The sequence below is a fragment of the Aliiroseovarius sp. S2029 genome (assembly GCF_023195575.1).
GTDB lineage: Bacteria > Pseudomonadota > Alphaproteobacteria > Rhodobacterales > Rhodobacteraceae > Aliiroseovarius > Aliiroseovarius zhejiangensis.
Genome location: NZ_JALPQE010000007.1, coordinates 108,796 through 155,171, shown reverse-complemented (window position 1 = coordinate 155,171; position 46,376 = coordinate 108,796). Strand labels below are relative to the sequence as shown.

41 protein-coding genes and 1 tRNA gene (1 of these 42 running past the window's edge) are annotated in these 46,376 nt (G+C 58.0%); 18 read left to right on the top strand and 24 right to left on the bottom strand.

Translation table 11 applies throughout. From position 1 onward, the window contains the following. Positions 1–216: 216 nt before the first annotated feature. The 6 genes from MUY21_RS14460 to MUY21_RS14435 form a co-directional block, all read right to left on the bottom strand. Positions 217–720 (bottom strand): hypothetical protein, encoded by a 504-nt coding sequence (locus MUY21_RS14460; protein ID WP_248411047.1) that lies wholly within the window; start codon positions 718–720, stop codon positions 217–219. Between the two features lie 569 nt (positions 721–1,289). After that, positions 1,290–2,474 carry an acetate/propionate family kinase gene (locus MUY21_RS14455; protein WP_248411046.1) on the bottom strand — a complete coding sequence of 395 codons (1,185 nt, stop codon included), beginning with the start codon at positions 2,472–2,474 and terminating at the stop codon, positions 1,290–1,292. Continuing rightward, positions 2,471–3,865: a bifunctional enoyl-CoA hydratase/phosphate acetyltransferase gene (locus MUY21_RS14450; RefSeq protein WP_248411045.1), complete on the bottom strand. Its 1,395-nt coding sequence runs from the start codon at positions 3,863–3,865 to the stop codon at positions 2,471–2,473. Before MUY21_RS14450 ends, MUY21_RS14455 begins: the two co-directional genes overlap by 4 nt. 45 nt (positions 3,866–3,910) lie before the next feature. Then, positions 3,911–4,168, bottom strand: coding sequence for a hypothetical protein (locus MUY21_RS14445; RefSeq protein ID WP_248411044.1), 258 nt, complete (start codon positions 4,166–4,168; stop codon positions 3,911–3,913). A gap of 17 nt (positions 4,169–4,185) precedes the next feature. After that, positions 4,186–4,944 (bottom strand): enoyl-ACP reductase FabI, encoded by a 759-nt coding sequence (gene fabI, locus MUY21_RS14440; RefSeq protein ID WP_211096442.1) that lies wholly within the window; start codon positions 4,942–4,944, stop codon positions 4,186–4,188. Between the two features lie 38 nt (positions 4,945–4,982). Next, positions 4,983–6,824 (bottom strand): alpha/beta fold hydrolase, encoded by a 1,842-nt coding sequence (locus MUY21_RS14435; protein ID WP_248411043.1) that lies wholly within the window; start codon positions 6,822–6,824, stop codon positions 4,983–4,985. A gap of 267 nt (positions 6,825–7,091) precedes the next feature. Here MUY21_RS14435 and MUY21_RS14430 point away from each other — a divergent pair, with 267 nt between their 5' ends. From MUY21_RS14430 to MUY21_RS14420, 3 genes are read left to right on the top strand one after another with little or no spacing between them, the layout of a single operon-like run. After that, positions 7,092–8,075: an HlyD family efflux transporter periplasmic adaptor subunit gene (locus MUY21_RS14430; RefSeq protein WP_248411042.1), complete on the top strand. Its 984-nt coding sequence runs from the start codon at positions 7,092–7,094 to the stop codon at positions 8,073–8,075. Beyond that, a complete protein-coding gene (gene rbbA, locus MUY21_RS14425; RefSeq protein ID WP_248411041.1) occupies positions 8,072–10,798 on the top strand; it encodes a ribosome-associated ATPase/putative transporter RbbA in 2,727 nt (908 codons plus the stop codon). The genes MUY21_RS14430 and rbbA overlap by 4 nt, the downstream gene beginning before the upstream one ends. A gap of 1 nt (position 10,799) precedes the next feature. Further along, positions 10,800–11,927 carry an ABC transporter permease gene (locus MUY21_RS14420; protein ID WP_248411040.1) on the top strand — a complete coding sequence of 376 codons (1,128 nt, stop codon included), beginning with the start codon at positions 10,800–10,802 and terminating at the stop codon, positions 11,925–11,927. A 118-nt stretch (positions 11,928–12,045) separates the two neighbouring features. Here MUY21_RS14420 and MUY21_RS14415 read toward each other — a convergent pair whose 3' ends face one another. After that, complete coding sequence (locus tag MUY21_RS14415; RefSeq protein ID WP_248411039.1) at positions 12,046–12,243, bottom strand: hypothetical protein; 198 nt, start codon at positions 12,241–12,243, stop codon at positions 12,046–12,048. 318 nt (positions 12,244–12,561) lie between these two features. On the opposite strand from MUY21_RS14415, the gene MUY21_RS14410 reads away from it, so the two are divergent. Then, on the top strand, positions 12,562–12,960 hold the full coding sequence (locus MUY21_RS14410) for a GNAT family N-acetyltransferase (RefSeq protein WP_248411038.1): 399 nt from the start codon (positions 12,562–12,564) through the stop codon (positions 12,958–12,960). A gap of 460 nt (positions 12,961–13,420) precedes the next feature. Here MUY21_RS14410 and MUY21_RS14405 read toward each other — a convergent pair whose 3' ends face one another. From MUY21_RS14405 to MUY21_RS14390, 4 genes are all read right to left on the bottom strand, one after another. Beyond that, entirely contained in the window at positions 13,421–13,816 is a 396-nt protein-coding gene (locus MUY21_RS14405) for a hypothetical protein (RefSeq protein WP_248411037.1), read from the bottom strand. A gap of 662 nt (positions 13,817–14,478) precedes the next feature. Next, positions 14,479–14,555, bottom strand: a tRNA-Arg gene (locus tag MUY21_RS14400). A gap of 91 nt (positions 14,556–14,646) precedes the next feature. Further along, positions 14,647–15,747: a CaiB/BaiF CoA-transferase family protein gene (locus MUY21_RS14395; RefSeq protein WP_248411036.1), complete on the bottom strand. Its 1,101-nt coding sequence runs from the start codon at positions 15,745–15,747 to the stop codon at positions 14,647–14,649. Then, positions 15,740–16,897, bottom strand: a complete 1,158-nt coding sequence (locus tag MUY21_RS14390; RefSeq protein WP_248411035.1) for an acyl-CoA dehydrogenase family protein — start codon at positions 16,895–16,897, stop codon at positions 15,740–15,742. The genes MUY21_RS14395 and MUY21_RS14390 overlap by 8 nt, the downstream gene beginning before the upstream one ends. Positions 16,898–17,111: 214 nt before the next feature. Here MUY21_RS14390 and MUY21_RS14385 point away from each other — a divergent pair, with 214 nt between their 5' ends. Then, a complete protein-coding gene (locus MUY21_RS14385) occupies positions 17,112–19,220 on the top strand; it encodes a YjbH domain-containing protein (RefSeq protein WP_248411034.1) in 2,109 nt (702 codons plus the stop codon). Positions 19,221–19,222: 2 nt separating this feature from the next. Further along, positions 19,223–19,966 (top strand): YjbF family lipoprotein, encoded by a 744-nt coding sequence (locus tag MUY21_RS14380; protein ID WP_248411033.1) that lies wholly within the window; start codon positions 19,223–19,225, stop codon positions 19,964–19,966. Positions 19,967–19,983: 17 nt separating this feature from the next. Here MUY21_RS14380 and MUY21_RS14375 read toward each other — a convergent pair whose 3' ends face one another. The 3 genes from MUY21_RS14375 to MUY21_RS14365 form a co-directional block, all read right to left on the bottom strand. Then, complete coding sequence (locus tag MUY21_RS14375; protein WP_248411032.1) at positions 19,984–21,417, bottom strand: mannose-1-phosphate guanylyltransferase/mannose-6-phosphate isomerase; 1,434 nt, start codon at positions 21,415–21,417, stop codon at positions 19,984–19,986. 127 nt (positions 21,418–21,544) lie between these two features. After that, positions 21,545–21,760 (bottom strand): hypothetical protein, encoded by a 216-nt coding sequence (locus MUY21_RS14370; protein ID WP_248411031.1) that lies wholly within the window; start codon positions 21,758–21,760, stop codon positions 21,545–21,547. Positions 21,761–21,918: 158 nt separating this feature from the next. Beyond that, entirely contained in the window at positions 21,919–22,557 is a 639-nt protein-coding gene (locus MUY21_RS14365) for a CAP domain-containing protein (RefSeq protein WP_248411030.1), read from the bottom strand. 170 nt (positions 22,558–22,727) lie between these two features. On the opposite strand from MUY21_RS14365, the gene MUY21_RS14360 reads away from it, so the two are divergent. The 3 genes from MUY21_RS14360 to rfbC are packed head-to-tail and all read left to right on the top strand — an operon-like array spanning position 22,728 to position 25,366. Further along, positions 22,728–24,062, top strand: coding sequence for a UDP-glucose/GDP-mannose dehydrogenase family protein (locus MUY21_RS14360; RefSeq protein WP_248411029.1), 1,335 nt, complete (start codon positions 22,728–22,730; stop codon positions 24,060–24,062). Further along, entirely contained in the window at positions 24,055–24,744 is a 690-nt protein-coding gene (locus MUY21_RS14355) for a sugar transferase (RefSeq protein ID WP_248411028.1), read from the top strand. Before MUY21_RS14360 ends, MUY21_RS14355 begins: the two co-directional genes overlap by 8 nt. Positions 24,745–24,787: 43 nt before the next feature. Then, complete coding sequence (gene rfbC / locus MUY21_RS14350; RefSeq protein ID WP_248411027.1) at positions 24,788–25,366, top strand: dTDP-4-dehydrorhamnose 3,5-epimerase; 579 nt, start codon at positions 24,788–24,790, stop codon at positions 25,364–25,366. A 58-nt stretch (positions 25,367–25,424) separates the two neighbouring features. Here the strand turns inward: rfbC and MUY21_RS14345 are convergent, their stop codons facing one another. The 3 genes from MUY21_RS14345 to MUY21_RS14335 form a co-directional block, all read right to left on the bottom strand. Then, entirely contained in the window at positions 25,425–26,249 is an 825-nt protein-coding gene (locus tag MUY21_RS14345) for a DUF2793 domain-containing protein (RefSeq protein ID WP_248411026.1), read from the bottom strand. A gap of 136 nt (positions 26,250–26,385) precedes the next feature. Next, the gene (locus MUY21_RS14340; protein ID WP_248411025.1) at positions 26,386–30,312 is read right to left on the bottom strand and encodes a calcium-binding protein; all 3,927 of its coding nucleotides are present in this window, start codon (positions 30,310–30,312) and stop codon (positions 26,386–26,388) included. A 140-nt stretch (positions 30,313–30,452) separates the two neighbouring features. Next, positions 30,453–31,247, bottom strand: a complete 795-nt coding sequence (locus tag MUY21_RS14335) for an ABC transporter permease (RefSeq protein WP_248411024.1) — start codon at positions 31,245–31,247, stop codon at positions 30,453–30,455. 254 nt (positions 31,248–31,501) lie between these two features. Here MUY21_RS14335 and MUY21_RS14330 point away from each other — a divergent pair, with 254 nt between their 5' ends. After that, entirely contained in the window at positions 31,502–32,908 is a 1,407-nt protein-coding gene (locus tag MUY21_RS14330) for a sugar transporter (protein WP_248411023.1), read from the top strand. After that, positions 32,908–33,567 (top strand): ABC transporter ATP-binding protein, encoded by a 660-nt coding sequence (locus tag MUY21_RS14325; protein ID WP_248411022.1) that lies wholly within the window; start codon positions 32,908–32,910, stop codon positions 33,565–33,567. The genes MUY21_RS14330 and MUY21_RS14325 overlap by 1 nt, the downstream gene beginning before the upstream one ends. 13 nt (positions 33,568–33,580) lie before the next feature. Here the strand turns inward: MUY21_RS14325 and MUY21_RS14320 are convergent, their stop codons facing one another. Both MUY21_RS14320 and MUY21_RS14315 read right to left on the bottom strand, forming a co-directional pair. After that, on the bottom strand, positions 33,581–34,315 hold the full coding sequence (locus tag MUY21_RS14320) for a hypothetical protein (protein WP_248411021.1): 735 nt from the start codon (positions 34,313–34,315) through the stop codon (positions 33,581–33,583). 38 nt (positions 34,316–34,353) lie between these two features. Then, entirely contained in the window at positions 34,354–35,460 is a 1,107-nt protein-coding gene (locus MUY21_RS14315) for a rhamnan synthesis F family protein (RefSeq protein ID WP_248411020.1), read from the bottom strand. A 319-nt stretch (positions 35,461–35,779) separates the two neighbouring features. On the opposite strand from MUY21_RS14315, the gene rfbB reads away from it, so the two are divergent. The 5 genes from rfbB (at position 35,780) to MUY21_RS14290 (ending at position 40,823) form a co-directional block, all read left to right on the top strand. Beyond that, entirely contained in the window at positions 35,780–36,826 is a 1,047-nt protein-coding gene (rfbB, locus tag MUY21_RS14310) for a dTDP-glucose 4,6-dehydratase (RefSeq protein WP_248411019.1), read from the top strand. 27 nt (positions 36,827–36,853) lie between these two features. Beyond that, positions 36,854–37,702 carry a dTDP-4-dehydrorhamnose reductase gene (gene rfbD / locus MUY21_RS14305; protein ID WP_248411018.1) on the top strand — a complete coding sequence of 283 codons (849 nt, stop codon included), beginning with the start codon at positions 36,854–36,856 and terminating at the stop codon, positions 37,700–37,702. 30 nt (positions 37,703–37,732) lie between these two features. Then, complete coding sequence (gene rfbA, locus MUY21_RS14300; protein ID WP_248411053.1) at positions 37,733–38,605, top strand: glucose-1-phosphate thymidylyltransferase RfbA; 873 nt, start codon at positions 37,733–37,735, stop codon at positions 38,603–38,605. 6 nt (positions 38,606–38,611) lie between these two features. Continuing rightward, a complete protein-coding gene (locus tag MUY21_RS14295; protein ID WP_248411017.1) occupies positions 38,612–39,568 on the top strand; it encodes a glycosyltransferase family 2 protein in 957 nt (318 codons plus the stop codon). Between the two features lie 154 nt (positions 39,569–39,722). Beyond that, entirely contained in the window at positions 39,723–40,823 is a 1,101-nt protein-coding gene (locus MUY21_RS14290; protein ID WP_248411016.1) for a polysaccharide biosynthesis/export family protein, read from the top strand. A gap of 44 nt (positions 40,824–40,867) precedes the next feature. Here MUY21_RS14290 and MUY21_RS14285 read toward each other — a convergent pair whose 3' ends face one another. Then, positions 40,868–41,776 carry a rhodanese-related sulfurtransferase gene (locus tag MUY21_RS14285; protein WP_248411015.1) on the bottom strand — a complete coding sequence of 303 codons (909 nt, stop codon included), beginning with the start codon at positions 41,774–41,776 and terminating at the stop codon, positions 40,868–40,870. Between the two features lie 100 nt (positions 41,777–41,876). Here MUY21_RS14285 and pncA point away from each other — a divergent pair, with 100 nt between their 5' ends. Together pncA and pncB are read left to right on the top strand one after the other, a co-directional pair. Then, a complete protein-coding gene (pncA, locus tag MUY21_RS14280; protein ID WP_248411014.1) occupies positions 41,877–42,485 on the top strand; it encodes a bifunctional nicotinamidase/pyrazinamidase in 609 nt (202 codons plus the stop codon). After that, positions 42,486–43,778: a nicotinate phosphoribosyltransferase gene (gene pncB / locus MUY21_RS14275; protein ID WP_248411013.1), complete on the top strand. Its 1,293-nt coding sequence runs from the start codon at positions 42,486–42,488 to the stop codon at positions 43,776–43,778. A 1-nt stretch (position 43,779) separates the two neighbouring features. Here pncB and MUY21_RS14270 read toward each other — a convergent pair whose 3' ends face one another. The 4 genes from MUY21_RS14270 to MUY21_RS14255 all read right to left on the bottom strand — a co-directional run. Further along, complete coding sequence (locus MUY21_RS14270) at positions 43,780–44,361, bottom strand: Swt1 family HEPN domain-containing protein (RefSeq protein WP_248411012.1); 582 nt, start codon at positions 44,359–44,361, stop codon at positions 43,780–43,782. Continuing rightward, positions 44,354–44,995 (bottom strand): DUF5343 domain-containing protein, encoded by a 642-nt coding sequence (locus MUY21_RS14265; RefSeq protein WP_248411011.1) that lies wholly within the window; start codon positions 44,993–44,995, stop codon positions 44,354–44,356. The genes MUY21_RS14270 and MUY21_RS14265 overlap by 8 nt, the downstream gene beginning before the upstream one ends. A 183-nt stretch (positions 44,996–45,178) precedes the next feature. Further along, the gene (locus tag MUY21_RS14260) at positions 45,179–46,120 is read right to left on the bottom strand and encodes a phosphotransferase (protein ID WP_248411010.1); all 942 of its coding nucleotides are present in this window, start codon (positions 46,118–46,120) and stop codon (positions 45,179–45,181) included. Further along, a protein-coding gene (locus MUY21_RS14255; RefSeq protein WP_248411009.1) for an aminotransferase class III-fold pyridoxal phosphate-dependent enzyme crosses the window boundary here: on the bottom strand, positions 46,117–46,376 show its 3' portion. 1,018 nt of this gene lie beyond the right edge of the window; 260 of the gene's 1,278 nt are visible here — the last part of the coding sequence; the start codon falls outside the window, past its right edge; its stop codon occupies positions 46,117–46,119. The genes MUY21_RS14260 and MUY21_RS14255 overlap by 4 nt, the downstream gene beginning before the upstream one ends.

Sequence of the window (46,376 nt, the reverse complement as noted above, 5' to 3'; positions counted from 1 at the left end):
CAATTCGGTTTCCGTACCCCAGATAAACGCAGTTAATCTGATCGAAAAACCACGATGTTTGCAGTTCAAGACGCGGATGATTGCGGTTCACTACACATAGGCATTGGCTTCTAGGCGTTGCGATCTGAATAACTGGTTCAGTGAAGTCGCGCGGCAAAATTTTCTTCGCCAACGCATGCCCGGTTTGGGCCGCCCGTGGCCCTCTAAGGTGCCAACTTACCAATTTCGCCAACTCAATCCCATAGTTGCGGCGATGGCTTCAGGGCACCCAGCTTGAACACGGCTACGATAAGCGCGAACAGATAGACCGTTTTTAAGCGCAACAACTTCCCACTCATCATCGGGGTTAGGCGCTATTTCCCGCACTCCATCAGTTGCAGCTCTTTCACCAGACCAGCCTCGTTTCAGCCTTTGTCTAAAGGTTTGAAAAGCTATCCCATTCTCCTCAGCAACAGGCGATGCTGGAAGGCCATTTTCCAATGTAGCCAAGCCATCGCGACGCCGATTTTCGAATGCAACCCGATCATAAGGATACTGGGTGTGCTCGCAGGGAACGGTCCACACCTTCGCTCCATTCTCTCCATCCACCAATTCCACCTTTGATGGATCAATCATTGGAAGTGGCTTCAGACCATAGCGTTGACAAAGCCACCAAGCTTCTTCCCGATTTGTAGCTTTGCCGATTGGTTGACCGCCCAAGGGAGCAACATCACTTATCATCAATTCTTTCCATTTCAAAGTAGTCTAGCCGGTTCGTTGGGAGCGGCCGGATCGCAAGAATGTAAGCATCCGAGACCAGTACGAAAATATGCGACGACCCCACTTTTTTCAGAATTCTCAAATTAGCGCTGTGCCTTCGATACTGTCTTTTGGTCAAGGACGTTTTCGGGTTTGCAGCGGATGTCCGAAAAGCGGGCTGCTATCGCAGCATCCACAGGTATGGATGAACGGCGGGAATGGGCCGCCCTCACCGCTGCTGAACGGCCCTGGCACCAAGATGCTGCGTGTGCTCCGATGACAGCAACGAGCCCAAACCGGAAGTGCCAGTTTCTCGCTGCGCGTGCTCGCAGCAGGAATAATGCCGCAAGGGCGTAAGATAATGCGCTGCCACGCAGCAGGAAAACTGGTCGTTCACGCTGGCTACAGCAAATCTGAAATCACGAACTTCCACAGCGCGGATTTTCCCGCTATTTGCGACTGGCCCTGAAAAGTCCAGGCGCAGAGGTTCGCCACATACTTCCCCGGGGAGGTTGCGGCCGTGTGTTCTGGGCAAAAAGCCAATTACTCGTCTACCTGAGCGCGACCGTTTCGTTCGTGGCGTTGGCTATGACGGTTTCTTCATCCGTTGGCAAAACCAGCACATCAACGGAGGATTGCGCGGAACTAATACAAAGCGAATTGCCGTCATTGCAGCTTGGATCCAGATCGACACCGAGATATGCAATTCGGTCACAGATCAACCTGCGGACCTGCGCTGAATTTTCACCTATCCCTGCCGTGAAAACGATCGCGTCAAGCCCGCCAAGCGCCGTGACCAGGCCGCCAAGAACGCTGGCCGCCCGGAAGCAGAACAACTCGATCGCCTCGCGAGCTCTTGGATCGTTGCTTTGTTCCAGATCCCACATATTGTTGCTGATCCCCGACACACCGAGAAGCCCGGAGCGGCGGTAGAGCAGCGTCTCGATCTCGGTCGCGTTCAGACCCTTGCTTTGCATTAGGTACAGAACGACGCCCGCATCCAGCGCGCCACAGCGCCGCCCCATCATCAGCCCGTCAAGCGCCGTAAACCCCATGCTTGTCGCGACACTTTGCCGGTTCTTCATGGCGCAAATGCTGGCGCCGTTACCGAGATGAGCGACGATCACCCGGCCCTCGGCCCTTTCGCCAAGATGATCGGGCAGAATTCCTGCGATATACTCATAGGAGAGCCCGTGAAAGCCATAGCGGATAACCCCTTCATCGCTCAGATCCCGCGGCAGGGCGAACAGTTGGGCAAGCGGGTCCTGTGTTCGGTGAAAGCTCGTGTCGAAACAGGCGACTTGGGGTAGTGCGGGCTGCAACCGCGATATTGCGCGGATGGCAGCAAGGTTGTGTGGCTGATGCAGCGGTGCGAGGGGAATCAGTCGTTCCAGCTGGCTCAGAACTGCGTCATCGACGACAACTGGCTTGGAGAAATCACGTCCACCGTGAACGACTCTGTGCCCGACGGCGACAAGTCTTCTGTCCGCACGATGCTGTGCCAGCCAATCCAGAAGGAGCGATATCAACTCTTGATGATCGGCTGCGGCGTCGATGTTCTTCGGCATGTCCATGTCGATCGCGGCACCATCGGCGCGAATTGCAGAGAAGACGGGATCACGTCCGACACCCGCCACCTTGCCGCGGATCAGAGGAGCCGTGTTCGCACCTCTCGGGTAGACGGCGAACTTGATACTCGACGAACCTGCATTGAGAACCAGTACGACGTCCGTCATGACACGACCTGTTTCGCATGGTGGATGTAGAGCTGTGCCATTGCCGACGAGGCAAGCCGCGACATCACGCCGTCGGCCCGACTGGTCAGGATGATCGGGACACGAGCACCAAGAACGATCCCCGCAGCCTCGGCGCCGGCAAGGTGAATCAGCTGCTTGGCGATCATGTTGCCTGCCTCGAGATCGGGCACGACAAGGATATCGGCGTCGCCTGCCACTTCCGAGACGATGCCCTTGGCCGCTGCAGCCGACTTCGACACGGCGTTGTCGAAGGCCAGGGGACCGTCGAGCACTCCGCCCGTGATCTGGCCTCGATCCCACATCTTGCAAAGTGCCGCTGCTTCGATTGTCGACGGGATTTTCGGATAGACCGTTTCCACCGCCGACAGGATCGCGACCTTCGGCCGGTCAACCCCGAGCGCCCGTGCCAGATCGATGGCGTTTTGCACGATGTCGCGTTTGGTACCGAGATCGGGAAAGATGTTGATCGCCGCGTCGGTCACGAAGAGCGGTTTGGGATAGTGCGGCACGTCGAGCGCGAAGATGTGACTCATCCGGCGTTCGGTGCGCAGGCCCGTGTCGCGATCAACGACAGGGTCCATCAATTCGTCGGTGTGCAGCTTGCCTTTCATCAATGCTTCGGCCTTGCCGTTGCGGACAAGCGCGACGGCGCGCTCGGCGGCGGCGTGGCTGTGCGGGACATCCACGATCTCGATACCTTCAAGGCTAAGGCCGGCTTCTTCGGCAACCACATCGAGTTTTGCCCTGGGTGCGACAAGGATCGGAACGATCAGCCCCTGGCTTGCCGCCTCCAGCGCGCCTGTCAGTGACAGCGCGTCGCAAGGATGGACAACAGCGGTGCGAACCGGCGCCATCGCATGTGTCGCAGCGATCAGATCGCGATAGCGTGCGCCTCGTTCATGCAGATGCACTTCGGGCAGGACGACGCGGGGACGGCGGACTTTTTCGGTCGGTGCAATGACCTCGGCCTGCCCCGTTATCGCGGTCTCACCGTCCTGATTGACGCAAAGGCAGTCAAGCTTCAGCCGCTTGGTATCGGCATCCTTTGACGCCACGGTCACGCGAACCGTCACGGTATCGCCCAACCCTACGGGCCGACGAAAGCTGAGGTTCTGGTTGAGGTAGATCGTGCCGGGGCCAGGCAGTTCGGTGCCCAGAACAGCCGAGATCAGCGCGCCGCCCCACATGCCGTGCGCAATGACTTCGTGAAACATGTCCGAGCGGGCGTATTCCTCGTCGACATGGGCCGGGTTTACATCGCCCGACATCACCGCGAAAAGCTCGATGTCATCGGTCTTTAGCTTGCGGGTGAGCTCCGCGCTGTCGCCAATCTCGATTTCGTCGAATGTCTTGTTTTCAATGTATTGCATGGGGCAGCTCCTGTGCACCAGGCCGGCATGCGGGGTGCATCCGACCTATTCTCGGTCGGATTTCTTGTCGGCCTCGATTTTTTCGGCGACCGCCTCGACGTCCCGAAAGGCGTCGCCGCCGGAAAGATCGCCGTCGACATGGGCAACCTGCTTGTCGTTGATCTTCAGATCGGCCTCGCCCCAGGGATGGGTATCGATCTCCAGTTCATCATCGCCGACAGTTGCGGTGAAACGTTGTTCGGTGGCGCCTTTGCCGGTCGGAAAGGTGGTGTCCGGCGTCCAGTTGATAGACTTCTTGGTCATGAATTCTCTCCTTTGGTTCAGGACATGACGTGATATCCGGCGTCGACGTAAGAAATGTTGCCGGTTACATTGCGCGCGGCATCGCTGACAAGGCCCGCGGCCATGTTGCCGACATCCTCGGTGGTCACCAGCCGCTGCTGCGGCGCGCGCGCCCGAGCCTCGTCGATCAGCGCATCGAAATGTGCAATTCCCGAGGCCGCGCGTGTCATCAGCGGGCCCGGCGACAGGGCATTGACCCGGATGCCTTCAGGTCCGAGTTCAGCCGCCATGTATTTCACGCTGGCCTCCAGCGCCGCTTTCACTGGCCCCATCACGTTGTATTGGTCGACGACCTTTTCGGCACCGTAATAGCTGACCGTCAGCAGGCAGCCCCCAGCCTTCATCAGCGGTCGCGCCCTGCGCGCGAGCCGCATGAACGAGTGAACCGAGATGTCCATCGCTGCGCCAAAGCCTTCCCGCGAACAATCGACAACATTGCCGTGCAGGTCTTCCTTCGGACAATAGGCGACCGAGTGCAGGACGAAATCAAGCTGCCCCCAAGAGGAGGCAATGGCCTCGAACAACGCATCCATGTCCGCGTCGGCTGTGACATCCAGCGGCATGAAGATTTCAGCGTCCAGCGCCTCGGCGACCGGTTGCACAAAGGGTCGCGCCCTTTCATTGAGGTAGGTAACTGCAAGTTCGGCCCCCTCCCGATGGAAAGCGCGCGCGCAGCCGCTGGCGATCGAATGTTCGTTTGCGATCCCGACCACGAGACCGCGTTTTCCGTCAAGCAAGCCCATCTCTGTTCTTCCCTTTGTTGTGCGGCAGGTGTCTATTTCTGATGAACGTAGGTTCCCGGCGCGTCGGCCAGGGCATTGCCCATGGCGGGCGGGGGGACAGGCTTGCCTGACCGTTCTTCAAGCCAGGACACCCATTCCAGCCACCACGAGCCATCCTTCTTCGGTGTTTGTGCGGCCCAGCTTTCGCGATCGACATAGCGGTCATCATGGCGTGTCGTGGCAATCTGATAGCTGCGGTTCTTGTGGCCGGGCTCCGAAACAATGCCGGCATTGTGCCCACCGCTGGTCAGCACGAAAGTCAGATCGGTATCGAGATAGAGATGCATCTTGTAGACCGATGGCCAGGGCGCCACGTGGTCCTTGACCGTGCCGACGGAAAACACCGGAACCCGGATGTCGGTCACCGAAATCGGACGTCCCTCGACGACGAAGCGCCCTTCGGTCAACTCGTTGTTCAGATAGAGCGACCGGAGGTATTCCGAATGCATCCGGAACGGCATCCGCGTGCCGTCCGCGTTCCAGGCCAGAAGGTCGAACATCGCCGGTTCGTCGCCCATCAGGTAGCTGTGAAGGATCCGCGACCAGACCAGATCCACGGAATTGATCATCTGGAAGGCCCCGGACATCTGCGTGGTGTCGAGATATCCCTGATCCCACATCATGTCTTCGAGGAAGGTCAATTGGCTTTCGTTGATGAACAGCTGCAACTCGCCCGGCTCGGTAAAGTCGATCTGCGAGGCGAAATAGCTCAGCGATGCGAACGGATCGCCGCCGTCGCGGCCGATGGCGGCGGCGGCGATGGACAGCAGCGTGCCGCCGAGGCAGTAGCCGACGCCGTGGATTTTCTGATCCGGCACAATGCCCTGCACCGCGCCGATTGCATCCATGACGCCCATCTTGCGGTAGTCGTCGAGCCCCAGATCGCGATCCTCGGCACCCGGATTGCGCCATGAGATCATGAAGACCGTATAGCCCTGGTCGACCATGAACTTCACCATCGAGTTTTCGGGCGAGAGGTCGAGGATGTAGTATTTCATGATCCACGCCGGTACGATCAGGATGGGTTCCGGTCTGACCTTGTCAGTGGTCGGCGTGTATTGAATGAGCTCAATCAGATGGTTGCGATAGACCACTTTGCCGGGCGTCACGGCAACCTCGTGGCCGGGCCGGTAGGCTTCGGCCCCGGCTGGTGGCTTGTCGTTTTGCAGGCGGTCCAGATCGTCGAGCCAGTTCTGAAAGCCGCGCACCAGGTTCTGCCCGCCGTCCTCCAGGGTCTTTTCCTGCACTTCCGGATTGGTCAGAAAATAGTTCGACGGCGAAAACACATCGAGGAACTGCCGGGTTGCGAATTCCATGACGTTTTCGTGTTGTCTGGTGACGCCGCGTACGCCTGTTGTCGCGTTGTGCCACCATTGCTGATTGAGAAGGAAGGACTGGTAGAACAGGTTGTAAGGCCATTTCTGCCAGGCGTCCCCGCGGAACCTCCGGTCTTGCGGCAATGGCTCGATACAGGGAGCGGTTTCATCGCTGTTGACGGCGCACGTCGCCGCATAGCGTGCAAGCCGCATGAACTTTCGAAACGCCTTCTCCGACAATTCGAACTGCTTTCCGGGAGATGTTGCCAGATGCGCCAACCAGTCCAGATAGGCACCGGAGAGTGCCGCGGGCGACAGACCCATTGTAAATTTGCCCATCCGGGCTTTCAGCGCGCGATCCAAAAACTCAGGCAGATCGGTATCCGGAAATGGCTTATTGCCAGCTTCCTGTTTCGGCGAATCCAGAGGATCAGAGAAACCAAGTATTTTTCCGCCCGACCCGGCCTTGGCGCTAATCTCGTGGGGCATATTGGCGGCTTTGGGTATTGCATGGCCCATCGCTTGGCTCCTTCTGTATGGTCCGCGCCGGTTTAGCGATGCCCGCTTAACGATCCTTGCTCTCGATCAATTCGCCAAAGTTGAATCGGCGTTAGACGCTGGATTGTTCGTTTCAAGGTAAGCACGAAACCCTGCCGACGCATCCGACAGTTTGGCATATCGGTTATGTGAATACTGCAATGCAGCATGTGTTTACGCGGCGTTGCAGCAAGACTAAGTTCAGGAAGCCTTGCTGATTTCACGGGTACCGAGATGAGGAGAAGACCAATGCAATGGAAACGCTATGGCACAGTTGCTGTCATCCTCAGCGTGCTTTTGGGCGGTGCATACATATTCTGGTTGGACAGCCAAACCGCAGAGCTCCCGGTCGGCATCGTCCGCTCGAACGGGCGGATTGAGGCAGAGCGTATCGATGTGGCGGCCAAGCTTCCGGGGCGTATCGCCGAGGTTCGCGTTTCCGAGGGCCAGTGGGTCGAGGCGGGAGATCTGGTGGCGATTATGGACACCGCCGAGATCGACGCCCAGTTGCGCCAGGCCAAGGCCGCCGTCGCCCAGGCAGAGCAGCAGAAAATGCAAACCGAGGCCCTGCTGAACCAACGCCTGTCCGAACAGGAATTCGCACAGGCGGAATTTGCCCGCGCCGAGCAACTTGCGGCAAGGGGTCATGCGCCACAGGAGCTAGTCGATCAAAGAAAATCCGCCCTGACAACCGCAGATGCCGGAGTGGCCGCCGCCCGAGCAGGCATCGACCTTGCAACTGCCACGATTGCGTCGGCCGAGGCAACAGTTGAGCGACTGCAAAGCATCCGGGCCGATGCAGCTCTGGTGGCTCCGCACGATGGGCGAGTTCAATACATCCTCGCCAAAGCCGGGGAAGTCGTCGGCGCCGGCGGCAGGGTCGTGACGCTGACTGATCTGACCGACATCTACATGACGATCTTTCTTCCCGCGCGCGACGCTGGCCTGCTGGCCATCGCGGCTGAGGCGCGGATTGTCCTTGACCCAATTCCCGACTACGTGATCCCGGCCCAGGCTACTTTTGTCGCCAGCACCGCCCAGTTCACCCCGAAATCGGTGGAAACCGCCGATGAACGCGACCAGTTGATGTTCCGGGTGAAGCTGACTATCCCGGCGGAGTTGTTGGAAGAATACCAGGAACAGGCGAAGGCGGGCGTGGCGGGTGTCGGCTATGTGCGCGTCGACGATACCGTCGATTGGCCCGATGCCCTTCAGGTGAAGTTGCCGCAATGACACCCCCGCCGGTCGCCAGCCTGTCATCTGTGACGCACCGCTATGGCGAAACTTCGGCCCTGTCCGACGTCACGCTGGATATCCCGGCGGGCTGCATGGCGGGGCTGATCGGCCCGGACGGGGTTGGGAAATCCACCTTGCTGGCGTTGATCGCCGGCGTGCGCAAACTGCAAACCGGCGGCGCGACCGTGCTGGGCGGCGACATCACCGCGCGTGACCATCTCAGGGCTTGTAACCATCGCATCGCCTACATGCCGCAGGGTCTGGGCCGGAACCTTTACCCGACGCTTTCGGTCTATGAAAACCTGGATTTTTTCGGCAGACTCTTTGGCCAGTCGGAAGCCGAACGCCGCACCCGCATCACCAATTTGTTGGCTGCCACCGGGCTTGACCCATTCCCGGACCGGCCCGCAGGCAAGCTGTCCGGCGGGATGAAGCAGAAACTCTCGCTCTGCTCGGCCCTGATCCATGATCCAGACCTGGTGATTCTTGACGAACCGACCACCGGCGTCGATCCGCTGTCGCGCCAGCAGTTCTGGGATCTGATCGACCATATCCGCGAAGAACGCCCGGCGATGAGCGTGATCGTGGCCACCGCATATATGGAAGAGGCGGAGCGCTTTGACTGGCTTGCCGCAATGAATGCGGGAGAGGTGATCTCGACGGGATTGCCGACCGAGATCCGAAACGCTGCCGGGCAACCGACACTGGAAAAGGCCTTCATCGCTATGCTGCCCGAGGCGGACCGGCAGGGCCACCGCATAGTCGAAGTACCGCCGCGCCAACCTGTCAGCGGCCCACCTGCCATCGAGGCGAAAGGCCTGACCTGCCGCTTCGGCGATTTCACCGCGGTCGATCATGTCGAATTCCAGATCGAGCCGGGTGAGATCTTCGGATTCCTCGGCTCCAACGGCTGCGGCAAGACCACCACCATGAAGATGCTGACCGGACTACAGAAGGCCAGCGAAGGCAAGGCGCTTCTGTTCGGTGAGGCGCTGAATCCGGACGACATGGCGACCCGGCAGCGGGTCGGCTACATGTCGCAGGCCTTTTCGCTCTATGGTGAATTGACCGTCCGCCAGAACCTTGAGCTTCATGCACGGCTCTACCAGTTGCCGATCGAGACCCGCGCAGAGCGGGTCGCACAGATGCTGCATGATTTCGATCTGGCCGAGGACGCGGACAAACGGCCGGACGGCCTGCCGCTGGGCATCCGTCAGCGCCTTCAGCTTGCCGTCGCGGTGATCCACGCGCCGGAGGTTTTGATCTTGGACGAACCTACCTCGGGCGTCGATCCGGTCGCGCGGGACGGGTTTTGGCAGCATCTGATCAAACTGTCGCGCGACGAGGGCGTGACAATTTTCGTCTCGACCCATTTCATGAACGAGGCGGAGCGATGCGATCGCATCTCATTGATGCATGCGGGAAAGGTCTTGGCGATCGGTACGCCTGCGGAACTGGCCCGCAGCAAAGGCACCGATGACCTCGAAGAAGCATTTGTGGGATATCTGCGCGAAGCGGCAGGCGATGCAGGCGGCACCGCATCCCAGAGACCAGCAACCAAGTTGCCGGAAAGGCAGCAAAAACCAGATCGCCTCTTCGACATTGCCCGGCTTTGGGCCTTCGCGCGCCGCGAGTCGATCGAGATTTTGCGTGATCCGATGCGCCTTGCCTTCGCATTTTTGGGCCCGGTCATCCTGATGCTCACTTTCGGCTACGGGATATCATTCGACGTGCAAGACCTGCCCTTTGCGGTTTTCGATCGTGATCAGAGCGCCGAAAGCCGGGAACTGATGGAGAGCTTCTCCGGCTCACCCTACTTCGCTGAAAGGCCGGCAGCAGCCAGTGTGATCGAGCTTGATGCCCGCATGAAAACCTCCGAATTTGTTGTCGCGGTCGAGGTGCCGCCAGGGTTCGGAAAATCCCTGCTGCGCGGTGACCAACCCGAAGTCCGCGTTGCCGTTGACGGTGCCATGCCGTTCCGGGCGGAAACGACGCGCGGTTATCTGCAAGGGCTCGCAGCATCCTACATGTCCGATCAGATAGAGCGGCTTTATGGCCATGCCTTCGATCCGTCCGCAGCCTCTGTTGAAACCCGGTTTCGCTACAATCAAGCGTTCAAGAGCGTCTTCGCGATGATCCCTTCCGTCATCATGCTGATGCTGGTTTTGATCCCGGCGATGATGGCGGCGATGGGGGTCGTGCGGGAAAAGGAAACCGGTTCGATCGCCAATTTCCGCTCGACGCCGGTGACGCGAACCGAGTTCATTCTGGGCAAACAGCTGCCGTATGTCGTGATTGCCATGCTCAGCTTTGCCTCGCTGATCATCGTCTCCTATGGCGTCTTCGGCGTAGTGGTCAAAGGCTCTGTCCTGGCGCTCCTTGTCGGCACATTGCTTTACGTGCTGGCGACAACGGGCTTTGGTGTGCTGGTCTCGACATTTACGCGCACGCAAGTAGCGGCAACCTTTGCCGCCGCCGTTATCTCGATCATTCCGGCCGTCAATTTCTCGGGCCTACTGGTGCCGGTGTCCTCGCTTTCGGGCGGCGGCCGGTTGATCGGGCTGGCCTTCCCATCGTCCTGGTATCAGCAGATCAGCGTCGGCACCTTCACCAAAGGCCTCGGATTGCCGGAGCTCTGGCTCAACCACGCCGCTCTGGCGGGCTTTGTGGCGTTGTTCATCGCGGTGTCAGTCCTTGCCTTGAACAAGCAGGAGGCATGACATGTGGCAATGGCTTACCAATGTCTTTCGGCTTGGCCTCAAGGAACTCAACAGCCTACGCGCCGATCCCGTGCTGATTCTGCTGATCGTCTATGTGTTCAGCTTCGCCGTCTATTCGGTGGCGACCGGCGCCAAGCTTGAGGTCTCGAACGCCTCCGTCGCCTATGTGGACCAGGACCGTTCGGCACTGACGGGGCGCATTTTGGGCGCGATCCTACCACCCGAATTCAATCCGCCACAGGAGATCACGGCCGACGAGATCGAAAGCGTGATGAACAGCGGCAAGTTCGTGTTTGTCCTTTCCTTTCCGCCCAGTTTCGAGGCTGACGTTCTGAACGGCCTCAAGCCTCAGGTGCAGCTTAACGTCGATGCCACCGCAATGGCGCAGGCCGGTAACGGTTCGGTGTTCCTTCAGCAGATTATCCGCGCCGAAGTCGCCAAGTTCGTTTCCGGCGACGACACCGCAACGACACTGCCGATCGACCTGGTCGTCAGGACAAAGTTCAATCCGAACCTGAATTCCGTCTGGTTTTCATCCGTGATGCAGATCATCAACAACATCACCATCCTGTCCGTGCTTTTGACCGGCGCCGCGCTGATCCGCGAGCGCGAACACGGCACGATCGAACATTTGCTGGTGATGCCGGTCACCCCGTCCGAGATCATGGTCGCCAAGATATGGGCCAATGGCCTTGCGATCGTTGTCGCTGCCATCCTGTCGCTCTGGATCGTCGTGCAGACCGTGCTGGAGGTTCCGATCGCGGGGTCGATCCCGCTCTTCGTATCCGGGGCGGTGCTTTATCTTGCCTCGGTCACGGGGCTCGGTATCCTGCTGGCCACCTTCACCACGTCGATGCCGCAATTCGGTCTGTTGTCGCTCCCGGTTCTCGTGATCATGAATCTCCTGTCCGGCAGCACGACGCCGATGGAGAGCATGCCGGTCTGGCTTCAGAACGTCATGCAGTTGTCACCGTCGACACATTTCGTGGCGTTTTCGCAAGCCATTCTCTATCGCGGAGCGGGACTGGACATCGTTTGGCCCGACATGGCGGTCATGGTCGCGCTCGGCGCCGTCTTCTTCTTCATCGCACTCAAGCGTTTCAGGGTGACCATGGCCACAGTTCACTAAATCCACCTGACTGATCCGGAGAACAAGGTCCGGAACTCCAATGGGCGCTCCGAGCGAAGGCGGATTTCGAAAATTTCAAAACGGCAACCAACCAGAGAAAGGTAAAGCCATGAAAACACTAACACAGATCACGCTGGTAGCTTTGGCACTTGCAGTCGCCGGATGCACCGAACCCGGGCACTACCCTGTCAGTGGTGAAGAATGCGGCCCGAATGATCGGGTTCTTGAACTGGATGCGAATGACTGCGGTGTACCGGGCATATAGGCAGATTTTTTGCCCGGCGATGCCGACGCGCGTGGAAACACGGTCGTCCATACTCCCCTCAGCGATGCCTACTTTTGCCGCACCGAAAATGAGGAAGCCGTCATCACCCAGGTGGTTCGCTGGAACCTAGTTCAACTGGGCATGGAAGCGTGAAGAAGCCATGGTTAAAGGTGCTTTTGAAACAACCTTGCGGAACGGCGGACGGGTTCTTATCCGTCCTGTTAAACCTGCAGACAGGCACTTGCTCGAGATCGGTTTCGCGCATTTGTCGCAAGCCTCGCGCTACTTCGGGTTTCTCGCTCCCAAGAGCGGGCTCAGCGACCGCGATCTTGACTTCTTTAGACCAGCCATGGCGACGATCACGTCGCCATGGGCGCCTTGGACATCGACATCGAACCGTCACAGCCGGTGGGAATCGCGCGCTATGTGCGGCTGCCGGATCAGCAACACGCGGCCGAGATCGCGGTCACGGTGGTCGATAGCCATCAGGGTCTTGGTCTCGGCAGTGTCCTGATCGGCGCGCTTGCCTGCCAAGCGGTGGCTCATGGGGTCACGCACTTCGTCGCGCTGATCCACGAGGACAATCGGAATATGCTACATCTGTTCGATGAGCTGGGCGCGCGGGCGGAGGCCGAACTGGGTGGAGAAGTGGAAATGCGTTTTCCGCTTCACTGTGATCCCGCGGCGTATCCGGACACGAAGACCGGCGACGCCGTCCGCGAGGTATACCGTCTCGCAGCGCCTGGTTTCCGCAAAGGATTTGAATGAGCTTTGGGCGATGAACTGCGAAACCGCGCAGATACGTTGCTCGATGTCGTAGAGCAATACGGCCGATCACGAAAAAGGTCGCGATGTTCCATTGGCCGACACCGGGATTCTTGCAGCAATGGTTAGCTTTTACGCGCATTGATACCGTAGAGGATAAAAGTGGCGAGTGACGAAAATGATATCCGCACGTTGGCATGGCTTAAATGACCGGTTTGGTGAAATTCGCTGCGTCGCCAAATATCCTCGCGGCGCATGTGAAGACATTCTGCGGCAGCACTAGCCGCAACCCCACAAGTCCGGTTTGTCCGCAAAGTGACCGTTCAGGCCTGCAGGATACTGCGCGGTACATGAATGGCTGCTCTGGGGAAGCTGCAATGCGGCTACGATAACGCCGGTCAAGGTCGGCTTTGGGCCGGACGCAACGATAGTTCCGTTTTGCCACCGTCCCGCTTCTTCGTCTTCAAGGACAGTGAAGATAGCTGTCTGGTCCGCGGAACTTGTTCGATGAGACAGGGCCAGTGCAGCGCACCTTTCCCTGGGCATCGATTACGTCCATCCCGCCCAGCTGGCCATTCGTCTTTACCCAGACCTTCTTTGAGGGCGCACGGTATACGCGTCCGGCTATCTGCAAAGCGGAATTGCAGGAGACGTATTTGCCGATCACGTAGGGATTGGCACATAGCGTAATGCCATCGGCCTGAAGAAAATATCCCTCGAGCACACCTTCGGCAAAGTCCCGTTTCCCGTCCGTCACTACCGTGTTCAGATAGTCCATTGAGCTCGCGGTGCTTGCAATGAGGCTCGAAATGATAATCCCTGCGAGCGCAGATGTAACTGCTACTGGTTTTCTCGACATATATTGCTCCTAAAGCTGTTTGAAAGGTTTCCGGAGTAACCTCACCGCCTAAGGCTAACGAAGAAAACAACAGAGATCATTCAGACCGCGTATCCACCTAGCCGTATCCGTATCTAGAATCATTTAGCAAGCCAATTGGCTATTTGTGCGCCTGAAATGAGTTGTATTCATGGTGTTTCTATCGCTCATGCTATCAGGTCACAATGCTGCGGGCTGCACCAATGACGGCTTTCGGGGCGGGATTGTTCGATATAGATCTCAGTCGAACGGCGGCTTAGGGCCGTTCTCGGAGGTTGTAGCGCGCCTGTCGGCTCCGCCGCTTTCGTTTTTGGGCCAGCGGGATTTGGACAAGCCAAATGCCCCTGGCCGTCAGGGTGAGGGCGCGGCCCTCCCCCTCGGGCAATGCGATTAGACAGGGCCGTGTCCTCGGCTGCGCCTGTGGGCCGCACCACCCCTGTCGAATAGCATTGCCTCGCCCCCTCCCGCGTTCGCCACGTGGCAGATCAGCAGGAACAGGCGGCTTCGCCGTCTGACCTGCAAATCAGCCCTGATTTTCCGAAAGGGAAGTCAGATCAACGCAACAGGCCACTCGGGCAAAAATGGGGATTGGGTCAGTTTATGACGCAAAGGTCAAATTCGTCTGACGTTCTACAATTGGGAAGTGGCGCTCTGGGGAGGATTCGAACCCCCGACCCCTTGATTCGTAGTCAAGTACTCTATCCAGCTGAGCTACCAGAGCGCGGTAGGCGGGGATTTAGCGGTCCGGGGCTGGGTTTGCAAGGGGCAAATTGGGAAAAACCGGAAGTCTTTTGTCGCACGCGCGCCCCGATCTAGGTCGACCACCGGGCCAGCACGTCCTTGACCTGCATCGGTGTGTGCTCGTCCCCTGCACAGGCTTGGGTCTTGGCGTGCGCAAGTTTCGGGGCGGTGTTCGGTTGGGTCACATCGTCGATGGCCGCAAAGGTGTCACGGGCGCGGTTATGGGGGTGATGGGGGGCTTCTTGCAGGGACAGAACCGGGGCGCAGCAGGCATCTGTGCCCTCCAGAAGTTCGGCCCATTCGTCGCGGGACTTCTGTTTGAACCGCGCAGCAAACCGGGCACGCAACACCGGCCAGCCTTCGACATCCATCTGCGCGGGCAGTTCTTCGCCTTCGAGCCCGAGGCGGGTCAGGAGCTCGGCATAGAATTTCGCCTCGAGCGCGCCGACGGACATATGCCCGCCGCATGCGCATTCATAGACGGTGTAGAAGGGCGCGCCGCCGTCCAGCAGGTTCGCCTCGCGCGTGTCTGCCCAGATCCCCGCACCGTGCATGGAGTAGATCATCGCCATCAGATGTGCGGTGCCGTCGGTAATCGCGGCATCCACCACATCGCCTCTGCCCGTTATCTGCGCGCCATGCAGAGCGGCCAGCATGCCGGCAACAAGATACATGCCGCCGCCGCCAAAATCGCCCAGCAGGTTCAAGGGCGGCACCGGATGATCACCGCCGACGGCATGTAGTGCACCGGTGATCGAGATATAGTTGATGTCATGCCCCGCCGCCTGTGCCAGCGGCCCGGTCTGCCCCCAGCCGGTCATGCGGCCGTAAACCAAGCGCGGGTTGCTGTCCGTGAACGCCTCGGGGCCAAGTCCCAGCCGTTCCATCACGCCGGGGCGCATTCCTTCGATCAGCATGTCGGCACGATTGATCAGGGCGCGGGCGGTGTCGCGGTCGGTTTGGTCTTTCAGGTCCAGTTCGACAAAGCCGCGCCCCCGGTTCAGCACGTCCACCTTCTGCGGGATCAGCGGTTTCAGGTTCGGGCGTTGAATACGCACAACCTCCGCGCCCATGTCCGCCAGCCACATCGCGGCGAAGGGCGTGGGGCCAAGCCCTTGAATTTCAACGACCTTGACCCCGTGAAGAGGACCGTGTCGAACAGCGTCAGTCATCAATTGACCGCGCGATCAGTTCCTTCATGATCTCGTTCGTGCCGCCATAGATCATCTGCACACGGGCGTCTGCGTAAAGCCGCGCGATGGGGTATTCCATCATGTAGCCATAGCCGCCGAACAGTTGCAGACATTCGTGCATCACCTCGTTCTGCACCTCGCTGCCCCAGTATTTCGCCATCGAGGCGGTGGGCGCGTCCAGCGTGCCGTCGATTAGCCGTGCGATCCCGTCATTGACGAAACTGCGCAGCACCTCGGCCTTGGTTTTGCATTCGGCCAGCTTGAAGCGGGTGTTCTGGAAATCCATCACACGCTGCCCAAACGCCTTGCGCTCCTGCGTATAGGCGATGGTCTGTTCCAGCGCGAAATCAATGGCGCCCAAGGCTTGAATGGCGATAAGCAACCGTTCCCAAGGCAGTTGCTTCATCAGTTGATAGAAGCCCTGACCTTCCTCGGCCCCAAGCAGGTTGGTCTGGGGAACCTTCACGTCCTCATAGAACAGCTCGGACGTGTCGTTGGCCTTCATGCCCAGCTTTTTCAGATTCTGACCGCGCTTGAAGCCTTCGCATTGATCGGGTTCGACCACGATCAGGGACACGCCTTTTGCGCCTGCATCCGGGTCGGTCTTGCAAACGGTGATGATCAGGTCGGCGGCTTGTCCGTTGGTGATGAAGATCTTCGATCCGTTGATCTTGTATTGGTTGCCGTCCTTTTCCGCCCGTGTCCGCACGGCCTGCAAATCGGACCCGGTGCCGGGTTCGGTCATGGCAATCGCGCCCACGATCTCGCCCGAGGCCAGGCCGGGCAGCCATCTCGCCTTCTGCTCTTCGGTGCCATAGGCGGTGATGTAATGCACCACGATGGACTGGATGCCGTAGCCCCAGCCGCAGTCGCCGGTGCGGGTCTGTTCATAGATCACGATGCTTTCAAAGCCCATGTCACCGCCCGCGCCGTCGTATTCTTCGGGAATGGCACCGCCCATGATCCCTGCTTGCCCGGCCGTGTGCCAGAAGTCGCGGTCCACGATGCCTTGTTCTACCCAACGTTCGATATTTGGGGTCAGCTCATCGGCGAAGAAGCGGTTGGTCATGTCGGCGAACATGCGGTGTTCATCGCTGACCCAGGCGGCGGAAGGGGTGAAGAGGCTCATGAAGGGCTCCATCATGTCAGGGCTTTCCTTGACTATAGCCAAGATCGCACTGGTGGGGCTGGTAACGTGGCGTTACACAGGCTAGACGAGCCGCGAGGTCATTCGTGCATTTGCGCGACAATCCACTGCAAAGCGTCCCCTGTTGTCGGTTTTGCGTGATTTGTCTGACGGGATCGCGTATTTGAACAAAAAAAGATGTTGAACGGAGATGGCAGTGAGCATTTCTCGGGTGGATTTTTGTAGATTGGCCGCCTTGGGCGTGGCCGCCGCGACGGCGTCGCCCGCCATGGCCGAGGTTGGCACGCTGACATCCAGCTATACCATCTATGGCACACCCGGTCTGATTGCCATGCCCACCGCCGAAGCTGCGGCGGACAGCGAGCTGGCCTTCACCTATTCTCAGTTTGGGCCCAACGCAAATGGCACGCTGAGCTTCCAGATCACGCCCCGGCTGTCGGGCAGCTTCCGCTATGCCAAGATCGCGGATTTCCATCCTGTCGTTGGGGATTATTTTGACCGCAGTTTCGATATCCGCTATCGGGTTCTGAACGAAAGCAAATACTTCCCTGCCGTGTCCGTTGGCATCCGCGACTTCATCGGCACCGGAATTTATTCCAGCGAATATATCGTCGCGACCAAATCCATCGGGGACCGGTTGCGTGTTACGGGCGGCATCGGCTGGGGCCGCTTGGGCAGCTATGAACCGATTGGCGCAACTGGCACCCGCCCCCCTTGGGATTTCGGCAAGGGCGGCACCGTAAATGCGAACCAGTGGTTCCGGGGTGATTTCGCGCCGTTTGCCGGTGTGTCCTACAAGGTCAATGACAAGCTGACGCTGAAGGCGGAGTACAGTTCGGACGCCTTTGCGCGCGAAGTGGCCGCAGGGATCATGGAGCACAAATCCCCGTTCAACTTCGCCGTGGATTATCAGGTGTCGCCCGCCATTCACCTGAACGCCTTCTATCTGAACGGCGATACGGTCGGTGCAAATGTCGTCATTCGCCTGAACCCGCGCCAACCCATTGCCCGTACGGGGAACGAGCGTGCGCCGTTGCCCGTGAAACCCCGCCCGTCGCGCAGCAATGCCGAGGCATGGGGCACCGGGTGGATTGCCGACCCGACCAACGAAACCGGCATTCGCAAGGCGGTCGGTGATGCTCTGAACAAGCAGGGGATCAAACTGCAAACGCTTGCGTTGGGCACCACGCGCGCCGAACTGAAAGTCGACAACCGCAAGTACTATTCCCCTGCGCAGGCCATTGGGCGCACCGCGCGGATCCTGACCCACGCTCTGCCGCCATCGGTCGAAACCTTCGTGATTACGCTGGTGGACAACGGCATTCCGCTGTCCACTGTCACCATGCGTCGCAGTGACATCGAGCGTCTGGAACACGCCCCGGCGATTGATATGTTCCAGCGTGTGTCGATCGACGAAGCCACCCCGCGCGCCGTGCGCAACTCCGAGCTGGCGCGTCAGGACAGCCGGTTCCGCTGGGGTCTGGCCCCCTATATGGGGCTGAGCTTCTTTGACCCGGCCAGCCCGATCCGGGCTGATTTCGGCCTGAAGCTGAGCGGGTCTTACGAAGTTGCACCGAATATCTTCCTGTCCGGCTCGATTTCGAAAAGCATCTGGGGCAACCTGAGCGAAGATCCGAATGGCAGTCCCACGGCGCTGCCGCCTGTTCGGACAGAGGCCGGGCGCTATTCTGCCGAAGGCGATCCTGCGATTTCCCACCTGACTGCAAGCATGTACGGGCGCCCCGGCAGGAACCTCTATAGCCGTGTGACGGTGGGCTATCTTGAAAGCATGTATGGCGGAGTCTCGGCGGAAGTGCTTTGGAAACCCGTCGACAGCCAGCTTGCGCTGGGTGCGGAATTGGCTTGGGTCAAGAAGCGCGATTATGACCAATTGTTCGGCTTTCAGGATTACAGTGTCGTGACCGGCCATGTGTCGGCCTATTACGATTTCGGCAATGGCTTCACCGGCCAGCTTGACGTCGGGCGTTATCTGGCAGGTGACTATGGGGCGACCCTGTCCATCGACCGAACATTCAACAATGGTTGGAAAATCGGCGGTTATGTTACCAAGACCAACGTGTCTGCCGAAGATTTCGGCGAAGGCTCGTTTGACAAGGGGATCCGTCTGTCGATCCCGTTCGAATGGGCGTTTGGCACACCTTCTCGCGGGGCGTCCAACGCCACGCTGCGGTCGCTGTCACGTGATGGCGGCGCGCGCCTTGAGGTGGACGGCCGCCTGTTTGAATGGGTTGACGAAGGCCACGGCGACGCCCTTGCATCCCGCTGGGGCAAATTCTGGAGATGACCGTGCAGCATGGGTTTACCAAACGCACCTCGCGTATCACGGGCTTGATGCTGGCCGCCGGGCTGGCCTTATCCGGCTGCGGGTCTGACCGCGAAGGCACAGAATTGTCACGGATCACGGCCGAACTCGTGAAAAGCACTGGCAAGCAATTGGGCAGCAAACTGGGCGGCGGCAAAGAAGAAAAGCCGGATTCTGCCGGTGCAGCGCCGGCTGCGGCGACTGATCCGAATGCGGTTGTCGCGAAAGCTCTGGCCGCCACCAAGGGGCCGATCGCTCTGGTCGTGCGGATCGAAACCAAGGCCGTGCTGGCGATCAGCCCGGTGGGGCAGAATGGCGACTATGTCACCTGGGGCAGCGCACCGGGGCAGGGCCTGACCTTCCAGCGCGGCGTTCTGGCAAACACACGTGGACTGGGTGATGACCTGATGGCATCGCGTATCGACACGGCGGTGTCGGCGATCACCGCACGCCGCAATGCCACCTATAAGCGGGAACATACCTATCTTGGCGATCTGGGGCAGAACACCAGCCTTGTCGTGGACTGCACCTTGACTCGCGGCAAGACCGAACGCGTAAGCCTGGGCGCAATCAACGCGGATGCCGTGATCATGAAGGAAAGCTGCCGACGCGGCGAGATTGCATTCAACAATGTCTATTGGGTCGATGGCAATGGGCGTGTCCTGAAATCCAGCCAATGGGTGGGGCAGCGGATCGGCAGCCTCGCCATTCAGAACCTGCGCCTGTAACCGACACGCCGCAGCGGTCAGCCACGGGCATAGACGTCCTCGTACCGGACAATATCGTCCTCGCCCAGATAGGGGCCGGTCTGAACCTCGATCAGGACGGTGTCGGACAGGCCGTTGTTTTCCAGCCGGTGAACCTCGCCCTTCGGCACATAGGCGGACTGGTTCGCCGTCAGGTCCAGCGTTTGGTTGCCGATGGTCACCGTGGCAACGCCTTCGACCACCACCCAATGTTCGGCGCGATGAATGTGGGACTGCAAGGACAGCACACCGCGCGGATGCACGGTGATCAGTTTCACCTTGAAACCTGGACCCGTGACCAATTCCTCGAACCAACCCCAGGGCCGGAAATCACGGGGTCGGATGTCGGCCTGTGGAGCGTTCTTGGATTTCAGGAAATTGACCACTGTTCCGATCTGGTCCGAGCGGTTCCGGTCAGCGACCAGCACGGCGTCTTTCATGGCGACAGCCACCAGATCGCGCAGGCCAAAGCCGACAATCGTCTGATCCGCGTTTTCAGACATCAGAAGGCTGCCTTCGCACTCAATCCCATGCGCGTTGCCGATGGTCACCAGCCCGTCATTTGGCGAGGCCGAACGACATCCTTCGCGCCAATAGCTTTGCCAACTGCCCAGATCCGACCAATGCCCGTCGAAGGGCACGGCGCAGATATTGTCGGTATGTTCCATCACGGCGTAATCCAATGAGATACTGGGCAGGTCCTGCCACGCATCAGGGTCAAGTCGGGTAAACCCCAGGTCGAGTGTATTTGCAGCAAGTGCACGGGTCACATGGCTGGCAATCTCGGGGGCGTGACGGTCGAACGCAGCTTGCATGTCGTCGGCGCGAAACAGAAAGATGCCAGCATTCCAAAGGTGACGTCCGCCGGCCATCATGCGCGCCGCGGTTTCAATATCCGGTTTTTCGGTGAAGGACAGGACGGGTTCGGGCTGGTCGCCATCAGGGCTGCCTTCGCCAAGCTCAAGATAGCCATAGCCCGTTTCGGCCCGGTCGGGCTGGATCCCGAAGGTGACGATCTTACTTGACAAAGCAGCAGGCACCCCTTTGCCCAGAGCGTTGGCAAATTCAGCCGGATCCGAGATCAAGTGATCGGACGGAGCCACGACGCACAATGACTCCGGTGATCGGCGGGCCCGTATCTGGACGGCTGCCAGAACCGCACCGGCGGTGTTGCGCAGACAGGGTTCCAGCAAGATCAGTTCGGGCAGGGTCCCGATTTCACCCATCTGTTCGACCACGTGAAACCGATAGTCTTCATTCGTAACGATGATCGGGCGCGTGAAACCCGGCGTTTGAAAACGCTGTACGGTTTGCTGAAACAGGCTGACCGCGCCGTCGATCTTCAGAAACTGTTTGGGGAAACTTTCGCGCGACAGCGGCCATAGCCGTGTGCCGACGCCTCCAGCCAGAATGATCGGCGTGATTCTCTGCAACTCAAAGCGCCCTTTGCACCATCAGGTGTCATACATCCAATGGTGGAATCATGGTCTTTACAAACAAAAACGGCAAGCCCCAAGGACTTGCCGTTTCAGTTTGAATGCTTCCTGAGAAGCGATCAAATTATTCGGTGGTGTCGGTTGCGTCGTCCGAAGCAGCAATGATGCCAGCAACGACAGCCAGACCCAGCAGGGCCAGGCCGGTGTTGCCCAGCGAGCTACCAGCTTCTTCGACAACAACGACTTCTTCTTCAACAACTGCATCGCCGTATGCGCCAGCGAAAGCAGGTGCGGACAGAGCGATCATGCCAGCAGCGGCAAGGGTCATCACTTTTTTCATGTTTCATACTCCATAATTTAATCGCGGGCAGCGCCGATCTAGCGAGCCGTCCATGTTTGTTTTGCATACCATGAACGCTATTGGAAGTCTGTTCTTACATTCATCACGCTGAACACGCAGAACTTTGCCGCCCTGTGGCAGCGATGCAATAGTCCTTCTCACCCTGCAAAGATATGGGTCAGGAATACCGAACCGCAGTATTTCGACGCAGGCTGAACGCCAGCCCCAACGCCGCTGAAACGCAGGTTTCTTCGCAGGATGCTCTTCCTATGTCCGGGTGATTCCATCCATTTGCGCACGATCAGGCTGGCCAGACTGTTATAGCTGTGGCGGCCGATCCTGCGTCCGCCACTGGTGGTGAAGTGACATTGATCGGAGGACCGAATCATGAAGCGATTTCCGTCAATGCTGTAAAGATGCACCCATCCGATATTCTCGGCTCCGGTCCGAAAACGCACGCCGGATGCACGCAGGCGGTCGGTCAGCGAGCGGTTGAATGACCCGCTGGCCTTGTGGCTGAGCTTTTGACTGCGGGCCATCCATTGCGAATGTCGGGCCGCCTGTTTGCGCAGGCCAGAGGCTGTGGTCAGCGCCGGAAGCCCGCGTCGACAGCGTTCGGCATTTACACGCGCGACAACGGCCTTGTCCAAAAGAGATTGGTTCAAGCCTTTGGTTGGAATTGCTTTTTCTGCCCCAGATACCTTCTTTACGGTGCAAGCGGCAGTGGCAGTTTGGGGCAGGGCAGTCAGCGACAGGACTGCCGCAACGCCAAGGGCTTTCAATATGATTCCACGCATGATTTCGACCTCATCATCCAGTTTCGCCCCGCAGCATGCAAACCTGCCATGGCAAGGGCGTGACAGGAATAGGGCGATGTCTGGATGGGCGAAGGTTCGCCGTTCGTTGACAGTATTTGCGCGATGGATCATCCCGTCGTAGATTATTGAAAAAATGAGGTTTCGAGCCAATGAAAATTGCGATGATCGGCACCGGGTATGTGGGCCTGGTCTCGGGTGTGTGTTTCTCTGATTTTGGGCATGACGTCGTGTGCGTGGACAAGGATCCTGCCAAGATCGACATGCTCGAAGCTGGCCGGGTGCCGATCTATGAGCCGGGTCTTGAAGATCTGATGGCAAAAAACGTCGCCGCTGGCCGCCTGTCTTTCACGCAGAACCTGAAAGACGCGGTGAAGGATGCCCAGGCAATTTTTATCGCGGTCGGGACGCCGACGCGGCGCGGGGATGGCCATGCGGACCTGACATTTGTTTTTGCCGCCGCGGAAGAGATCGCTGATTCGCTTGAAGATTATGCCGTTGTCGTCACCAAATCCACGGTACCTGTGGGAACCAACCGCAAGGTCAAGCAGCTGATCCAGAAAGCCCATCCCGAGCTCGACTTCGACGTCGCCTCGAACCCCGAATTTCTGCGCGAAGGGGCAGCGATTGATGATTTCATGCGCCCGGATCGCGTCGTGGTCGGGGTTCAGAACGAACGCGCCGCGGACATCATGGCCGAGATCTACCGCCCGCTGTTCCTGCGTGACTTTCCGATTGTCACGACCGATCTGGAAAGCGCCGAGATGATCAAATATGCGGCCAATGCGTTTCTGGCCACCAAAATCACGTTCATCAACGAGATCGCGGCGCTGTGTGAGCGTGTCGGGGCGGATGTGAAACAAGTCTCGAAAGGGATCGGGCTGGATGGCCGGATCGGCAACAAGTTCTTGCATGCCGGGCCGGGCTATGGCGGCAGTTGCTTCCCGAAAGACACCAAGGCGTTGGCGCGGATCGGGCAGGAAGCCGGGATGCCGATGCAAATCACCGAAACCGTGATCACCGTCAACGACGAGACCAAGCGTCGAATGGTCGGCAAGATCATCGACCTTTGCGACGGCTCGGTGTCGGGCAAAACCATTGCGGTGCTGGGTGTCACCTTCAAACCCAACACCGACGACATGCGGGATGCGCCCAGCCTGACGATTGTACCAGCCCTCATCGGTGGCGGGGCAAAAGTGCGTTTGGTTGACCCGCAAGGGCTAAACGAAGGCGAAGCTCTTTTGCCGGGTGCACATTGGGTCGAAGATGCGTATAAGGCGGCTCAGAACGCGGATGCTGTTGTGATCCTGACCGAGTGGAACGAGTTTCGTGCGCTGGACTTGAAGCGCCTTGCACGACGGATGGAAACGGCCAGAATGGCCGACTTGCGCAACATCTATTCGCCGAAAGATGCAAAAAAGGCTGGCTTTGTCGCATATTGCGCCATTGGACGGCGAGGATTTGGACCGGATGGTTGGGATGGTTGAAGTTACTTATACCAAAGCCGAACTGGGTGAACGGAAAGAATTGGGGATGAAGCGCCTTTTTGACATAAGCCTTGCCCTGGCGCTGACGATTCCCGTCATCCCGATGCTGCTGGTGCTGTATGTCATCGTCACCTTGCGCGACGGTCGTCCATTCGTCTATCGCTCGCGGCGGAACACCACCTTCGACAAGACCTTCGACCTTCTGAAAATCCGTACCATGCGCACCGTGCCGGATCATGAAAATGTCGGCATCACCGGCGGGCATAAGCAGAGCCGCATCACACCGATGGGGAAGTTCCTGCGCGCCCACCGGCTGGATGAACTGCCCCAGATCTGGAACGTCCTGAAAGGCGAGATGAGCTTCGTCGGTCCTCGGCCACCGGAACCCCGGTATGTTCAGGCGCGGCCAAATATTTATCGGCAAGTGCTGCTGGATCGTCCGGGCATCACGGGTCTTGCGTCGATCATTTTCCACAGTCACGAAGAAAAGATGCTGGCTGCCTGCAAGTCTCTGAAAGAGGCCGAAAGCGTCTATCTCAGGCGCTGCGTTCCGCGCAAGGCGGCGTTGGATCACATCTATCACGTGAACAAATCGCTGCGGCTGGATCTGTATATTCTTTATCTGACCGCCGCGAAGCTGTTCCCGCTGCCGGGCCGCCGCGCAAAACGCATCCGGGGCTAAATCATCGCCTTCGTCGACCCCAGAACATGATGGAGCCTGATCCGTGAAAATAGAAAAGACCAAACTTGACGGTTGTGTGATCGTCACGCCCGCGCGCCATGGCGACAATCGCGGATTTTTCAGCGAAACCTTCTCAACCCGCGCGATGGAGCAGGCCGGACTTCCATCCAACTTCGTGCAAGATAACCTGTCCCGCTCTGCAGCCAGGGGAACGGTGCGCGGATTGCATTGCCAGGCTCCGCCCCATGCACAAGCCAAGCTGGTGCGCTGTCTGCGCGGTGCCATTCTGGACGTTGCAGTCGATGTGCGCCACGGCTCACCCACCTATGGCGAATGGGTCGCGGCAGAGTTGTCAGATGACAACGGATCGGCCCTTCTGGTGCCCGAGGGGTTCCTGCACGGCTTTGTCACGCTGACCGACGGGGTGGATGTGTTCTATAAATGCTCGGACCATTATGCGCCCGAGACCGAGATGTCAGTGCGCTTTGATGACCCCGACATCGGGATCGACTGGGGCATATCTCCGGATCAGGTGACGCTCAGTTCCAAGGATGCAGACGCAGGGTCGATGGCCGCCTTTGCCACGCCTTTTGATCTTGATGGTGGCGCGCGCCACACTTGAAAGAACGCCCGCCGAATGAATCCGCGGGCGTAGAATTGTCGACAATTGAAGTAGGGGGTCAGATGGTGGAACCGTCGCTGACCTTCAGCCAGGACACCCCATCGCTATAGGCCAGTTGGGCACCACCCGCCGCGTCCGAGACGAAGGCGACCCCGCCCGCCCCGACCGAGGCCGCAGCGGGAAGGCTGGCCGTCGTCGTCGGGGTCAGGCGCATCACGCCGTCCACATCAAGCTTCGCCGCCGGGGACTTGCCAATTCCAACATCGCCCGTGCCGGTGGCCACAATCGCCTCGGCCCATGTGCTGCCATCCGGGCTGGTCTTGACGTGAAAGCTGTCATCGCCCGTCAGCCCGAACTCAGCCCGGCCCGACCAGTTGGATTGAAACAGCATCGACGCTGTGTCACCGGCCGATGCCTTGTTGATTTTCACCTGATGCGATGTGCCATCATGCGACAGCAGCGTGGCATCAGACGCAACCGCCAGCTTGTTGGTCGCATCCGCCGTGGTGTTCACGCCCAGCAGATCAAGGTTGTTCATAGACGGGGCTGTATCGACCCACTGACCGCCGTCATATCGCAGGTGTTGCGCGGTCGCCGTGACATCGGCACGCCATCCGGCCTGCGGGGCAATGAATTGCCAGACGCCATCCTGCAGCCAGGTGATGGTCTGATCCTGCCCGGCCCAATCGCCCGTGGCCCCACCCGGTACGATGTGCCGGTCACCTTCGGTCGCACCCGGTGGCGGGCTGAGCGTATCAGCCGTTTCGACAGACAACTGAACCAGAATGTCCAGAAGGCGCAGCGCCTCGTTATGGGTGACATGTTTCTGCGCCTGTGCCGGTTGGATCAGGGGCAAGGACAGGATGGGCGAGGTGTTGGGCATGGGGCTCTCCGCAAAGGCTGGTTTCCCTGCAAAGTCATGTGTCGAAAAGGTTAATCGATTGCGCAACTGGCGTTCGGTCAGCCTTGCCGCCAAGAGGGTCTATCTGTGGTCCCCGCTGCCAAAGACTCGACCTGCATCAGTACCAAAGGATAGAGCTTTCCAGTTCGGCAAAGGTTTCGACATCCTCGAAAAACAACGAGTTGCCATTGCCGAAGTCCATCAGCACCCCACCTGCCTGCACCTCGGCGATGCTGGCGAGTCGGGCAGGTTCCGTTAAGGTGGACCCGAGCAACGAACGGCTAAGCCTAACTGTGTCCAGATCGGTTTCAAAATCGGTGATGACATCATGACCATGCTGAAAGATGAACGTGTCGGCATCCGCGCCGCCGGTCAGGATGTCGTCGTGGCGACCTCCATCGACGACATCGCGACCCTTGCCGCCATACAATCGGTCGGAACCGTAGTTGCCATAGATTTTATCGTTTCCGCTTTTTCCATGAAGCTCGTCTGAGCCTCTGTTGCCGCGTAGTTTGTCGTTCCCGCCGCGACCATTCAGCAGGTTGTCTTGTGCGTTTCCGTGCAAGTGATCCCCATATTTTGTGCCTTCAACGTTTTCGATCTGATAGATTTTATTGCCAGAAAGGGCGCGGCCACCCTTGTTGTGATACAGCCAGACATCCGCACCCGAGCCGAGCTTGATCAGGTCCAGAGTGTCATTTCCTTTGCCACCATAGTAACGGTTTGATCCAGTGCCAGCCACGATGGTGTCATCACCATAATCACCATAAACTCGATCATTGCCTCCCGCGGCATACAGACGGTCGTCGCCGTTCCAGCCATGCAAAACGTTGGTCCACTTGTTTCCCTTCAGATGATCATTCCAGTTGGACCCATGCACGTTCTCAATCGAATACAATTTGTCGCCAGATGCCGCGCCACCATTGCTGTTTGTCGCGAGGTTGATGGTCACACGAGAACCCGCATCGCGATAGTCAGCAGTATCCGACCCTTTGCCGCCATATAGCTTGTCGGCACCGGTGCCACCTTGCAACAGATCGTTGCCATATTGCCCTTTCAATACATCAGAGCCGCTTCCGCCAATGAGTGTGTCGTTACCTTTGCCGCCAAACAGTGTGTCATTGCCGCTTTCCCCATAAATCGTGTCATTTCCACCAGACCCGTAGAATCGGTCATTGCCGTTTCGACCGTAAAAAATGTTGCGCCCAGAATGACCAATGAGTGTATCAGATGCGGCCCCTCCGATCGCCCCTTCGATGTCCTTGTAGCTGTCTCCGTTGGCTGCGCCAGAACCCCTACCTGCGGCAAGGTCGATGCGGACCGATTTGAAGTGCGCCGAATAGTCTATAAAATCAAACCCCTGTCCGCCGAAATACCTGTCTGACCCGCTCACGTCGATCAACCGATCATTGCCATAGGAGCCGTACAAACTGTCATTTCCATGACCACCATTCAGAATGTCGTTCCCGCGCCATCCATAGAGCCGATCATTCCCACTATCCCCCAGGATCTGGTCATCACCGACCCCGCCGTAAAGCTGGTCGTGGCCGCTGCCCCCTTTCAGGTGATCCGCCCCTTCTCCTCCGGAAAGGCGATCGTTTCCGTTGCCGCCTTGAAGCTGATCGTCGCCGTCGCCGCCTTTCAGCAAGTCATCGCCGTCATGGCCGTAAAGCCTATCGTTCCCGTCCAGCCCCTCAAGCGTGTTGGCGTAGGCATGTCCGTGAATCTCGTCGTCATGGGCGCTGCCATAGACGTGTTCGATCGAGGAAAACTGGTCACCATCAGCGCCCCACCCGCCGACATGCGTAGTGAGGTTGATCAGCACCCGCGAGCCCGTCAGTCGGTAATCTGCCCAGTCCTGACCCGACCCGCCGTCCAGGATGTCCGCACCCGTCCCGCCGTCCAATATGTCATCCCCATCGCCGCCGATCAGACGATCGTCGCCACCACCACCCGTCAGCCTGTCATCGCCATCGCCACCCGAAAGGCGGTTCGCCGTGCCATTCCCCACAATTGTGTCCCGAAAATCTGTGCCAACCACGTTCTCGATGCTGATCAATGTGTCACCGAGGGCTGCCCCGGAAAAATACTCTGTTTCCAAGTTTATGGTGACCGAGATTTGCGCTTTCGCGTAGGAGGCAATGTCGCGGCCTGCTCCGCCATCAAGCACATCAGCACCAAGCCCACCCTCAAGTGTGTCGTTCCCACCTCCTCCGATCAGGACGTTCGCACCTGCGTCGCCAATCAGGATGTCGTCGAAAGCAGAACCGACATACCGTTCGATGGAATAGAAGATGTCCCCATCCGCAGCACCAGAGGCGTGGCGCTTGCCCAGATCAATCATAACGGCGGTCGGAGCGTTGACGTAAGAGGCTGTATCCGTACCGTCACCGCCATAAAAGACGTCAGCCCCAAGCGACCAGGTGAACAGATCGTCACCGCCCAGGCCATGCAGCGTCTCCGTACCCTCATCCCCACCCAGAACGTCGTCATATTCCGTCCCGTATTTCGTTTCGGGGATATACTGGAACCCGTTTGGCGGACGGTTCAACCTGAGACTGTCGAACGTCGTGAAGTCGCTGGCATCAAGCGATTGTCCGTTGGCGCTGTAGATACGAGTGATCTCGCCGCGGAAGGTGATTTCCGCGCCCCAGGAACGGCTGGAAATTTGCAATTGCGAAACATCATAAAGCATATGGAACTCGGACAGGTTCAACTGGTCTATGCCGACTTGGAAATCCGTGATCGTATCCAGCATATTGTCCGCGGCCAACACGAACACATCCGCCCCTGCGCCGCCGGTCAACGTATCTTCGCCCACACCATCGCGCAGGATATCGTTACCCGCCCCACCCGAGAGATGCTCGCTCCATAGACCACCATCAATCTGATCATTGCCAGATGTTCCGTTCAGGATTGTGGTCGTGCCATCGCCGGCCACCGTGACGCCCATATTTTCCAGGCTGTAGTTCAGCTTGGTGATCCCGCGTTCGGTCTCGCTGGTCGCGAAAATCCTGAGTGAACCGTCTGAATGGGTCATCGCCAGGGCCGAAACATTTTGCAGCGCGCTGTCCTGCGTGTCCCAGATCGTGTCCAGATGGACCAGCATGCCGCTGGGCAGAAGCGTGAACAGGGAAACGCCGTCATCGCCGCCGCCTGCGGCCACGAAGAGCGCATCCCCCACTTGGGTCGAGGCAATCTCTGTGACGTTCGAAAACCGGGTCCATACATTGTCAAGAACGTGATCCGTGGCGATCAGTTCGCCATCTTCAAGCACCTCGACGACGGTCAGCGATGAGCTGCCCGCACTTGCGATCACGCTGAACGTCCTGTCCAGAACCTGCCCGGAGGTCAGCGCGGTCGGCGCCGAAATCGGAAAGTAGTTTTCAGCGGACAATACGCCCACTTCAGTCGGCGTTCCGTCTTCGCCCAGATGATAGCTGGTGATGCCGTCCTGATGGTCGGATAGCGCAAGCAGGATTTTACTGTCTCTGACCTGAACCACTGCCATGTCCACCAGATCGGCCGAGTTCGATCCGGATGCCGTGCTTTGTTCAGTCGCAAGTTCCAGCGACAGCTCTTGCGACAGGGTATAGTGGTTGAAACTGGTACTCTGGGCGTTTGCCGCATAAAAATGCACCTGACCGTCCAACACTGTCGAGGTGAGCGCGCTGAGGTTGCCCACACCGCCTTCCCCCCAGGTAAAGTGTTGCGTCGCTCCCAGCCCGCCGTTGGTTTCCAGTTCTAATGCGCCGAGTGTCCAGTCATAGATACCGAACGGTAAAAGGTAAGCCCCGCCGTCAGTCTGGATAAGCTCCATCTGCGCAGTGGGGGATGCCAGTGTCGAATAGGTATAGGCGACCTGATCGACAAGCGTCACAGCATCAGACGATGCCAGTTTGAACACCGTTGCTCCACCCCATGCACCCGTCGAGGCGCACAGGAAAGCGTCACCATTCCAGAGCGAAATCTCAAGATCCGTGACGTTAGCAACATAGTTTAATGCGGCACTCCGAAGAGTGCCGGACAATACCAGATTGGCCACCCCGACCCCCTCGTATACACCCCAACTGTTAAGGGTATCGTGAGGACCAAGTCTTAATGTGCGATTTACTCGCCAGAGTAAGCGCAAGGGATTTTAGGTAAATGTTAGGACTTGTCGACTGAAGCCGGGCGGATCCACCGTCAGCGGTTGAGGATCTCGCGGTGATAGCGCGCCAGGAAAATCAGGCCCAAAGTGGCGAGAACCAGACCAACGCCATATACGAAGGCCGGATTGACCCAGGTGGCATCATAAGTCGCATAAAACCCGCGCCGCATCTCTCCGACAACATGCACCAGCGGGTTCAGGGCCAGATAGTCGCGAAAGGGTTGCGGGATGCTTTCCAGAATGAAGAAGATGGTCGAGATGATGAACAGGGGCCGCGTGATGATTGACCATACGCGCTGCCAAATCGGAAAGCGTGTGAGCAGAAAGCAGTTCATCACACCGACGCCAAAGGCAAGCACCAGCGCCATGCCAAGCGCATTCAGGATGGCCGCATAGTTCAATATGTTGCCCGTGTCGAAGATTGTCAGCAAGCCATACATCAACATATAGAAAACAAGCAGCTGGGTCAGACTGTTCAGCAACAGGCGCGCGATGATTGCATCCAGATAGGTGACCGAGGGATAGAACAGCAACTGTCGCGAGAAGGTGATCGAGTTGGAGATCTTGTTGGAGACGTCCATATACATCATGAACGGCAGAAAACCGGTGGCATAAAACAATGGAAAATTATTTCCCAATGCCGGTGACCTGAAGGCCATTGAAAAGGCAATGGTCATGACCGCCAGGCCGCCGACCGGCTCCAGGATGGCCCAAAGATAGCCCCCGGGCGATCGCCCGTAGCTTGTCGCCATTTCGCGCAACATCAGCGCAATGACTGTGCGCCACGTCTTGAAGTTACGGGCGTGCAGGCCCTCTGCCTTGAAGCTCATAGGCATCTTTTGCCTTCATCCGTCGGATGATCGCAAGTGGAAACTGGCTGGCGTGACCGCGACAATTGCCCTTTTAACGGAAAATGTTTCAATGCTATAAGCCACCCGTCCATACTGCCGTGGAAGCTGCCAGACGAATGATTTGCAACTGTCACCGAAAGCATTGATACACTCCGGAAACATGCGGACAGACAAAAAGACGCGAATTGGTTGTCGCCCAACACTACGAGAACGGCGTCTGCGAAGGATACCCCATGAACAAACCCGAAGCTGCCAAGATTGACACCCAAGCTGCCCAGCCCGGATCAGCGGATGGCGATATGCAGTCTTCCGACACGTCGCCTGATCGGCAGGCTGCTGCGACACCCGCCGCTTCGACGCCCGATGCGCCTGCGACCCCGGGGGATACGCCGCGGTCGGACGCCGAACATGACAATGATCAGAAAGCGAACCAGGGCGCCGTGACGCCGGCGCCACAAGCCCAAGCAGCGAAAGCCGCTCCCAAGTCCGAAACACCCAAAGAACCCAAAGTGATGGTCGCCCCGATGGCGCAACCCGCCCGGATCAAACCGCGTCACAGGGCTGTCATGGCCAGTTTTTTCGTCGTGGTTCTTCTGCCGTTGCTGTTTGCGGCCTGGTATCTTTATGCGCGGGCGCTGGATCAGTACGTGTCCTATGTCGCGTTTACGGTGCGATCGGAAGATGTGAGCTCTGCGTCCGATCTTCTGGGCGGGCTCAGTGCGTTTGGCAGCGGTGGGTCCGAAGACACCGACATTCTGTACGAGTTCATCCAAAGCCGCGAACTGGTCAGCATCATTGATGATGAGATTGACCTGCGCTCGATCTATGCGGCCAGCTATGAAACTGATCCGTATTTCTCGTTCGACCCAGAAGGCACGATCGAGGATCTTGCGGAATACTGGTCGCGGGTCGTCAAGATTTTCTATGACAGCGGAACGGGCCTGATCGAAGTCCGGGTGCATGCGTTCCACCCGCAGACGGCCAAGGATATTGCGGAACGCATCTTTGATCGCAGCTCAGCCATGATCAACGACCTGAGCGCCGATGCCCGCGCGGATGCAACACGATACGCCAGCGAAGAGCTGGATTTCGCGGTTGAACGGCTGAAGGAAGCGCGTCAGGCGATCACCGAATTCCGCTCGCGCAATCAGATCGTCGACCCTGCCGCTGAAATCGGTGGCCAGACCGGCCTGATGTCGGCATTGCAGACGAAACTCTCGGATGCCCTGATCACTTTCGATCTGCTGCGGGAAAGTGCGGGCGCAAACGATCCGCGCATGGCGCAGGCCGAACTGCGTATCCAGGTCATTCGCGAACGCATCGAAGAAGAGCGTCTTAAATATGGCGCGGACAGCTCGGACGAACGGAACTTCTCGACCCTTGTGGGTGAATACGAAAGGTTGGCCGTCGAACGCGAATTTGCCGAGCAGACGTATCTTGCGGCCCTGGCGGCACTGGATTCGGCTAAGATCGAAGCCCAGCGACAAAGCCGTTATCTGGCGGCTTATATCAAGCCGACCCTGGCCGAACGGGCCGAGTATCCGCAGAAAGCCCTGATGCTTGGTGTACTGGGGGCATTTTTGTTATTTACCTGGGCAATCGGCGTCATGATCTTTTATGCAATCAAGGATCGCCGCTGATGATCAAGATCCACGACTTGTGGAAAACCTACTATATCAAGGGTCAGGGGAAAACGGTTGCGCACAACATCAACCTGACATTTCCAACGGGAAAGTCGGTTGGATTGTTCGGCAGAAACGGTGCGGGTAAATCGACCCTGCTTCGGATGATCGCGGGTGTCGAGGATCCGGATTCCGGCTCGATTGAATCTGATGGGTCGATTTCATGGCCGGTCGGCTTCAAGGGCAGCTTTCACCCGGAATTGACCGGCGCCCAAAACACAAGGTTTGTCGCGCGGGTCTATGGGGTCGATACCGACGAATTGATCGACTACGTGATGGATTTCGCACGCCTTGGCGGGCATTTCCACGCGCCGGTCCGAACCTATTCGGCGGGGATGAAATCCCGCCTCGCCTTTGGAGTGTCGATGGGGATCAGTTTCGACACCTATCTGATTGACGAAGTAACATCGGTCGGTGACGCGTCCTTTCGCAAGCGCAGCAAGCGGATTTTGCGGGACCGTATCGGGGCGAGCGCGGCGATCATCGTTTCGCACTCGATGCCGCTGATGAGGGACCTCTGCGATTCAGGTGTGGTCATTGTTGATGGCCATGCTCAGTGGTTTGATGCGGTCGAAGACGCGATTGCGTTCCACGAGGATTACATGAGCACGCGTTGATCATGCGAATGGTTCAGCGAATGTTCTGTTCAGCACTGCGCGACTGAACAAAGTCATAAAGCGCGAAATCGCATGCATTCTCTTCGTGAAGAAATTCCAGAAGGCGTTGGTCTTGGAACACGTCTTTCGGAAAATGATAAGGGCTGACATTCTTGCGTTTCTTAGGCTGATAGGCCTGCCCCGATACACGCTCGATCAAGGTGGGAAGTGTCGCTTCGGTCGCGATCATCTCGTAAACCTGAAGACGCTGTTCCAGCTCATCAAGTGATGTCGTGGGGTGACGTTTTCCCAACACCATCTGCGATTGAAAGTTTAAAAACAGTTGCCTGGACCCGTGCAGAAGGTCGATGACCTGCCGCGGATCGGACGTGTCCGCGGCCCGAATCCGCTCTGAGATTTCTTTGACCTGGGGGGGATGAGCGTTGTAAAATGAACGACCACGCTTTCGAATTTCGATCAGCCAGTTGAAATGAGACATGACCTGCGCGTCCGGCGCGCGAATGGCTGTGAAAAAATGAATGTGGCGGAAGGTGACGCGGGTCAGCGTGGCGCGCATCTTTGGAAAAGGCACGTGCCCGGACACCCAGTCATATCCCGCGATCTTCTCACGTATCTTATGTGAGTGTGAGAAGAGGGATTCGACATGTGCCTGACCCGGTGCCCGCGAACGTTCAAGGTAATGGTTCACTGTCGACCCGGCCGTTTTCGGCACGTGCACGAAGGCAATTATGGGCGACACTTTGTTCATCTTTCACGTCTTCCCGCACAAGGCCAAAGGGCAAGGGGTTACTTCAGGCCATAGGTAAACTTGAACCTATCCAGCAGAGACAACCCCGATGCATCACCTTTCAAGCGAAGCTGATTCAGGAACTGTTCCCTTTCGTCTTCCGGCAACAGGTCTTTCGTCCAGACACCTACTTCCCACAATGAAAAGCGCCGCCGGTAAACCAGGTCTTTCTTGAACAGCGGAGACGCCATGTATTTCGGAAAGAAATACGCACCGCTGTGGATGGTCGAAGTCGACCCAAGGTGACCGCATACCTCGACGATCCGATCTTCCGGGTTTCGTGGCGCGTCCTTCAGCCGACCTTTTGCGGGCCAGGGGATCACCGCCTCAAGCATTGTCTCATCGACGCCTCCCGACTGGGTCAGGATGGTGTGCAGCTTGTCAATGGAATAGATCACCTTGGTCGTTCGGGCGCTGTTCAGCATGGCCCGTGTAAGCCCCTTCTCACCCAGATCAATTGCAAGCACCCGGTTGTTCGATGGGACGTAGTTGCGCCAGAAATCCAGGAATGAACGGGAGGCAAATACATGCGCGCTGATGCTCAGCGCGAAGGACTGAAGGTGATAATCTTCTCCCCAGTTCTCATAGGCGACAATCACGTCTTCCTCGCCCAGCAGCGCATCGACAAAAGCCCCCAACCCGCGAGAAGCGTAAAACACGCTGTCATTCAGGATAAGCAGCCGGTCCGGGGTCAGCCCGGCCGTGACCATGTGCTTCACGGTATCCTTGTAGCACCCGAAATCGAAACCCTGATTGCCGCGCAGGATAATCGAGTGGCAATGGTCATTGAAAAACGACCGTTGTTGGTCTGACAGGTCATGATTGCAGGCCAGCAGGATGTTCACCTTACGCGCGGATAGCGTCTGGATGATCCGTTGGACGCTGTCGGACACGGTTTCGCCCGGTTCGTAGTAGACGAAGATCGCGAATACCCCGTCGGAGGTGTCTGACAAGACCTCGATGTTTTTGATATCATCGACATAGTCGCGCAATTGCCATCGGTCCCGGAGCCGGTCAAACGCAACATAGCGGACCCGAAACACCGCCCACGCGACCCATTGCAGAACGCGCCAGAACGGGTTTCTTTTGCCGGGCCGGATACTCATCGGATTACCTTTTGTCATAACCTGTGCAGGACAGCGCGGTCACGGGACCGCAATAAGGCCAACAAGCACGTTCTTGAAAAGCACCGATACCCTACCCACCATGTGCAAGACAAGCGTCCAGGCGAGTGCCATCGAGACATATCCCGGCCCGGGCACGCGTGGTAGATAGGGCTTTTACCCTGACAGAATATGGCTTCGGCTTGTAAATTCACATCGGCTACCCCTAGAACACGACAAATGCCCGCGCAGTAAGGGTGGCAATAGCCGATGAAATTCGCTTATGCATGATGCGTTGTTTGACTGATCAAGGGTTTTTGAGATGAAGATAATGGTTACTGGCGGGGCAGGGTTTATCGGGTCCGCCGTCGTTCGCCAGGCAATTCGTGAAAACCATGAGGTCGTCAATGTCGATGCACTGACCTATGCGTCCTGCATCGAGAATGTGGCGTCGGTGTCCAACAGCCCGAACTATGCCTTTGAGCACGTCGACATTCGCGACCGCGCGGCACTTGATCGTGTTTTTGAAGGGCACAAGCCCGATGCGGTGATGCACCTTGCTGCAGAAAGCCATGTCGACCGATCAATCGACGGTCCTTCGGACTTCATCGAGACCAACATAAACGGGACCTTCAACATGCTGGAAGCTGCGCGCGCCTATTGGCAGAATTGCGGCCGACCAGATGGATTCCGGTTTCATCACATCTCGACAGACGAGGTGTTCGGGACGTTGTCGGATGACAAGGAAGAGCTTTTCACCGAACAGACTTCCTATGATCCACGCAGCCCGTATTCCGCGTCCAAGGCGGCGTCTGACCATCTGGTTCGTGCCTGGCATGAAACCTATGGTCTGCCGGTCGTTCTGACCAATTGTTCAAACAACTACGGGCCATATCACTTTCCCGAAAAACTCATCCCGGTGGTGATCCTGAACGCGCTTGAGGGCAAGGCGCTGCCAATATATGGCGACGGGTCGAATGTGCGCGACTGGCTTTATGTCGAGGATCATGCAGATGCTTTGCTGACTGTTATCCGTCATGGGAAGATTGGCCGGTCCTACAATATCGGGGGCGAGAACGAGCGGACCAACCTTGAGCTTGTAACGACCCTCTGCCGTATTCTGGACAACCTGCGCCCCCGCGATGGTGGACCCTATGAAAACCTGATCACCTTCGTGACTGACCGTCCGGGGCACGATGCCCGCTATGCCATTGATCCGACCCGTATCCGCGATGAGCTGGGCTGGCGCCCGTCCGTGACGATTGAAGAGGGCCTGCGCAAGACCGTCCAATGGTATCTGGACAACGAAGATTGGTGGCGCCCCCTTCAGAAACGCGATGGGGTGGGCAAACGATTGGGGACAGGGTAAACCTGCCCATTTGAAGGACGCCACGTTATGAAGATCCTTGTATTTGGTAAGACAGGACAAGTTGCGACAGAGCTGCAGCGCCTGGCCGATGTGCATGCGCTGGACCGACTGGATGCGGATCTTGCCGACCCCGACGCCTGTGCCGCCATCATCCGGGATGTCGACGCCGATGTCGTCATCAATGCCGCCGCATATACCGCGGTGGATAAAGCCGAACAGGAAGAAGACCTGGCCACTTTGGTGAACGGTCATGCGCCCGGCGCGATGGCGCGGGCGGCCAGTGCAAAGGGCATACCGTTCCTACATGTCTCGACCGACTATGTGTTCAGCGGTCAGGGTGACACCGCCTGGGCGACGGACGATCCGGTCGCCCCGCCCAATGCCTATGGCCGTTCCAAGCTGGTGGGGGAACAGGCCGTGCAAGCCGCTGGAGGGACCTTTGCGATCCTGCGCACAAGCTGGGTGTTTTCATCCCATGGTGCCAATTTTGTGAAAACGATGTTGCGCCTATCCGAAAGCCGCGATGAACTGAACATTGTGGACGATCAGATCGGAGGTCCGACCGCCGCAAATGACATCGCGCAGGCTCTTCTGACCATGGCCCATGCATTGGTGGACGGGACGCCGGGCGGCGTCTTTCATTTCGCAGGCGCGCCAGCAGTCAGCTGGAAGGACTTCGCCCTCGAAATCTTTCGCCAGGCCGGGCGGTCTGTTGCGGTCTCGGGAATCCCCACATCTGATTTTCCGACCCCGGCGGTTCGGCCCCTTAACTCGCGGATGGATTGTTCGGCGCTGTCAGAGGCATTCGGCATTCGACAGCCTAACTGGACAGAGTCGTTGGCAATTGTTCTGGAAGAACTGAAAAACGCCGACTAGGTTTGGCGGGATAGGGAAGTGAACGCATCGATGGACAGAAAAGGCATTATTCTGGCAGGCGGGTCTGGGACGCGGCTTTACCCGATCACCATGGCCGTTTCAAAGCAACTGCTTCCGGTTTACGACAAACCGATGATCTTCTATCCGATCAGCGCGTTGATGCTGGCCGGGATCCGCGAGGTTGCGATCATCACAACACCACAGGATCAGGCCCAGTTCGTGCGGATGCTGGGGGATGGGTCCGATCTTGGCATGTCCTTCACCTATATCGAGCAACCTTCGCCAGACGGACTGGCCCAGGCTTTCATTCTTGCCGAGGATTTCCTTGCGGGCGCACCCTCGGCGCTGGTTTTGGGTGACAATATCTTTTTCGGGCACGGACTTCAGGACCTGCTGCGCGATGCCAGCCAGCAGTCGATGGGTGGCACGGTGTTTGGCTATCGCGTTGCCGATCCGGAACGCTATGGGGTTGTCGGCTTTGACAGCGAAGGCAAGGTAAACACAATCATCGAAAAACCCGCCAAACCACCATCGAACTTTGCCGTGACCGGGCTTTATTTTCTGGACGGAAGCGCCCCGGAACGCGCCAGGGAAGTGACCCCATCAGCGCGTGGCGAGCTTGAGATTACATCTCTTCTGGAAATGTATCTGAACGAAGACAAGCTGTCAGTGCAACTCATGGGCCGGGGATATGCGTGGCTGGACACCGGCACGCATGGCAGCCTCTTGGACGCAGGAAACTTTGTACGAACCCTAGAGAAGCGGCAGGGGCAGCAGGTCGGTTGCCTGGAAGAGATCGCATTTCACAACGGCTGGATCAGCAAGGATGCGCTTCGCGCGCGGGCAGATTATTTTGCAAAGAATGATTACGGGCGCTATCTGTCGTCTTTGATGTCAGAGTGACCACCGATGCACGATAACGTCCAGACCAAGCGTTCAGACCCACATGTGGCCATTTTGCTTGCGACCTATAACGGGGGCCGGAATCTGTCCGAGCAGCTCGCCAGTATCGCAGAGCAAAGCTATGACAATTGGTCTTTGATCGTCAGCGATGATGGCTCGACCGATGATACGCTTGAGATCGTGCAGGGTTTTGCACAACAAGGTCACACCGTTACGATACTGGACGGGCCGAAGAGCGGGGCGGCAGCCAACTTCATGTCCCTTGTCCGTCGATCGGCGGATTTTGCGCCTGCCGACAGTTGGCTGTCCTTTTGCGATCAGGATGATGTCTGGCTGCCCGACAAGCTTGCACGCAGTGTTCAGGCGCTGCGCGCGCAGGATGACGATGCGCCTGCACTGTATTGCAGCCGAACCTGGATCACGGACGAGACGCTGACAGAACGGCGTCTGTCGCTTCCGCGCCCGCGCCCGCTTGGGTTTCGCAATGCTCTGGTGCAGAATGTTGCATCGGGAAATACGATCGTGCTGAACGCGGCGGGTACGCGTCTGGTTCAATCTGCTGCCGTGGATACCCATGACGTTGTGGTGCATGACTGGTGGACGTATCAGGTGATTGCCGGTGTAGGCGGCAGGCTTGTGCATGACGATCAGCCGACATTGCTCTACCGGCAACACGCTTATAACGAGATCGGTGCGAACGATAATGCCAAGGCAAAGCTTGCACGTATCTCGATGCTGCTCAGCGGGCATTTTGCAGAATGGAATCGGATGAATGCCAAGGCACTTGCTGCATCCGCTCATATGTTCGAACCGGAAAATCAGGCGCTTTTGAATGATTTCACGCGCATCCTGAACATGCGCCGAAGGCACAGTTGGCGGGTGTTGCGCAGGATGAAACTTTACCGTCAGACATGGGCAAGCACGGCGGCGCTGTGGTTTGCGCTTGTGATGCGCCGTTTATAGGTGCAGGTGGTGCGTCAGGAAGGCCACCGGATCGCACCTTTCGGGTATCGGCATTCTATTGTCACACACAGAATGTATCCAAGAATCAGGGTTGTTCCAGATGCACCCACAGCATAGTGTGGCGCGCAGTATATCTGGTGTTTGCGGGGACACGATGCGCTTTGTTCTAACGGCTTTTCTGATGCTTGCACTGGCAAGTTGCGGCTTGCCACGCGGCGGTGCCTTGCAAAGCGAGATCATCGGAAACGAGACTGAGACAAGATCCGATATCGCGATTTACAGAGTTTCGCGCGAAATGCTTGGCGCCATGTCGCGGTGGCCTGCCCCGGACGCCAATTCCGGCTATAAATGGCCAGCCCGTGGAAGACCCGCAGCAGACAAGCCAATACGCCCGTTTGACACCGTTGATGTCGTTGTCTGGGACAGCGAAGAAAACTCGCTGCTTGCGTCGAATGGTCAGAACACGGTGCAAATGAAGAACATGCAGGTTTCTCCGGCGGGGACCATCTTCCTTCCCTTCGTCGGCACCTTGCATATTGCCGGCCTGCCGCATTCCGCCGCTCGCGCCCGCGTTCAGCGGAAATATGAAGAGGTAATCCCCTCAGCCCAGGTTCAATTGAATGTGACGCAGGGCACGCGTGGCACGATTTCGATGGTGTCCGGTGTATCTCGTCCGGGGCCCATTGTTGTTGATGACCCCAACTTCACCATCCTGAACGCCATTTCTGCCGCAGGCGGTCCGTCGGGCCAGATCGAAAACCCGCAACTGAAGCTGATCCGGGGCGATCAAACCTATCGCCGCCCGCTTCAGGATGTCTTGAGCAACCCGAAATACGATGCCCTGCTGCTTCCAGGTGACAAGATCGCCGTGGAACCCGACGAACGGTATTTCCGTTCGCTTGGCGCAGCCAGCAAGGAAGCGATCGTGCCGTTTTCCAGGTCAAGTATCTCGGCGCTGGATGCCATGTCGCTTATCGGTGGCTTGACGGACAACCGCGCCAACCCCAAGGGCATTCTTGTGCTGCGGGAGTATTCACCGAAAGCGGTGCGCGCTGATGCCTCTGGCCCGAACAATGAACGCAGCGTGTTCGTGATCGATCTGACCACGGCTGACGGCCTGTTCAGCGCCGGAAAATTCCAGATCCATCACGAGGATACAGTGCTTGTCACCGAAAGCTCGGTTGCGTCCGCACCCTTCCTGTTCGGCCTGATCCGTCAATTGGCAGGCACCGCATCTGACCTGAGTGATCTTTGACGTCAGGTGCCTAACCCCGAGGGTGAAAGCACCTAACGCAGATGTCAGGCTTCCCGGCCCAGGTGGCGCTCCCCTCGCGCGCGGGCGAGCGCCATTTGTTTTTGGCGTTCGCGGAAACGGTCACGACGCGGTTCGTCGAACTCGTCGATACATTGGTGGCAGCTGACGCCATCGTCGTATTCGGGACGGTCCTTGTCTGACGGCAGGATCGGACGGCGACAGGCGTGGCACAGCTCGTGCGGGCCTTCGGCCAAACCGTGTTCAACGGACACGCGGTTGTCGAAGACGAAACAGGCACCATCCCATTTACTGTCCTTGGCGGGCACGTCCTCCAGATACTGCAAGATACCGCCCTGCAGGTGATAGACATCCTCGACCCCTTGGCCAATCAGGAAGTTGGTCGATTTCTCGCAGCGAATGCCGCCCGTGCAGAACATCGCCACACGCTTGTTGTGAAACCGGTCCTTGTTCTTTTCCCACCACGCGGGAAACTCGCGGAAGGTCTTGGTTTTTGGATCAACTGCGCCTTCAAATGTGCCAATGGCGACCTCGTAGTCATTGCGGGTGTCAATCACCACCACATCGTCTTGTGAGATCAGATCGTTCCAATCCTCGGGTTTCACATAGTGCCCGACCGAGGCACGCGGATCGACATCCGGCACCCCCATGGTCACGATCTCTTTCTTCAGCCGGACCTTCATCTTGCCGAAGGGCTGCTCCCGCGCGGTGGATTCCTTCCACGACAGATCGGTGCAGCCGGGCAGGGCGCGGATATGCTCCAATATGGTGTCGATCCCCGCGCGCGACCCCGCGATGGTGCCATTGATGCCTTCCTGCGCCAGCAGAAGCGATCCTGTGACCCCTTCGCGCTGGGCGGCCTCCAGCAAAGGCGCCTGCAAGGCCGCGGGGTTGTCGAAACGTGTGAAGTGATAGAGTGCTGCGATCGTATACATACGGGCGGCATACGCCCCTCTTTTCAAAGGATCAAGAGCGCCAATCGCTTGACCCACCCAGCCCCGGACCTTACCCATTGAGTTTCTAGGAGGATCGCCCATGCACAATGCCGACGAAGCCCTGATCGTGATTGACGTGCAAAACGACTTCTGCCCGGGCGGTGCGCTGGCCGTATCCGGCGGCGATGAGGTTGTGCCCCTGATCAACGAACTTCTGCCCGACTATCAGGTCAAGGTGTTCACACAGGACTGGCACCCGGCGGGGCATGGATCTTTCGCGTCTTCTCATCCGGGAAAAGATCCGTTCCAAACCACGGAAATGCCCTATGGCACCCAAGTGTTGTGGCCCGATCACTGTATTCAGGGCAGCATCGGCGCCAGGTTCCACGACCACCTGCATCGTGACCGGGCCGATCTGATCATCCGCAAGGGGTTCCGGGCCGAGATAGACAGCTATTCCGCCTTCTTTGAAAATGACCAGACCACACCTACGGGGTTAGAGGGGTATCTGCGCACCCGTGGGGTCACGAAGCTTACTCTGGTCGGGCTGGCCACGGATTTCTGCGTCGCCTATTCCGCCGTTGACGGTGCACGTCTGGGCTTTGAGGTGACGGTTCTGGAACGTGCCTGTCGCGCCATCGACCTTGACGGCTCAATGGACGCCGCGCGCGCCGAGATGCGCGCCGCCGGCGTCAAACTGGAGGCGTAGATGGTCGATATTGCCAGCCGGGTCTACAACCATCACTGGAAGATCGACCCGATCGTCCGGTCTCTGATCGACACCGATTTCTACAAGCTCCTGATGTGCCAGTCGGTGTTCCGCAACAAGCCCGACACCACTGTCACCTTCAGCCTGATCAACCGCACCAAGTCGGTGCCGCTGGCCGACCTGATCGACGAGGGCGAGTTGCGCGAGCAGTTGGATCATATCCGATCCCTCAGCCTGTCGCGCGGCGAAAGCACATGGCTGCGCGGCAACACTTTCTATGGCAAGCGCCAGATGTTCCGCCCCGATTTCATGGAGTGGTTCGAGGGCATGCGCCTGCCGCCCTACCACCTTGAGCGCGTCGGTGATCAATACGAACTGACCTTCGAAGGCCCGTGGCCCGAGGTCATGTTGTGGGAAATCCCCGCCCTTGCCGTGTTGATGGAACTGCGCGGCCGCGCCGTTCTACGCGACATGGGGAAGTTCGAGCTGCAGGTGCTCTATGCCCGCGCCATGACCCGGATCTGGGAAAAGATCGAACGCCTGCGCGAGCTTGACGGGCTGCGCCTTGCCGATTTCGGCACCCGCCGTCGGCACAGCTATCTCTGGCAGGATTGGTGCGTGCAGGCGATGATCGAGGGGCTGGGGGATCGTTTCATCGGCACCTCGAACTGCTCGATCGCCATGAAACGCGACATCGAGGCGATCGGCACCAACGCCCACGAACTGCCCATGGTCTATGCCGCGCTGGCCGAGGATGACGACGAACTGGCCCGCGCGCCCTATGACGTGCTGGCCGACTGGCACGAGGAACACGAGGGCAACTTGCGCATCATCCTGCCCGACACCTATGGCACCAAGGGGTTTCTGGACAATGCGCCGGATTGGCTGGCGGGCTGGACCGGCATCCGCATCGACAGCGGAGACCCCGCCACAGGCGCCGAGACCGCGATCAAATGGTGGAAGGACCGCGGTGAGGACCCGAGCCAGAAAATGGTCATCTTCTCGGACGGTCTGGACACCGACAAAATCATCGAACTGCACCAGCAATTCGCAGGCCGCGTCCGCACCAGCTTCGGCTGGGGCACGCTTCTGACCAACGATTTCCGAGGCCTCGTGCCGAACGACGCACTCGCCCCGTTCTCGCTGGTCTGCAAAGCGGTCGAGGCGAATGGGAGGGCGACGGTAAAGCTGTCGGACAACCCGAACAAGGCGATGGGACCGGAGGATGAGGTTGCGCGCTATAAGCGGGTGTTCGGTGTTGGAGATCAGGTGGGTATGGAGGTTGTTGTTTAGGTTACCCGACTTGGCGTATCCAATCTCTAATATTGCCACCGATACGCTCGATGTCTTGAACCGCGAGGACACCGCCATGCATTACGATGTTTCTTGAACGTTCTAGTACGCTTAGAACCGATTTTGCCCACTCAATGTCGGATAAAGTGAGTTCGAAATCTTCACGATTAACCACTATGATCGAAGACAGATCCCCAAAATCACAGTATTCCATTTCAGACCCACCGCGAGTTCCATGCCACTTAAACTTCGCGTCATCCTCCATTCGAGTGTTGACCTTTTTCTTGATTTTTTCGGGAACTTTTTCCCACCAAGCTTCTCTGTGTGCGTCAATCAGTGTGGACTTCACATAGTCCCTAACCATGTTCTCAAATGCGTGAATGGCGGTGTACACCAGACTCATCCTCTTTGCACTCACGAGTGATGAATCTTCTAGCATGTCGTAAGATAATTTTTCCTTTATTGCCTCGGTTTCCGCGCCATCTAACTTTGCGCGTGTATTGCGCCCAGCTTTGTCTAGGCTCTCTTCAGTCAAAAGCCCACGATATATAAAAGGGTAGAGTTCATCCGTTCGATCAGCCAAGGTGGTCTCGCAAGCTCTTAAACAGCGCATCGTAAACAGCTTGGTCACGGGATTCAGGCAATACGATGTTTATGTGATATTGTAGCGACTTGATTGGCAACGGCGATTCATTTGAACTTGGACTATCTCCGGCAGGACGTTTCTGGACATGCGGTGAGATTTTGTCAGGCTCATCGCTCTTCGCAGGTTCTGGGGTAGCCTTTGGAGCTTCTGTAAAATCAGCATAATCGCATAAAGCCACAAAAGTTTTAGCGATGTTCCGGATCACCGTATCTTTCTTTTCGCCCTTGTAAAGCGTTCGCAACTTGTTGAATGCGTCATCTACACTGAGTTCGTAGGCCTTTGTATTCACCGCAAACAAATCCTGATAGGCTTCCCGAATTCCATCTGCGAGCACCTTTTGTGAGACAGATCGATCGAGAAATTCATAATATCTTTGTTGTGGTGCGCCGTCGGAATTGAGGAATCCAAGCTCCTTTAAGATACCAATTAACAAACGATCATTCGAACTCGAAAATCCTAGGCCCTCCAGAAATTTATGAGAGAATCTGTCGGGAGCTTGGGCATTGAGCATCGCCTCAAAGTAGTCTGAGATCGCCCCTGTCTTAATTGTATAACTGTTGGGAAGAACCAATGAATTGCCTCGCAAATAAAAGATGTAGCTATGGAAGCACAACTATGACGAGCAGGCAACATCTTGTTGGCATTGGATATGCTGACTTACGTGTGGCCCACAAAAGAGTGTTCTTGGTGCTGTTCCGAGCCGACAGCTACCATCCTTTAACCCTTTAAACATATCCACCCATCACTTTGCCCCTCACCCCCCAAGCACCCTTCGTGCCGCCGTCACCGCTTTTTGCGTATAGCTCACCACCTCCGGCCCGGTTGGGTCGTATCGCGGCACTGCCCAGCCCATCGACGCAAAGCGGCGCATCATCAGGAACATGGGCAGCAGGTCTTCCGCTTCTTGGCTCAGCGTCCGGTGGTCCCGATACCCCGCCAGCGCCGCCGCTTTGATCGCCTCATAGGCGGGTTCGTCCTCGTTCTGCGTCATCATCACCGCCAAATCATAAAGCCGGAAGCCAAAGCCCGCGTCGTCGAAGTCGATTAGCGTCAGCTCTCCGTTGTGGACGAAGATGTTTTCGCGCAGGGCGTCGGCGTGGATCAGGCCGAAATCGGCGCCGTTCTCAAGGAACACCGTGGCCCTATCATGCGCCACGGCGCGGGCGCGTTGGATCAGGGCGCGGTCGTCGTCGCTCAACGCCGGGCATTCCCAGAACCGGCCCCAGAACGGATTGTCGCCCAGAAGGCCGGGAATGTCCCAGCGGTGGCGGGTGAAGTTCGTGGGCAGGGTCATGGCGTCGGTCAGGTTGTGCAGCTTGGCGATCTCGGCCCCGACCTTGTGATACAGCGCGACCTGTTCGGCCTTGCTGCCCACCAATGGCACGCCGCCTTCACCAATCGGAGTGCCGTCAACCCAGCTCACCATGGTGGCAATCTGACCGCCGCCCAGATCGGCCACCATGTCGCCGGACCGCGTGGGGATCGGGGCGGGCACGCGCATTCCCGCAGCCGCCAGGGCGGCCATCCAATCCAGTTCCGACCGGATCGCTGCCGCGCTTTGATACCCCGGACGATGCAGCCGCAACGCGGCAGGGCGGCCATCCACACGCACCTCATGCACCACGTTTTCGCGATCTTTGATCATGCGGATATCCTGCGCGCCCCAAGCCGCCAGCGCCTGTTTCAGGGCGCTCATACGGGAAGCGCCTTGAGTGCCGCGTCCATCTTTTCGACCAGAAGGTCGGCCTGCGCACGATCGAAACACATGGGCGGACGGATCTTGATCCCGTGATAATACCGCCCGACCGAGTGCAGCAGCACCCCGCGATTGCGCATCTCGTCCACCAGCTGGGCGCAGAAGGGGGCGGCGCGTTTCGTGTCTCCATCGCGGGCAAATTCCACCCCCAGAAACATCCCCGCGCCCCGCACATCGGCAATCATCGGGTGATCGA

Bases quoted from the DNA above. Each gene is read 5' to 3' on its own strand.
- MUY21_RS14460 (WP_248411047.1), bottom strand. From the start codon at position 720: ATGATAAGTGATGTTGCTCCCTTGGGCGGTCAACCAATCGGCAAAGCT.
- MUY21_RS14455 (WP_248411046.1), bottom strand. From the start codon at position 2,474: ATGACGGACGTCGTACTGGTTCTCAATGCAGGTTCGTCGAGTATCAAG.
- MUY21_RS14450 (WP_248411045.1), bottom strand. From the start codon at position 3,865: ATGCAATACATTGAAAACAAGACATTCGACGAAATCGAGATTGGCGAC.
- MUY21_RS14445 (WP_248411044.1), bottom strand. From the start codon at position 4,168: ATGACCAAGAAGTCTATCAACTGGACGCCGGACACCACCTTTCCGACC.
- MUY21_RS14435 (WP_248411043.1), bottom strand. From the start codon at position 6,824: ATGGGCCATGCAATACCCAAAGCCGCCAATATGCCCCACGAGATTAGC.
- MUY21_RS14430 (WP_248411042.1), top strand. From the start codon at position 7,092: ATGCAATGGAAACGCTATGGCACAGTTGCTGTCATCCTCAGCGTGCTT.
- rbbA (WP_248411041.1), top strand. From the start codon at position 8,072: ATGACACCCCCGCCGGTCGCCAGCCTGTCATCTGTGACGCACCGCTAT.
- MUY21_RS14420 (WP_248411040.1), top strand. From the start codon at position 10,800: ATGTGGCAATGGCTTACCAATGTCTTTCGGCTTGGCCTCAAGGAACTC.
- MUY21_RS14415 (WP_248411039.1), bottom strand. From the start codon at position 12,243: ATGGACGACCGTGTTTCCACGCGCGTCGGCATCGCCGGGCAAAAAATC.
- MUY21_RS14410 (WP_248411038.1), top strand. From the start codon at position 12,562: ATGGGCGCCTTGGACATCGACATCGAACCGTCACAGCCGGTGGGAATC.
- MUY21_RS14405 (WP_248411037.1), bottom strand. From the start codon at position 13,816: ATGTCGAGAAAACCAGTAGCAGTTACATCTGCGCTCGCAGGGATTATC.
- MUY21_RS14395 (WP_248411036.1), bottom strand. From the start codon at position 15,747: ATGACTGACGCTGTTCGACACGGTCCTCTTCACGGGGTCAAGGTCGTT.
- MUY21_RS14390 (WP_248411035.1), bottom strand. From the start codon at position 16,897: ATGAGCCTCTTCACCCCTTCCGCCGCCTGGGTCAGCGATGAACACCGC.
- MUY21_RS14370 (WP_248411031.1), bottom strand. From the start codon at position 21,760: ATGAAAAAAGTGATGACCCTTGCCGCTGCTGGCATGATCGCTCTGTCC.
- MUY21_RS14365 (WP_248411030.1), bottom strand. From the start codon at position 22,557: ATGCGTGGAATCATATTGAAAGCCCTTGGCGTTGCGGCAGTCCTGTCG.
- MUY21_RS14360 (WP_248411029.1), top strand. From the start codon at position 22,728: ATGAAAATTGCGATGATCGGCACCGGGTATGTGGGCCTGGTCTCGGGT.
- MUY21_RS14355 (WP_248411028.1), top strand. From the start codon at position 24,055: ATGGTTGAAGTTACTTATACCAAAGCCGAACTGGGTGAACGGAAAGAA.
- MUY21_RS14345 (WP_248411026.1), bottom strand. From the start codon at position 26,249: ATGCCCAACACCTCGCCCATCCTGTCCTTGCCCCTGATCCAACCGGCA.
- MUY21_RS14335 (WP_248411024.1), bottom strand. From the start codon at position 31,247: ATGAGCTTCAAGGCAGAGGGCCTGCACGCCCGTAACTTCAAGACGTGG.
- MUY21_RS14330 (WP_248411023.1), top strand. From the start codon at position 31,502: ATGAACAAACCCGAAGCTGCCAAGATTGACACCCAAGCTGCCCAGCCC.
- MUY21_RS14325 (WP_248411022.1), top strand. From the start codon at position 32,908: ATGATCAAGATCCACGACTTGTGGAAAACCTACTATATCAAGGGTCAG.
- MUY21_RS14320 (WP_248411021.1), bottom strand. From the start codon at position 34,315: ATGAACAAAGTGTCGCCCATAATTGCCTTCGTGCACGTGCCGAAAACG.
- MUY21_RS14315 (WP_248411020.1), bottom strand. From the start codon at position 35,460: ATGAGTATCCGGCCCGGCAAAAGAAACCCGTTCTGGCGCGTTCTGCAA.
- rfbB (WP_248411019.1), top strand. From the start codon at position 35,780: ATGAAGATAATGGTTACTGGCGGGGCAGGGTTTATCGGGTCCGCCGTC.
- rfbD (WP_248411018.1), top strand. From the start codon at position 36,854: ATGAAGATCCTTGTATTTGGTAAGACAGGACAAGTTGCGACAGAGCTG.
- rfbA (WP_248411053.1), top strand. From the start codon at position 37,733: ATGGACAGAAAAGGCATTATTCTGGCAGGCGGGTCTGGGACGCGGCTT.
- MUY21_RS14295 (WP_248411017.1), top strand. From the start codon at position 38,612: ATGCACGATAACGTCCAGACCAAGCGTTCAGACCCACATGTGGCCATT.
- MUY21_RS14290 (WP_248411016.1), top strand. From the start codon at position 39,723: ATGCGCTTTGTTCTAACGGCTTTTCTGATGCTTGCACTGGCAAGTTGC.
- MUY21_RS14285 (WP_248411015.1), bottom strand. From the start codon at position 41,776: ATGTATACGATCGCAGCACTCTATCACTTCACACGTTTCGACAACCCC.
- pncA (WP_248411014.1), top strand. From the start codon at position 41,877: ATGCACAATGCCGACGAAGCCCTGATCGTGATTGACGTGCAAAACGAC.
- pncB (WP_248411013.1), top strand. From the start codon at position 42,486: ATGGTCGATATTGCCAGCCGGGTCTACAACCATCACTGGAAGATCGAC.
- MUY21_RS14260 (WP_248411010.1), bottom strand. From the start codon at position 46,120: ATGAGCGCCCTGAAACAGGCGCTGGCGGCTTGGGGCGCGCAGGATATC.